Consider the following 54096-nt stretch of genomic DNA (forward strand, 5'->3'; position numbering starts at 1 on the left):
TCGAAACAGCCATTTTCGGCAGCGTCCTGCATGCCACCGTGACTGACGCCGGGCAGGAGTCCCAACGGATCAGGGAATCACTCGTCAAAGCGGGGCTAAAGGTCGTCCGCATCGAAAAGATCGTCCCGTCGCTGGAAGATGTGTTTGTAACCCTGATCGAGGTGTCTTGATATGAAACTTATCCGGGTCCGTGCCATAGCAAAAAAAGAGCTGATCCAGGTGTTCCGTGATCCCCTGAGCTTGGCCATGGCGTTCCTCATGCCGGTAATCCTGCTGTTGATCTTCGGCTACGCCATTACCATGGACGTGAACAACCTGAGGACCGTGGTTTACGATCTGGACAAAAGCAGCCTGAGTCGTGAGCTGGTAGCCCAGTTCCGGGAGTCGGGATACTTCACGATTGTCACTATCCTGGATCGTCCCTCGGATGTTGATGCAGCACTCGACGCAAACCGGGGGCAGGTGGCTCTCTGGATCCCTGCTGACTTCTCAGAGAATCTACGACGGGGAAAGATTGCTCCGCTGCAGGTGGTTGTGGACGGCAGTGATTCCAACACAGCCACCATTGCCCTTGGTTATGTGGAGGGGGTGACGGAACGCTTTGGCCAACGGGTTACAGGTGGAATAGCGCGCGCCCCCATAGATGCCAGGGTGCGGGTCTGGTACAATCCGGAGCTTAAATCACGCAATTACATCATTCCCGGACTGATTGCGGTAATCATGGCAGTCATTGCGGCACTTCTCACCTCGCTAACCATCGCCAGGGAATGGGAACGGGGCACCATGGAGCAGCTGATCGCCACGCCGGTAAAAACTACAGAGCTGATCGCCGGCAAACTGCTGCCCTACTTCTTCATCGGCTTTATCGACGTGGCCGTTTCCGTGGCCATGACGGTATTTATCTTCGACGTACCATTGCGGGGGAGCCTGTTACTACTCGCTTTCCTTACCTCCCTCTTTCTTTTTGGAGGTCTCTCCCTGGGAATACTCATCTCGGTTGTAGCCAAGTCCCAGCTAGTTGCCAGCCAGATTGCCATGGTAGTGAGTTTTTTACCGGCCTTCCTTCTGTCGGGGTTCATGTACGCCATCAGCAACATGCCGTTGCCGCTCCAGAATATGACCAGAATCATCCCTGCCCGTTATTTCGTAGCGATTCTCAAAGGAATTTTTCTCAAAGGGAGCACTCTCAGGCAACTGGCAACGGAAACGATTCTTCTTACACTGTTCGGCATAGTGACCTTCGCCCTTTCGGTCAGGAAATTCAAGAAAAGGATCGTGTGATATGTTCGAACGGATCAAGGAAATGGTGATCAAGGAGTTCAGTCAGGTGTTCCGGGACCGGAGGATGAAGGCTATCATCTTTGTGACCCCGATCCTACAACTCCTCATTTTCGGCTACGCGGTCACCACCGACGTAAAGAGCATAAACACCGCCTTCTACGACCTGGACCACTCCTATGAAAGTCGGGAACTGGGCCGGCGGCTCGAAGCATCCGGCTACTTCAGCATCACTGTCACCCCTTCTTCGGCGAAAGAGATAGGGGAACTCCTCGATCGGGGAAGAGTCCTCGCCGCGGTGCAGATCAACAAGGGCTTCGGCCGGGACCTGGCGCGGGGCATCCCCACGGAAGTGCAGATGATTGTGGACGGAACCGATTCGAATACAGCTTCCGTTGCCATGGACTACGCCACGCGGGTCATCACCCGTTTCGGCAGGGAGATCGGGACCCGGGTCGGCATGCAGCAGGTTGTAAAGCCGGCACGTATAGATCTGCGCTCCCGTGCCTGGTACAACCCTGAGCTGCGGAGCAGAAACTACAACGTGCCGGGGGTCATCGCCATCATAATCATGCTCACCTGTCTGCTGCTGACCGCCATGGCGGTGGTGCGGGAGCGAGAGATCGGGACCATGGAGCAGTTGATGGTTACGCCGCTGAAACCGGTGGAATTGATGCTGGGGAAGACCATCCCTTTTGCACTCATCAGTTTTTTCGACATGGCACTTGTAACAACCATTGGTGTCTTCTGGTTCGATGTCCCGATTAAAGGGAGTATTCCACTACTTGTTCTCTCTACAGCCATCTATCTGCTCTCGGTATTGGGGGTGGGGCTCTTCATTTCCACCATCTCCAGGACCCAGCAGCAGGCGCTGATGGCCACCTTCCTCTTCTACATACCCGCGGTCCTCCTCTCCGGGTTCATGTTTCCTATTGAGAACATGCCGGTGGCCATTCAGTACGGAACCTACCTGAATCCCCTTCGATATTTTCTGGTCATCATCAGAGGGATCTTCCTCAAGGGGAACGGGATCGATATTCTCTGGCCGCAGATGGCCGCCCTTCTTTTGCTTGGTGTAGTAGTCATAACGACCAGCTCCCTTCGGTTCAGGAAGAGGCTCGGGTAAGCGACGAGCGATGAAGATGCTTATTCAGATTCACATGGGTATTTGCTGTACATCGTGATATTCCGCAATGGCAAGGGAAATAAACCAAGCCTGATGTCTTTGACAAGCTGCCTGTTAGAGGCAGTAGAGCTAAAATTTGAAGCGTCCATAATATTTCGAGTCCAATATAAATAGCGTATGAAAGGATTTGCCATTCGTTTACGACTAGCTATTTAAGCAATTTGTGAAGCGTGTTTTAATTAATTGTTGTTTTGTACTGCTGAAATTACACAAGATTCAGGGTGATTAGAAAAATTGCTATAGTCATGTACACAAAAATATCAAAGCAGGGTCAGGCAATCTTTAGACATGTTATGAAGAGGATTTAGTTACTATGAACGTAGACGATTTACGGCTTAGGGATCCAGCAAATGCCCGTGCATACATCCGTCAAATTGCTGACCAGATTGAAGAGCCAGAAGAGATGATGGAGTTCCTGAATGCATGTAATTTCACACAAGCTGCGTTAGCCTGTTGGCTGTTCGAAACAAAACGATATAATCTATTACTGCAAAGCCATAATATAAAAGGAGCATATGACCAAATAGAAAGCAAGATAGAACTGAAAGATGCCTGGAATGAGTATAGCATTGCATCAGAAGAGTTTCAGTACGCAAAAGAAAAGCTGAAGGAAATAATCAACAAATTGCATATAGAACCTGTGTTGATTCGGAAAAACATGACAAAGGCTTATAGATAACTGCTCAAGTCTGCTGAACGTGTATACCTTGATGTGCAAGCAAATTGATAGTAATGATTTAAGTTGATCAACTTGCAAATGACAATTATTAGATAATGTTTAATGGAGAGTTTGTTGTGAAGTTTAAATGGCGCTTGATGGTATTAATCACGTTTATTACCCACCAGCCTGTATTTGGCTATGACACGTTTCCCACGCTGGATACGACAGATCAGTATGGAAAGCTATTAAACAGGGAGTCGCTATTCAATAACAACAAAAAACATCTTATTGCTATAAGCATGACTAGGAAGGGCTTCGAAAGGGCAAAGAAAGTGACAACGGTGATACAGGGTTCCTACCTCCACAAAAAAGTCAGTATAGTGATGATTCCCAATTTAAGCACTGTCCCCAAATTTATGGAAGGGAGTGCAAAACGCTCCTTGCAATGGAGCAACGCACCACCGGTTTGGCTTGATTGGGAACACAAAAGCGCTAGATGGTCAGTGCCATCTGGAACAGATTTTGTGTGGATTTATGTGGTTGACAAGGAAAACAACATTATTGCCAAAATAGATGCAACCAGGAAGTTTAGTTTGGAGGATCTTCTAATGGTTCAGTAATACAGAATTTACTCTAAAGCTTGAACCAGTTTGTACTTGAAGATTTCAACTTATTCTTGATATAGGTCAAACACCCGCACACACTATTGCCGTAACGTATAATCACAATGCAAGCAGATTGCGGGAGGATATATGGACAGACTATTAAAACAGATGGTCAAGGATGCACCGGACGCGATTCTTGTCTCGGACCAGAAAGGGATTGTCCGCTTCTGGAACAGGGGAGCAGAGCAGATGTTTGGCCATACTGCAGCTGAAGCGGTCGGTCAATCACTTGATCTAATTATCCCTGAAAATTTGCGGAGTCGTCACTGGGAAGGTTATTGGCGGGTGATGGCGTCCGGTGAGACAAAATATAAAACCGGTCTGTTATCTTCACCCGGCATTCGCAAGGACGGCTCCCGTGTTTCCTTGGAATTCAGCATGGTTCTTCTACGAGATGAAGATGGTGTCATGGCAGGCTGTGCCTCAATCATGCGTGATGTGACTGAGCGGTGGAAGAAAGAAAAGTCATTGAAGGAGAGTTTGGCTGCTTGCAAAACAAAGCTAGCAGAAACAACGGACTAGGTTTCTTTAGAATATTTGGCTATCTATTTACTCAAATATTGCCTGCATCAAAGTTTTTCACACGTCTTATGGGATCGTTGATCCGGGATTAGCGACTTCAGAACATGATGCGACGGAATAATGATTATGATTATTACTAACAGACATAGCAGGATTCTGACTGTACTATTACTGCTGGTTCAGCTCTGTCTGCCGCTTTCGGGGTCGCTTTACGTCTCGACTAATATGAGTACTAGTGAAACCGGTCATACGGAAACTGCATGTGCCCATTCTGACGCCGATGCCGACCATGAATCCCGGGACAGGCACGATCAGATTCCTCACTGCCACGAACTTGATGCACCATGCGACACCGTATCCGGAACAGTAGTTAAACACTCTCCGCTCATTTCGCTTCACAAGGCCTCATACAACGGCGCCTTTCTGCCAGGCTACGGCGCTCCTCCGGAATTCCCTCCTAAATATAACGTTTGACTCATATCTGCCGGGATTAGCTTCTTTCGTTGTAAGGCAGTCCCGGCAATAACGTGCAAATTCGCTTAGTACTGGTGAATCAACCGTCAAACCATACATACAAAGGAAAATAACTCATGAGATATACACACATATTTAAAACAGGCATGTTGGCAGTTTCAGCATTTACGGTGCTATTTTTTGCAACACCTCGCGAAGCTGCTGCCCATTGTGACACCCTGGACGGCCCGGTTATCCAGGATGCCAGAAAGGCCATCGAAGCCAAGGATATCACCCCAATTTTGAAATGGGTGAAGCCAAAGGATGAAAAAGCTGTCCGAGCTGCCTTTAACAAAGTGTTGACCAGCAAATCAAAGAACCAGGAAGAAACAGAGCACAAATTCTTCGCAACCCTTGTCAAAATCCATCGCGCCGGAGAAGGTGCATCATTTACCGGTCTGAAACCGGCCGGCGCAGTAGAACCTGCCGTTGCCGAAGCTGACAAGGCCCTGGCGAGCGGTTCAGCCGACGCACTGGTGAAACTGGTCACCGACGATGTATCCGCTGGTATCAAGACCCGTTACGAGCATGCAGCGACTACATACAAGCACAAGGATGAGGGTGTTGCGCAGGGAAGGGAATTTGTGGAAGCCTATGTTGCCTACACCCATTATGTAGAGCGGCTTCATCAGGATGCAACCGCTAAAGGCGCACATGGTGAGCATGGCAAAGTCGAAAAACATAACGCGCATAAAAATGAGTCAGTGCCCTCTAAACACTGACGTTATGAGAGGTGTAACAGATTTGACCCCATAACACAGGATTGCTGCCTGGCAGGGACAACACCCCGTCAGGCAGCTTTTTACTGAGAGAACCATATCGTGGTCTATTGATACGTGACCAATAAGGAGATTTTACAATGAAAATAGAAGTGTTAGGTACCGGCTGTGTAGATTGCATCACACTTTACGAGAACACAAAGAAAGCACTCGCTGAAAGCGGAAAACAGGGCGAGGTGCTGAAGGTCGTGGAAATTTCCTCCATGTTGAAATATGGCATCACCAGTCTGCCCGCGCTGGTCATTGACGGTCAGCTCACGTGTTCTGGCAAATTGTTGTCAGTAGCCGAAATCAAGGGGATGATATGAAACTAATCGTTACAATATTTACCATGTCATTGCTGTTTGCCGGCGTAGCCAATGCGGAAATCCCTGCAGCCAGCGCGACAGTCGTCAATCAGGCCCTGTCATCCGGCAAGCCGACGCTGATCGATTTCGGCCTGCGCACCTGCAACGTCTGCAAGAAGATGGCACCCTACCTGGAATCACTTTCCAATGATTACCGGGGGCGTGCCAATATTCTTTTCATCGACGTACGTTCAGACCAGTCAACCGCACAAAAATTCCGCGTCCAGATGTTGCCCACCCAGATTTTCATCAACCCGCAGGGGAAAGAGGTACAACGTCACACCGGTTTTATGGACAAGGAAGGGATCATCAAGGGATTGAAATCGGCAGGACTCAAGTGACCTTCATCGACAACATTGAACAGATCATTGCTGCTTACCCGCTGCTGGCCTTCGGCGCAGTATTTCTGGCAGGCGTCATTTCTTCAGCTTCACCCTGTGTTCTCAGCACCATCCCCCTGGTGGTCGGTTTTGTCGGCGGTTATAGCGATGGTGACCGCTGGAAGGCATTCCGCTATTCCCTGATGTTCATTGTTGGATTGTCTCTCACCTTCACAGCCTTCGGCGCTGCCGCCGGATTGCTCGGCACAGTCTTCGGGGTTGTCGGTGGCTGGTGGTATGCTGTCGCCGGTACTGTGGCTCTGGTAATGGGTGGTCAGCTGATGGGGATGTATGAAATACGCCTGCCGGTAAAGCGCGACTTCAAACCGAAGCAGGGGGGCATCATCGGCGCGTTCATGCTTGGTCTGTTCTTTGGACTTGTATCCTCTCCCTGCGCCACACCGGTAATGGTTGTGCTGCTGACCGTTGTCACCGGCAAGGGACAGGTGCTCTACGGCATCATGCTGATGTTCAGTTATGCCGTCGGCCATTGCCTGCTCATGCTCGTTGCCGGCACATTTACCGGTTTTGTGGAATCTTTTGCCAAAACGCGTGGGGTGATCAACTTTTCGAACTGGAGCAGGAAAGTAAGCGGCTTCATAATCTCTCTTGCCGGGGCCTGGTTCATCTGGCAGGCATTCTAGCCCCACATAAACGGGGCTGGTGAAGAATGTTTCTCTAAACAGCATGATACGAAGAGGAGAATCATGTACCTAAATGGGATTTCTACAAAATCTGCCAGTACCATACGGACTGTTGTGCAGTGGTGCTTTATGTTGTGGGTGATCGGGATCGGCATCCGCTTCGGCATGTTTGTCAATTCTGTTGAACGTGGCGCAGTCGTTCCGCTGGTTTCCCGCCCTCCGGGTGTGGAAGGCTTTCTGCCAATCGGAGCTCTAACAAGTCTGAAGTACTGGCTGGTTTCAGGTGAAATACATCCGGTACATCCAGCTGCACTGGTAATATTCGTGACAATTTTGCTCATGAGTCTGCTTGCCAAGAAATCATTTTGCTCATGGCTTTGCCCGGTCGGCACTCTTTCGGAAGGAGCATTCAAAATTGGCCGGAAGTTAGCTGGCCGGAATTATCGAATATGGAGATGGCTTGACTATGGATTGCGGAGTATCAAATATCTGCTATTGCTGATGTTTGTGAAATTTATCCTGGTGGACATGTCAGTCGAAGCGCTTGGCGGATTTTTGGATGCTCCATACTGGGCAGTTAGCGACGTCAAAATGCTCCATTTCTTCACGAGCATGTCCTTAACCACCATGGTGGTGCTGGCAATCCTGACCTTATTTTCACTTTTTTACAAAATGTTCTGGTGTAGGTATCTCTGCCCTTATGGTGCATTACTTGGACTTGCAAGTATCGTCAGTCCCTTCAAAATCCGAAGGGACTCGACTCGTTGTACTGGATGTCAACGCTGTTCCGCCATATGTCCTTCTGGCCTTGTAGTGCATTCCTCCACAGCAGTTTCTTCGCCTGAGTGCACCGGGTGCCTCACCTGTGTGGCACATTGCCCGGAGAGAAATGTCCTCGCCATGCAGCCGGTCTTCTGGAAGCGACCGCTGCCGGTGTGGGTTTTCCCTACTGTGGTTGTGTTCATGTTCATGGCGGGAACAGGTGCTGGGATGGTCAGCGGGCACTGGCAGAGCTCGCTGAGTTATTCCGACTATCAACGGCTCATCCCTCTTGTTCAGAGCCTGAGTCATTGAGATTGAAGGACGCAATAAAATGCGGCAAAGCATTAGATAGCAAACCCGAAACATTTCGTGCGCCTGCCCCAATATTGTGAAGGGAGTGTTCATCAAGAATAAAGTAAAAACTCTGGAGAGGCTCGTGCCGATAAGAAGAATCACCGGAATTGCAATGCGCTGCAAGGCTCCCATGTGGGGCCCACGCCCAAAAATGTCCCTACACTATGCACTCTGGAGTTTCCTGAGTTCCACTCTTGGAATCCTGGCAATTTGCGAGATAACAAAGTTGGTCGGTCATCCCTTGCTGATCGGGTCGTTTGGAGCTTCGGCGGTTCTACTTTTTGGAGCTACCGACTCGTCGCTGTCCCAACCACGTAATCTGGTTGGTGGGCATCTCGTCTCCGCCATTGTAGCAGTAATTGTCGTTGCCCTCTTCGGGTCTACTACATTTGCCATGGCTCTTGGAGTTGGGCTATCAATTCTTGTGATGAACCTGACTCATACAACCCATCCACCGGGAGGGGCTACCGCCCTGATCGGAGTTCAAGCGGCGGTTGGCCCGGGATTCATCCTGTTGCCGGTGTTGGCAGGCGCCTTGATTCTCCTGGTTACGGCAATCTTTACGAATAATGTGGTGTACCACCGTTCTTATCCCAAACACTGGCTATAGGTCTCTTATGCGTCTCGTTACCGGCACCAAAATACTTCTCTGTCTTTCCCTGTTGTTCCTTTTTCCGCTGTCGGCATACGCCATACCCGCCATTACGTGTCATTGCTTTACCGACCGGTCTTACGATACCGCGCATCCAGCAACTGCCGACCCGTATTTTCTGGCCACTACGCAAAACTCCTTCTTTGCCATTGTCTTTAATACGGATAAGAAGAGTATCGTGATGAAAAAGCAGCAAGGCACTTCCCCTGACGATCTTTGGGTTGCCTATTGGGTCGCCTCTAAAGCCGGCAAGACACCGGACAGCCTGCTCTTGGCCAAATCGAAGAGTGATTCATGGAAGAATGTCCTCGTGCCACTGAATCTTCCGTTGAAATCTTTGGGAGCGCGATTTTCAAATGCCCTCAATGCAAATGTACCGTCTGACCGCTTATCAGAAGCGGTGGTTGATGAGCTTTTCCTCAAGGACCGATTGCTGGGTGAGAGGGATGTGGCCGACATGCGTAAAGCGGGTGCCAACAATCAGGAATTGATTATCGCCACCGTTATTGCCACCAAGACGAAACAGTCGGCCAAGCAGCTCTATCTTGAAGTAAAGGCCGGAACCAAGACTTGGGGCTCACTCTTGTCGTGGACAAAGATCGACACGAAAAACATGCAGCAGGAGGTTGCCAATATCCTTAGATTACATCCTCAGTAGTTCATAAGCGCTATCTCAGAGTCTTGTGGATAATCACAGCATATGGACCCGTACCTCACTCTGTTGCCTTACGTGGTGAAATCCTCATAACCACGTTCTTCTCCCGTCACGATTGCAGTTCTCCCTCCGAAAATGAAATCACTTTGTTGACCCACATCAAACTAATCTGCCAATTATTTCACTAAGCTGGATTCATAACAGAGCGAGGAGGTGTTCAATGAATTTCAATAACGAACTTGGTGATAAAGCGATACAGGATGTGATGCAGACCTACCCGGAGATCGGCGAGATACTCGCTCGTTACGAGATTGGCTGCACCACCTGCAAGGTGGGGATCTGTCTGCTGAAGGATGTGGTGTCGATTCACGGCTTATCCAAGGAAGACGAAGCGAAAATTGAGCAGGAAATCAACGAGCATTTAGCGAAAAAAGGAGAATAACTCATGGGAAATCTGGGATGTGGCTGCTCCGGCAGCATGGCAAAGATAATCGAAAGACCGGTAACAGACGAAACAAATAACACCAGGGCCGTCTCTGAACTCAGGCAGTGGCCGGTACAACTCCATCTGGTACCGCCGACCGCACCGTACTTCAAGAACGCGGAAATCCTGGTCTGTGCCGACTGCGTGGCTTTTGCCATGGGGAGCATGCATCAGGATCTGCTGAAGGGCAAAGCACTGGCAATCGCCTGCCCGAAGCTGGATGATACGGGCGCGTATGTAGATAAACTGGCCACAATTTTTTCAACCAATGATACGCCCCATGTCACCGTGGCAATCATGGAAGTGCCTTGCTGCCGAGGGCTGGACATTATGGTAAAAGAAGCGATTCAGAAAAGTGGCCGGGATATCCCGCTGGAGACAGTGATTGTCGGTATCGACGGTGCCAGGAGGAACTGATGAAAGTAGACATCACCAAGGCCTTGGTGGAAGAGCATCGCCTAATTCTGCGCATGATTGCATTGCTTGAAAAAAATGCCCCTCAAACGGCTGAAGGGAATTATCTCAACTGGCAATTCTATCTTGATGGCATCGACTTCATCCGTCAGTATGCTGACCGTTTTCACCATGCCAAGGAAGAAGATGTCCTTTTCAAAGCATTGGTTGACAACGGTATGCCGAAGGAAAACAGTCCGGTAGCCGCCATGCTGATGGAACATGATCAGGGCAGGAACTTTGTCCGCGCAATGGAAGCAGCTGTCCATGAGGCACAGGCGGGTCTTACAGACACTTATCAGGCAATTGCAGATAATGCCCTAGGGTATGCTGCTCTGCTGCGTGATCATATAAGTAAGGAAGACGAAATTCTCTACCCGTTAGCAGAACGGGTGATTCCCGAAACTATGCGTACCGGCATCCTGCAGGAATATCAAGCCGCAGAAGCCCATGTATCGCCCGGGTTTGAAAGTCATTATCAGGCCATTATTGTGCAGTACGAGCAGGAATAGTCTTGAATTCGGAGAATAAAATATGATCACCACGAGCGAAATAGCGGTTACAGCAACTATCTGGGTATTGACAGCTGCCGGCGGGTTCTTCGGCACGCGTGCTGCCTTGCGCAAAAAGAGACTGAAGTGTGAGATCACTAAAGGCAAGCTGCAGCAAACCAGCGGAGTAAATGATCGGTCAACGGACTGCTGAATCGTTGTGCTCCACACGGCTGATTTGGAAAAGGAGCGGTTTCATATTCTAACATCGTAGTCTGGTTAATAGGCCGGCATTTAATCTGATTATATTCGTTTGCTCAATCTGCTTGCATATATGTAAAAACCAGCATATTATGTGAATAGATAATCACATGAGGTACCTATGCTAGAAAAGAAAAGCACACGCGTTCGTAAAGAAGAAATTATCCAAGCGGCCCTTGAGGTAGTAGGTAAAAATGGCGTTCGCGCTCTTACCATCGCTGCAATAGCAGCATCAGCAGGAATGAGCGAGGCTAATATTTACCGACATTTCAGCGGGAAAGACGACATCTATTCCGCTGTTGCAGAATTCATCTGGCATTTTTGTGGGTAATGTTTCGAGAAGGCCACAATGGTCTTGATGAGGATGACTTATTACCACAGCATCGGCATCCAGATCCGCCCGAGAAATCTCCTTACTATTGGCTGAGAGGGGCAGTCCAGCATCAAGAAGAATGCTCGTCTTGCCCGATGATATCCGGATACAGGTGCCGCCAATCTCATGGCTGCCGCGGTGAATTGTCAACTCCACTCGCGGGACTCTTTCCAGGTCAAACCATCTTCTGAGCGGATCATTTTGACGGGTTTATGGAGTTTATTGAGTTCTGAGTTAACAGTTATGGCTTTTTTCCAGCATGTGCTCTTTATACTGGAACTAACATCAGCAATCGCCAAGATCCCTTCGACCTCATTGAAAGAGTTCTCAGGCAACCATTCAAGCACATTTGGCGTCAGCAGTCCCAACGCAACCCTTTGTTTAACCATTTTTTTGATAGATTCAGAAATATTACCAAGCTGCTTCAAATAGGCATCCCGGTAAACCGATGCCTGTAATGGCCCCCAGTAGATTCCTGATGTATATGAACCGTGCTTGAGTTCAATGCACACCAACTGTTTATTGGGACCTATCGCGAGAAAATCAAGTTCATCACCGAAATCACAAAAATCGGATTCGCCTTGGTTCACGTCAGATGCAGTCAGCTTTCCCCAGGTTTTTTCGTCATTCAACTGAAGACTATTTTTCACAGACTGTACAGTCCGCTTGAGCATCTTGTAGAATCGAGATTTTGAGGGGTCATCGTCGAAGCCAAGTACCGCCTCCCTGTCGATAATTATCCATTCCATGCCGGGTTGCCAGTTCCGACCGTAGTCAATGTTCATGCGGCTAGACCAGTAACCCTCCTTCCCATTCTTAAAATATTTGTCGTTAATTATCTTGTCGCCAGTAACAACTTTCGAGAGAAAAGCGCAAACAAGATTTGCAACATGGTCGATATCATCTAGTCTTGTAACTGCCTTTAGCGTTGTAAATTCGGCATCGCAACCTGGTCGCTTACTATATGAATCTGACTTAAAGGAGATGTTGCCACGTTCAATTTTTGATAATCCTATCGTCAGAAGACGCGTCCCGCCATGATAGACCATTAATTCGGACTTCTCTCGAAGATGTATATCAAATGCATATTTATTTTCTGGATGGAGACATTTGATTCTTTCTATCAAATGTGGGAGTTTCAAGGCCAGCATCGCTTCCAGTTGCGAATCACTGAACGTTCGCACATACCTTGCCACAATGTTGTCTACATCTGGTAGATCGCTTCGACCTGAAGAGTTCTCGTCACAATGGTAAATCATTTCCGCCTGTTCCGATGTCAGTCCACACTCCACGGCAACCACCTTAAGCTGTTTTCTAAGTTCGAGAGGGTACTCGAAGTCTGAAGCATCCTCATAGAGACCTTCATCCGTCTTATTACCGCACTCATCAATGTAAAACATTTCATTTCCGGATTTATCCATATCGGGCTCCTTAATTCAGACCATGGTGACATGTCTTTTACTATATATACCCAAAAAGTTGATTTCTGTTCAATTTACAGGACAGAATGCGTCACAGCACGAAACCCGATACTCCTAACCATACAATATTATTATAAATTATATTTTCAGGAGTGCCCTTCATTTAACCTCTATCCCGTTCAATAGCCAGCTTTGGTCAAGCGTGTTATAGACCAGATCGTAGAGGGCCTCACCGTCGGTAACGGAAAAATGCATCAGTGTGGCTGAACCGACATACTCCTTCCAGTGGTACGTTGTTTCCAGGATAGTATGCTTCCGGTTGTGCCAGTCGAACCATACCGGTTTGATCAATCTGCCGGGAGTAAAGATCGTGGCTATCCGTATTTGTTCTTTAATCCGCTCCACGACTTACTCCAGCTGACGATAAATTCCGACTACTTTGCCAACAATCGAAACATGTTTATCCGGTCCCACATAAATCGGTTCCATATTGGGGTTGGCGGGTTGCAAGCGGATGCGATTTGGTTCGCGGTGAAACCATTTGAGGGTCGCCTCCCCATCCACCATGACAACAACGGTGTCGCGGTTCTCAGCCACCGGTTGAGGACGAACCAGTGCCAGATCACCATCAAAAATCCCTGCACCTATCATTGAGTCACCCTTCACCCGCAAGAAAAAGCATCCATCCCCTTTAACTTGCCCCTGATCCACAGAAAAGAATCCCTGGATATCTTCGATAGCCGGTTGTAAGTGGCCGGCGCGAACCGTGCCAACGATCGGTAGGGGAATAGACTGTCCTCCGTGTGAAGTAAGTACTATCCCGCGGGATGCCCCAGTTTTCTTGAGCCATCCCTTTTTTTCGAGAGCTTCGAGATGTCGATTCACCCCGGAAGGACTGCTGACACCAAGGTGAGCCGCGATGTCACGCACTGTCGGTGAGTATCCATGCGTCTGCGTAAAACGGGTAATGAAGTCCAGAACCTTTTGTTGCCGTTCAGTAATGGCGATCACTGTGTTCTCCTCGTATAGTGTACAGCTGTTCACTATATACTCTCGTTCATATCTTCTTGTCAAGACGGTGCCACCTTCCCCCCTACAAGATTATCAGTCAGGAGGAACGAATGTGTCGATTACCAGGCATTTGCCTGCTCATGATCTGTCTTGCCTGCGTGCCGATCCAGGCCCGTGCTTTCTGCTTCGAGGAGGCCGGGAGTCAATACGGCATATCGCCACAACTGCTTTGGAGCATCGCCAAGACGGAGAGCAACTTTAACCCCCGGGCGATCAATCGCAACAGTAACGGAACCTATGATTATGGCCTGATGCAGATAAATTCCAGTTGGGCAAAAAGGCTTGGCAAAACATGGAATGAACTGGGGGAGCCATGCACGAATGTAAAGGTGGGAGCTTGGGTACTGGCCCAATGTGTCCAGGATTATGGCTACACCTGGCGGGCTGTCGGTTGTTACAACTCGCGCACCCCGTCGAAGGGGGACCGTTACGCCGGGAAAGTGTATCGCATCCTCGCTGAGCATACGAAGCCACAGGCAGCGACGCTCATAGCAGCCATCAGCACGCCCAGGATCGAATCACCATGGGATGAGGTGTTCGGCAATGCTCTCCGTTGATCTACTCCACAAATACGGATTGCCGGAGGACGAGATAGTCGATGCTGTTGAATGCGCTGTGGCGAAGACACTGATGGCAGCTTTTCAGAGGACGGTTACTGTCCGGGCAGAGGGGGAGCTGGAAATTATTGCCTATCCCAAGCTGGGACACCCGGTCGAAATGCAGTTGAAGGACATTCCCAAGAAGCTTCGCCGGCATATCATTCACGGTGTCGAAGCGGAACTGCAAAAACGCCAGATCCTGCTGGAAGCAAAAAAACTGCAGGAACTTCAGGGGAGGGTTTTTTGTGGGGCCGTGGGGCGTATCGGTTCCCGAGGGACATTACACGTAACTCTGGAACTTGATGATTTACTTAAGCCTCTGATCCTGTTCGGGGAATGCCCATTACGCTATCAGCCGCCACATGAACGTTCCCGTTATCGCATAGGTGAGCAGCGCAGCTTCCTGGTGACAAGTGTGCGCCCCGTCATGGTGGGAGGCGACATTGCAAAGGTTCGACTCATTCTGAACCGGACATCCCGTGCCTTGCCGGCTCTGCTGCTTCAGGACCTGACCGGTATTGCCGGGATCAAATGCCGACGGCGTATCGCCGGAGGGTTCAGTGAAGTTGTTACCCCGGTTCGGATACCAAAAACATCGATTAATACAGTCGGAAAGGAGTTGAGGGAACATGTTCAAGTCCTCATCGCCCCATAAAACCACCAACCCGGAATTCATGACCTCCATCGGCACCGGAGTTCAGATGGAACGACCGACACGGATAGTTCCGATTTCGATCCCTGATGAATACCGAAAACGGCACATGTTCGTATTTGGCACTACAGGGGTCGGCAAAACGCGGCTCTGCGAGAACCTTATTGAGCAGGACATCATGAAAGGCAACAGCGTGGTCTACTTCGACCCCAAAGGTGATCAGCAGATCTTCACCAAGATTTTCGAGGTTGCCCGTAAGGCAGAGAGACTCAAGGATTTGATGCTGGTAACGCCGATTTTCCCTGAATACTCAGCAGTCATCGATCCTATGGCCTATTACTTCATGCCGGACGAACTCGTTGGACATATCGTTTCAGGCATCCAGGGCGGACGTGAGCCATTCTACCGCAACATTGCAAAGGAAATCACTACTGCCATCATCTCAGCCAATATCATCATCGCCGATTGGGAAAAGCGTCTTCCCAAGCAAAACATGGATGCCATCAGACAAAGCATTCGCCGCTCATCATTGAGCAGCACAATGGGGCTACTACAGGAAATCAAGACACCCGAGGCGATGCTAAACGCCGGCATGATCCAGGACATCCTTGAATCTCCCCAGGAGTATTACTCGAAGGTGTCTTCAACATTACGCACCTGCTTGATGGAGCTTTCCTCCGGCAACATCGGCAAGATTATCGGCCAGGCCGACAGTAACCGCTTCATCAGCCGACTTGAACGAAAGAAAGGGGTAATCATGGTCGTGCACACCGGTACCATGATTACCAGGGAGGCAGCCACAACACTTGGCAAAGTCCTCCTGTCGATGATCCAGTCCTTCATTGGCAGGGTCTATCTCTCTGACAAGCAGAAAGTATTCCCTCCGCTGTCCATCTACATAGATGAGGCCCAGAGCCTGTTCTACCAGGGCATTGAGGACCTTTTCGCCAAGGCTGGATCAGCAGACGTAATGGTGCATGCCTTCGCTCAGTCCGTGAACCAAATATATGCTGCCATTGGCGAGGAATACGGTAAATCGATCCTCGACAACACCAACACCAAAATCTTTATGCGCTGTTCAGATGCCGAAACTTCAGAGTATGTCGTGCGGCACTTTGGCGTACGCAATGTGCTGACCGGCATTTTCGGGTCCAACCAGGTCACTACCCGTGAAGTGGAACAGGACATTTTGAAAGTGCAGGATATTCTGGGGCTGCAGCCAAGGGAATTCTACATGCTGACCTACTCCGGTAGGTACAAGGGTGTGACTCGTGATGCCAGAGACCCGCAGTTGAAGATAGTCTTCCCGTCGGCGCCATCTTCCGTAACCATGAGCAGAGGGACCGCATGATAATCTTGCTCTACTGCTGTGGCGTTATCGGATTCATGATGGTCACTTACAACCTGTGGCGAATTTTAACCAGGCGTCCGGCTGAAGTAGAGCAAGAACCGTGGGTTCCACTGTCAATTTCGGAACTGGAACCGGATGATGACCTGCCATGCACTGATCTCGCCACGGTATCCTCAGTATGGACAGGCCGTGTTGTTCACTTCACTGATCTGTCTCGACTCTGGCGTGAACCCACTCCTAAACAGGAAGAGGAAGCCGCATTTCCAAGGCCGACATTCCGGCATTCGGAGATTGAAGAGTTCTACAGGGACATTGTGGAACCGGAACCGCTTATCAATGGGAAGCGTAAGACTGTGATCGTCTATCTGCTTAAGATCCTCGACGCGGAAGGTACATGCCCCTCGGTTGTCGGAATCAAGAAATATGCAGCTGTCGGCAAGCAGATATCTGATCCGGATTCGGCGTACGGAGCAGCAGCTCTTGCCCAACTGGCTACCATACCGCTCTATCGGCATTCCCTGGGGGTTGCCCGCAAGTTCGTAGAAAAGAACTCTGAAAGAATCATGCTACCTACGATCCTCATCGTGTCACTGGCGCATGACATCGGTAAAATTCCCTCTTTCCACAGCCAGTATTATTCGACTGCAGATCATCCGCAAATAGCGCTCATCATACTTGCGAGCATTCCGGAATACGTTGCGTTGTCGAACAGGGATGAACTCGACAGCATCATCCGCAACCATCACCAGATAACGCCGAACAATCCTCTCACGGCCTGTTTGAAACGGTGTGACCAGGAGTCTCGTAATGATGAGATGGGGTCTTTTCTTGGGCAGATGGCGCAGGTGAGGGCTTCCGAAGAAAGTTCGCTGCCAATAGCTGAGTCACTGCCACAACCTGATGTGCCTGTCACTAAAGAAAAAATTTCGCAGGAATGGGATCACCCGCTCGGATCTCCAGAATCGGGAAAGTACGTTCCCCAGAAGATAAAGCTTCCTGCATGGTTCAATGCCGATGCGATCCTGGGTGGCATCCACGGATTGATCAACCAGGTGGAGAAAACTTCGTCCGGAGTCAAGTGGATGGCCGTTTCACTGCCGAACGGGTTGGTCTATGTGAAGCCAGAAGCACTTTGGCAGGTGATCCATCAAGTTAGCGATGGCGATCCCATGATCTTGGTGGCTGATGCTGATGAAGAAACCAAACGTAATCTTCTCCATACTGTCGTCTGGGAACTGAGTGCCTCCAGAGATGCCATTGCCACGGAACTCATGACCAATGCTTACTACACAACAAATGCATCCATCGTGTCGAATAACGATAAGTCATTCAACAAACTCCTGATCCCGTTCCGGGTCGATGCCTTTGGTGTGCTCACCTCTGAACTGGAAAGCACCAAACCCCCGGTTTTGAGAAAAATAGTCAAGGACATCAGACCGAAGCATGCGGAGGATAAAGAATGAGGAGACTGATACTGGCTTCTATTCTCCAACTCTCCGTGACCACCGCTTCTGCCGGCTACTATGCCGATTCAGCCAAGGGCTGGTGGTGGTACCAGAAAGAACCTGAGAAGCAGGCCGAAAAGCAGGAAAAGAAGAAGAAACCGCCCAAGAGCACGCCATCGCTCAAGGATTATTCTTATGAACAGGTTTGGGAGATGCATCCCGACCAGTTCCAGGAGTTTGCCGAAGTATTGAAAAAGAAGGCTGTCCAGAAGCCGAGTGAAGAGAATGTGAAGGAGTACTTCGAGGTCCAGGAGATCGCCCGCAAGAAGGCGCTGGCTTTTTCCAACGTGGCTCAGTTTGTCTGGCAGAAGTACCCGGAGCTGACCACCAAGAAGGACTATCCGATCACGACTCCCGGCAACCTGGCCCGAATCTCCCAGATCAATGAGGAGCGGCAGCGCATCCTGCGGGACAACCGGGATGACTTTGCCCTGATTTATTTCCAGAGACCTGACTGCAGCTACTGCGATGAGCAATCCCGCATCCTTGACTGGTTCACCAACGAGACCGGCTGGACCGTGAAGAAGGTCAACATCAGTGAGAACCCGGGACTCGCCGCCAAATTCAGCGTGGAGATCACGCCGACCCTGATCCTGATCCAGAAAGGGAACCAGGATTATCTACCGGTCTCGGCAGGCGTCATTTCCGCCGACGAGATCGAAGACAAGGCATACCGGGCCGTGCGCCTCCTCAAGGGTGACATCTCCCCGGAGGAATATTCGCTCTACGAATTCCAGAAGGGAGGCAGCTTCGACGTGAAGAAACGCCGTCTTCAGGAAAAGGAGCGGCCATGAGTCTGCTTGTCCTACAGCAACAGAGAGAAGAGGTGTCAGTGTGAAACGAACCGTTATTACCAGAACCGCCGCTGCCTGCCTGGCGGCAACTATTGCTTTGAACCCTGTTCTTTCCTGGTCCGGCTGGGTCGATGACTGGGTGCAGCAGAAAAGCTCCACTTCTCCCAGCTATTATGAAGGGTCAAAGCGTGGCTACTACACTGGCGGCAGTTTTTCTGCCAGATGGGCGAACACCGATGACCATCTGTTTACAGCCTCGCTGCCCAAATTGAAGTCTGGCTGCGGTGGGATCGACATGTTTCTCGGCGGCTTCTCGTTTCTGAATGTGGATTACCTGGTGCAGAAGCTCCAGAACATCCTGTCGGCAGCTCCGGCAGCAGCCTTTGATATTGCCCTGAAAACCCTGGCACCCCAGGTTGCCGACACCATCAAGAGTCTTGAAGCAATCACCGACCGATTGAACTCGTTGCAGATGAATGACTGCAAGGCGGCCAAGGCTCTAGTGGCTACTGCTGCCAGTCCGTTTTCGTCGGTCATGTCGGACAGTCTGAAGGCAGAGATGAAGACGGCCCAGACCGACTTCATGGTGTCGAGTGGAGCCAAGGATCTTTATCAGGATGTCAGCAAACTGTTCGAGAGCGAACAGAAGACCAATGCCGGTAACAAGCCTGGCGTTCCCGGAACGACCCAGTCCTCAGCCACCAGCGCCACTGCCGGGTGCCCGACAGAAGTCCTGCAGGTATTCGGTGATGGCTCGGTTCTGGAGAACCTGGCCGGCAAGAAAGGGATGAGCAGCGAATACGTCAAGCTGGTGCGCGGTTTCATTGGCGATGTAATCATCCAGAACCCGGCGACGACCGGAACGACCTACCAGGCCCAATACATTCCTCCGTGCGACAAGAACAACAGCTTCGACTCCTTCATCAGTGGCTCTGCCCAGGGACGGGATACCGCGGGGGCCTGTGCCGACATCACCGACGCCAACAAGAACCTGATGGTCTACGTGGCCGGCAAGATGCAGTCCATCGCCACCAAGATCAAATCGAAAACCGCGCTCACCGCCGACGAAGAAGCGTTTCTCAAAAGCACGCCGCTGTCAGTCGGCCTGATCCTCAAGAATGCCACAGCCACCAATACCGAGGGTGAAGTGATCGGTAAACTCGCAGAACTGACTGCCCGGGCCTACGGCTACTACATGCTGCTCGACCTGTTTAGCCGTGCAGTCCAGTTGCAGGAGATGGCCCGCAACATCATGTCTACCCAGAAGGGGAATAAAGCAGGGGCTTCGCCGGAGACCTGCCAATTGGCGCTTCTCGGCGAAGGCATGCAGCATATCCAGACTCTGGAGGAGAAGACACTGCAACTTCTGAGCGTTGCTCAGCAAAGTTACGCCAATGCGGCATCGGAGATCAACGCAGTGGAAATGATTGTTCAGAATATGAAGAAATTCGACGACACGGTGTTTTCGGAATTATCAGACCGGTTCGGCAAAGGAATCGCCATGAGGGCTACCGGCAGAATCTAACAACAATGAAAGGGAGGAATTATGGCAGACAAGAATACCAAGGCGGATAAGGGTAACAGTACCCCTCCGGCTTCCAAGAAAATCGACTGGCAGGCGAGAAAGCTGGAGAATGCGAAACGGGACGATACAAGTGTTGTTTTCTGTCGCGCTCGTGATACCGGCGACTTCATTAACATTCTCAACTCAAATGATAATCTCGTCTACCAGATGCGGATGAACATGGGGAGGAGGGAGTCCCTGACATTTGAGGTAGTGAAGAACTACATCGACCGGAGCCGGCGGATCAAGGAAGAACTCAACCTTATGAATGCCGAAATGTGCCAGTTGCTCGACTACACGTACAAGCCGCCCCGGGGATTCGATCACCCTCTCAAAAAGCAGGAGAAGCAGGCAGCCCCTGGGGTAGAAACCGGCAAGAAATGATTACTCTGTTTCAGTCGAACCGGGACGTTACCAAATGGGTCGTCCCGGGTGAATCCTCTTGACTTGTAAGAGGGATATCGATAGCGTTTCAGTATTATAGACTCTTTCAAGAGACTCCGTGCGGCCTTAGAGCCCCGGACAGACTTTTTCGGATAGCCCGAAGAAGAAATGACCCCGGCAGGGATGAACTACCTGGAAAGACAAGGCCGCAGTTGCCCCTTTCCGGATGACATCAGGAATGACTTATGTCTTCCTCGATCAGTCGTATGGGAAATACGACTTGAATCCAACCTGTAGGTGCGCCCATCAATGTAGCGCGTGCCTCAGATAACCAATAATCACGATGAACAGTGACCTGTTCTGGCAATGGCCGGAGTGGGTTTTTTGTTGTTCAAAATCCGCGACAAGCCTTGTAAGCGGCGGATATTTTCACCACATCCCGACCGGGAGACACTTTGTTCTCTCCCTACGGGACAGACCTCTGTCTCTTTACTTCGGGAAAACCAACAAGGAGGCAGTATGGCAAGTTTGAACCGCGTGGAACTCATCGGCAACCTGGGTCGTGATCCTGAAATCAGGTACACACCAGGAGGCACCGCTGTCGCAAGTTTTTCACTCGCGACCAGTGAAAAGGTAAAAACCAAAAGTGGCGAATGGGAGATCCGGACCGAGTGGCACAACATCGTCCTCTACGCACGTCTCGCAGAAGTAGCTGGCGAGTACCTGTCGAAAGGAAAAAGTGTTTATCTCGACGGCAAACTTAAGACCCGCAAATGGCAAGATCGGGACGGTAAAGATCGCTACACAACCGAGATCATCGGCGACAAGCTTCTTATGCTTGGTAGTAAAAATGGCAGCATTCCTGACGGGAGTGACGACCAGCCATCAAACAGCCAAACACATGAGGACATTCCGCACGATGACACCGATCCGTTCTAACAACCAGTAACCACAACTCAACAGTCCTACGGGGAGACATTACCAAATCCCCAAAGGGATTGGTCTGTCTTCTCTGTCTGACACAACCCACAGAAAAGGAGACAGACAGATGAACGCACCAGCTCAAATCATTCCCATCAGTCCCACCGCATCATCCCTCACTCACCACGCCGTCAACATCAGTGAACTGAAGGCCCAGGTAAACCTGATCCAGTACGTCATGCGTGACGTCATGAAATCAGGCGAGCACTACGGCACAATTCCCGGTTGCGGAGACAAAGCAGTTCTTCTCAAACCGGGCGCCGAAAAGCTCATGCTCACCTTCAGACTGGCTAACGACGTGGATGTGGAAACCATCGACCTTCATCTCGGCCATCGGGAGTATCGCATCAAGGTGACGCTCTACTCACCGGCAGGCCAGCGTCTCGGTACAGGTGTCGGTTCATGTTCGACCATGGAAAGCAAGTATCGTTTCCGTGTCGGTCCAGTTGAACTGACGAACAAGCCGGTACCGAGGGAGTACTGGGATCTTCGTAAGGAGAACCCGGCATTGGCACAGGAGATCATTGGTGGACGCGGCTTCAGCGCAAAAAAGGATGACAGCGGCAACTGGAAAATCGCCAGGCAGGGAGAAAAAGTCGAACACGACAATCCTGCCGATTTCTACAACGTGCGACTTGCTAAGTCGTGCAACTGATTGTTTTCCTTGTATCTACAAGAGAAAACCTGTTGTCCCATCAACAGTAACCTACCGATACATGCGCAGACGGTAACGACTGGGTATGAAGCTATCGGGACAATGTACCCCGCCTACAGGCAGGCCCTCGCCATGAGGAAGAGGCCGATATCTGCTAGTGTTATGCGGATTGGGGGCTAGGTTGAATGGTATGGTTAACAAATGTGAACCGCTGATAAACACCGTGAAGTCTGAACAAGCCAAAGACACTGTCAGGCTTGAGCCAAAATGGCAACGTAGCTGGATGCGTCTTTGTTGTATAGGCGCACATGGGCAATCAAGCTACCGGTGGATAGGCGGAACCTAACCCATTCTGTCAATTGCATGAAACAAGGTAAGCCCGTATCTCTCCTGTGTCCACACGAACAGGTAAGCCAATCGTAAGTGAGGCTGAATGGGGTGCGGGTAGAGGATGTCGGAAAAAGCGAATGCCGGGCTGTAATGGCAAGGATAGGGATTGAGCTAATGGCAACATTATCCCACGGGAAACCGGGCAGACTTCCGACGGGTCTTTCAACGCGAGAACATTTTCAGAACCTCTTGAAAGGAGGAAAGCAAATGGAAGTTTCAACCGATGCCACCAATGCGAAAACTTGTGCACCTCCTACGGATGTGAATTGGCACCAGATAAACTGGTCAAAAGCTCACTCAACCGTTAGGAGGCTGCAAACCCGTATCGCGAAGGCAACCAAGGAAGGCCGATGGGGGAAAGTGAAAGCTCTCCAGCATCTGCTGACCCACTCGTTCAGCGGCAAAGTATTAGCCGTCAAGCGGGTGACTGAAAATCAAGGTAAAAGGACGCCGGGAGTTGATAAAGAAACATGGTCAACACCGGAAACCAAATCAGAGGCCGTAAAGTCTCTCAGACAACGTGGATATAACCCGTTACCACTGAGACGGATTCACATCCCGAAAGCAAACGGCAAGAAACGCCCTCTCGGAATCCCGACGATGAAGGATAGAGCCATGCAAGCATTATATCTGCTGGCGCTTGAACCAATCGCCGAGACCAAAGCTGACAAGAATTCATATGGATTCAGACCAGAACGGTCATGTGCCGATGCAATCGAAGCCTGCTTCACAGCATTGGGCCAGAAAGCTTGCGCACAATGGGTACTCGAAGGCGATATTAAAGGATGCTTTGACAACATTAGTCATGAATGGATGATCGGCAATATCCCTATGGACAAAACGATTCTCCGTAAATGGCTAAAGGCCGGATTCATTGAGCACAACACCCTCTTTCCTACGGATGCCGGAACACCACAGGGAGGTATCATTTCCCCGGTTCTGGCAAACATGACCCTTGACGGACTGGAAAAACTGATCGAAGCACACTTCCCTTTCAGGCCGAAGAAAAACAACAAAATCAATGTGGTCCGATATGCTGACGACTTCATAATCACTGGGAAATCGAAAGAGATTCTGGAAAAAGAAGTCAAACCGCTTGTGGAGGAATTCCTGGCCATAAGAGGATTGGTACTCTCGGAAGAGAAAACCAAAATCACGCATATTGAGGAAGGCTTCGATTTCCTGGGGCAGAATGTCAGGAAATACGACGGCAAGCTGTTGATCAAACCGTCGAAGAAGAATGTCCATAAATTCCTTGAGGACATCAGGGAAACAATCAAAGCGAACAAGACAATAGCGCAAGCAGGCTTGATAGCAAAACTCAACCCAAAAATCAGGGGGTGGGCCAACTATCATAAAGGCGCTGTTGCCAAAAAGACCTTTCACTCGGTGGATCATCAGATTTGGAAAAACCTGTGGCGGTGGGTACGGCGCAGACATCCGAACAAGAGTCCCACATGGATTAAGGAAAAGTACTTTAGTCGTGTTGGGGATCGAAATTGGGTGTTCAATTGTAAGAACGGAGAATTCCAGCTTACAACTGCGAGTTCAGTTCCTATCAAACGCCATGTGAAGATTAAAGGAGAAGCAAATCCATTCGATCTCGAATGGGAAACCTATTTTGAACACCGATCTGGCTTCAAAATGGCGAATTCCATGACGGGGAGAAAGCAACTCCGGGCACTCTGGAGAAGCCAAAACGGCATATGCCCGATATGCAACCAGAAGATAACCGTGGAAACAGGGTGGGCAAACCATCACATACTATGGAAATCCAAAGGCGGCATGGACGGTAACTCCAACAGAGTACTTCTTCACACGAACTGCCACAACAAAGTCCATAACCAAAAATTGGATGTAAGGAAACCGGTTCCTGTGAAAAGGAACTTACGAAAGGCTTGAGCCGTATGAGGGGAAACTCTCACGTACGGTTCTTAGGGGGGAAAGAGACAGCAATGTTTCCGACCTACCCGACACCTGTCTGAAAATGGCTAAGAAACGCGGCTTAGTGGATGCAGTACTCACCTCAACCGCTGCCTCGGACATCTTCACCCAGGACATCGAGGAAGATCCTGACCTTTACGGACAGACGGAACACAACGGAGGAAACAGTGCCGGCAACACCAGCACTACTTCCGGTAATTCGCAGTCTGCCAGACCGGACAGCACCCCATCATCACACGGAGCCGAACCAGTTTCGACTTCGGAGATCATCGGGTATCTGACGGCTAAGGGAATCAGGATGGAACTCTCCGCAGATGAATCGGAGATCTCCGCCTTCCCAGACTTCAACGACACCTCAGCCCGCCAATGGCTGAAAGACCACGGCTTCAAATGGGACGGCAAGGGCAAATGCTGGCAGTACCGGTAGCGCCTGACGTTCCAGACTGAACCTCACTCACAACCTACCTCTGCAGGGAGACAACGACTTTCTCCCTACCGGGGGTGTCTTGTCTCCTCTGCCGGGTACAACCCACAGACAAGGAGACAAGATCATGACTACCCACATCATCAAACACGTAACAATCAAAGGCTGTCAGATACCGGTCTATGCGCCCGTTAAGGAGCGACAGATCAGCATCGATGTCACCAGAATCATTGCCGGCGTTATTTTCGGTTCCCTGCTCACCGCAGTCGGGACCCTGCCGTTTCTGATTTGAAAGGAGACAGCCATGAGCAAACTCGCTGCATTTCTGGGACGTGCTATTCCGACCCATCAAAAGAAACAATCATCACATCTTGGTGACCGAACTGTGTACGTCGGAGCCTCCGACATTGCTGGCTGCCCGCGTAAAGCGGCTCTCGGCAAACAATGCCCGTCCAGTCACGACATCTCGACACTCCTGCGCTTTTCCCGTGGCCATGCTGCGCAAGCCATGTATGCCGAGTTCTTCAAGACTGGCGGCGCCCTCTTCGAGGAAGAAGTCGAAGTACGTCACCCGGACATCCCTGAAATCAGGTGTCACATTGACTTTCTGTTCTATGCGAACCGGCAGACCAAAAGGCTGCACATCGTGGAGATGAAGTCGACCGATGGCATCCCCGATGAACCTTACGCATCCTGGGTGGATCAGCTGCACGTCCAGATGGGCCTGCTGCAACTCACCCTCGATCCGGAAGTGCAAATCGGCGGATCAATTCTAGTGGTTGACTTAAATGCTGGAACATACCGGGAATTCAATAACTATGCACCCAACAGGCTGGTGTTTAATCAGCTTATGGAAAAAGCTCAGCACATCCTATCGGCAACGCGAGGCGAGTGTGCACCTAGAACGGAACCAGGCATTCTCTGCGGTTATTGCACGTTTCGCCAGGATTGCCCTTCGCATGTGGTTGATATGGAACTTCCTCCGGAAATCCATCAAGCCAGCAAAGCATACCTGGAATTGAACGAGCAGAAAAAAGTTCTCGACACTCGTCTGGAAGTTCTGAAAAACGACATCCTCACTTTTGTGAATGGTGCGTATAAAGGGGCTTCGGACGGTATCCTTGTTAATGTCACATCAGTGTCAGACTCGGTAATCGTCGACAGCAAGAAGCTGAAAAACTCGTATCCGGATATCTATGATCAAGTCACGAAACCGAAGTCTGGCTTTCTGAAGCTTGAAATCAAACCATTCATGCCGCTCGCAGCACAGGCGGCCTGATCCAACCCCACAAGGGGGCGTTACGCTCCCCATGGGAAATCTCCATTCTTGGAGGCGTGCGCCCCCATTGAAAGGAGATTCCCGATGAAAATCTATCGTACCGGCACGTTGCCCCCTGACCTTAAATCCTTCTCCTGTGAGAAAAGGCATGAAGACCTGAAAGAGGTCCTGCATGCCATTGCCTCACTGTTGCTCATCGCGGCGATGCTTTTCATGTTCATGATTGCCGCAGCAGCGCCTGAACCGCAGGTTCATCCTGTGGGGTGGGAGGAGGTGCGCGGATGACGGAGCCAACCATTGCCATCTATACAGAAGAGGATACGGGCTCGACTGATGCCGTTGTGAATGAGGTCAATCTCTCGTTGCACGGAGCCAACCGGGTTCTGGAACGTGACATCCCTCTGGAAGCTCTCGAAGGTGTTCGTCATCTTCTGCCTCTCCTCAACACGAAACCACTCAAATTCAGGTACAAGGGGGTTTTCGTCGTGGCCCGCCTGGTAAATGGTTCACCAAGAATCATCACCGCCTGGCGCCTACTTCCCCCCTCGTAGATGTCTTAGTAGGACAGCGAAATTAACCATCACCCTTGGCGGAATGCATGTCATCTCCGCAAAGGAGAGGTATCCCGCCGTCAATACAAGGAGGCATCCATGAGTCCTAAAATTCCACGACCCAAGGCTGTTCCCGGCTTCACCATCGAACGCCGGTCTGCCTGCGGGAAAATTTACACTACCGTCACCCTGTCCCCGACAACAGCTGCACCAATGGAAGTCTTCATCCGCTTCGGCAAGGCCGGAGGTTGTGGTTCTGCCATGGCCGATGGTATCGCTCGCCTGGTCTCCTACGGTCTCCGTTCGGGACTGGAGCCAACCGATGCGTTCAAGGCTCTCACCGGCATAGGTTGTCATCTCGGGGCCAATACCTGCCTCAATTGCGTTGCCGAATCCATAGGCATCGTTTTGGAGCATCTGAAAACAGGGCGCGATCTCAACGACCTCATCGAGGAAGCTGACTTCGCAGCACTTAACCAAATCGGACAAGGAGCTGATCACCATGAAATATAGCATCAAGGACATATTCAATATTCCTGTGAAAGAGAGTCTCTGCGTGGAAGGTCGGCCTCAGTCCGACAACCCATTTATCCCTGAAGTTGACAGCGACTATGTGTTCAGGAAGGAAATCCTGTCGGATGTACTTTCCTGGTACATGATGGGCGCCAACGACGGCCTGTACCTGACCGGTCCTACCGGCAGTGGCAAGTCTTCGATCGTTTTGCAGACCGCCTCCCGGCTCAATATTCCGGTCATGGTCGTCACAGGGCACAGCAGACTCGAAACCCCGGAACTTGTGGGGCATCACGTAATCGTCAACAACTCGATGGAGTACGTCTACGGACCGCTCGCCATGGCCATGAAAGAAGGTCACTGGTTCCTGCTGGACGAGATCGACTTGCTCGATCCCGCTACTGCAGCAGGTTTGAACGGTATCGTCGAAGGAAGACCCCTCACCATTCCGGAAAAGGGTGGTGAAGTCATCAAGCCGGCACCGGGCTTTCGCTTCATTGCGACAGCCAACACCGCCGGCAGCGGTGATCGCTCAGGTCTCTATCAAGGGACCTTACGGCAGAACGGCGCATTTCTGGATCGTTTCTGGATGGTTGAAGTCGACTATCCTGACGAAGTCCAGGAAAGACAGATTCTGGCCAAAGCCATGCCCAGCCTGGCTGATACGGTCAGGGAAGCACTGGTATCCTACGCCAACGAAATCCGCAAACTCTTCATCAAAGGGGAAATAGAAGTCACTTTCTCCACCAGAACCCTCGTCAGATGGGCGAAGCTTGTGTATCTCTTCCGCCCGGCATCTGCTGAAGGGAAAAACCCGATCATCCATGCTCTTGATCGTGCTCTCGGGTACCGAGCAGAGCCGGAAAGCCGCGAGGCGTTGCACGAACTGGCGCAACGCGTCTTCGGCGGATAGGGGGTGCTACATGGCATTACGACAGCATCTCCACCTCCAGTGCAGCACTACAGCTGGCGGCAAGTTCTGGATCGCCCAGATTCATGACGATCCGCCACGGGTTACGGTCAACTGGGGGCCAACGCGAAGCCAGGGGCAGACGAAGTCTTATGACGTCAACTCAATGTCCGAGGCATTCACGTTTGTTTCCAAGAAGAAGAAGGAAAAGCTGGCCAAAGGGTACTACGAAGTTGCCTCATCGCCGCCTCGTGAACCTGTCCAGCCAACACCACGTAAACAGACCGACAAAACAATCATGAAGGATCTCATGTCCGGTGCAAACACCAAGGACTGGTTCTTCTAACGCCCTACAGGGGAGGCCTTCTCCCTGTTGGGGGCCTCCCTTGATCACACCATCATACTGATCAAAGGAGAATGAACATGAACGAAATACTTTCAAAGCTGGTAGTTGTGTCCCTGTCCATTTCACTCTGGACTGGCCGGAAGAAACTCTCGCCGGAAGACCTTGGACTCGACTTTTCCAAACTCCCTCCCGAAAAACTGGCCACTCTCGGTAGCAAGAAGATCTGCGACCCTGAGAAACTTGCCGTATTCAGCGCCCTGAAGCGTCGTGCCGAACGGCAGTGTGAAGCGGTAGGAGTCAGATTCCTCGGTGGCTATGCCATACCGGAGGATAAGGCCGACGAGGTGATGAAGATCCTCGACGGTGTTCGGGATGAGTTCGAGAAGGAGAAACAGGAATTTCTGTCGGAATACGACCGCAGTTTGAGGGAATGGATTGATGCGAACCCCGAATGGGCGGCCATCATCGAAAAGGGCGTAGAACCAGCGTCAACAGCGGCACGCCGTCTGGGCTTCGCAGTCCAGGCGTTCAAGGTCAAGAACATCGACGGACTGGACAAGGGGCTGAACGAACATGCCAGTACCCTGTCAGAACGGCTGATCTTTGAAATCAATCAACAAGCCAGGCAAGCCTGGGAGGAGTCGTACAAGGGACGCCCTTCCGTAACCCGGAAAGCGCTACGCCCGATCAAGTCCATGCTCGACAAACTGCGTGGCCTTGAGTTCCTTTCTCCCTACCTGCTTACTCTGGCTGTTCAGATTGAAGAAGTACTGGCCTCATTGCCAAAGAGCGGTCCCATTGAAGGACGGAATCTCACCTCACTTATCGGGATATTGCATGTCCTCGGCGATTTGCCGCTGGATGAAGTCCCGGCAGAGGAAGAAGAGGATGTTGTTGAAAACATCCTTCCCGAAACCAGAACCGCTGAGCCGGTAAGCCTGCCCAGCGAATGGTTCTTTTAGGAGGCCGCCATGAAACACACCACACTGCCCCTGGTTGCCAAGGCACTCGGGGAGAAATACGACATACAGGTACAGATCTCCGGCGACCAGGCGTACACCAACGGACGGATTATCAATCTTCCGTCCCTGCCGGACAGCAAAGAGGCGGCACTGCTTGCCCGTGGCTATATTGACCACGAGAGCGCCCACATCCGATTCACGGATTTCAGCGTTAAAAGTAGTACCTCCATGCTTAAATGCCTGACAAACATTCTTGAAGACATCCGTATCGAGAAGATGATGGGAGCGAAGTATCCCGGGTGCCGGTCGAATCTGAAAGATCTGGCCGAGCACCTGAAGCAACAGGGGAGTTTCACACCGTCACTTCAAGACCCACCGCAGACTCTACTGGCATGGCTATGCGCCAGGGGGCGGCTGACCTTGAATCAGGACTTCAGTGACATCCTTGCCATGACCAGCAGTACGGTCAACGGGTTTCTCGGCACCGGATACAAAAAGTTGCTGGACCTGACCGAGAGAATTCCGAATCTCGTCTCCACCAGGGACTCACAATCCATGGCGGAGGAGATCCTGCGGTTGATCCGTGATGAAAAACAGCAACAAGAGCAGGAACGGAAACGTCAGCAAGACCAGAAGACGAAAACCACCTGCAACTCTGATGGGTCAAAACCTGATGGCAGTTCCAATGATCAGGAAGAAGACAATCAGACATCCGGCACTGACCAGCAGTCAGGAAAACCGAAACAGGATACCGATGATTCATCACCCGATGGTGATAGCACCGGTACTGCAGCATGCAAAGACTCTCAGTCCCAAGCTGTAGCCAATCCATCGCCTTCTGTTCCAGAGAGTGGTTCCGGTGGGCAATTGGATGGTAATCCCGAGGCTCTTCAGGAAATGCTCGATTGTGATCCTGGCGGGTTTGGCGATGTCGGTGAAATTCTCAAACATGAACTGATAACAGAGGGTGAAACAGTCGGCAATCGGGGTGGCGTTCTGCTTCCACCGGAGGCCTCTCTGCGCACCTTTCCCATCGATATCCATGAAACCAGAAGACATACGGCGCTGCTCAGAGCCCGGCTTAGCGGATTAATCCAGGCAAGCCGGCTGAGGAGACGTCATGCACGCCGCACCGGTAGCAAGATAGATAACCGGGTGGTGCATCGTCTTGCATTAAACGACACCAGGCTGTTTCTGCACCAAGAGGAGAAAACGGAGGTCAATACCGCCATCATGATCCTCGTGGACAGGAGTGGGAGCATGCAACACCAGAAAATCGAGGTTGCCTCTAAAACTGCATATGTTGTGGCAGAGGCCCTTGATTCAATCCCTGGATGTTTTGCTGCCGTTGCTGCGTTTCCAGTTGGCAACAGCGATGGAGTAGCACCTTTGGTGCGGTTTGGAGAGCGTCCCTGCTCGTCTAAATTCGGGATGTCGGCAGGCGGTGGCACACCTTTGGCTCAGGCACTGTACTGGGCTGGAGTGGAATTGCTCAAAAGGGAGGAGCCCAGGAAAATTCTGCTCAGTGTAACTGATGGCGAGCCTGATGACCTGCGAACCACCAAAAGAGCAATCCGGTGGTTGTTGGAGCAAGGTATCGAGCCCATGGGGCTTGGTATCTGCGAGGAGTCGGTACGAACGATCTTCCCGACCTACGGCGTCGTATATAGCGTCGAGGAACTACCACCTGCGCTTTTCGGTATGCTTCAGGATAAACTCACAAAGTAATCATTTCATGATCACACCCCGACGGGGAATGCCATTCCCCACAGGGAGATGTGCGTTCTCCGTCGGTATTACACGAGGAGAACCTATGAAAATTACCATCTCAAACGACAAGGCGTCGGCAACGGTCATCTGCCGGGATCTGTTCCTGGACGATTCTGTACCCGGCGCTCGCAATCTCTTCTATCTCACCGCCTACGGCCCCACTCAGGAGATCCGGGCATTCGCCCAGATTCTTGCCATGAAGGGGTCACTTGAGTGCCACGGTAAAGAAGACAGATCAATCAACATCTGGAGCAACCATCCCCTGCGGGTCATACCGAAGATGGGCGAAGGGTATTCGGGGGCATACATCACGCCGTCGTCCGACTCGTCGTTTCTGATCGGCACCTCGAAGGCGGATTGCTACCAGGTCTTTACCAGGATTCTCGATCAACGGGAGTTTGTCCATCGCGATTGGTACGAGGCGCTGTTCAACGAAGTATCCACGGAAATAGAGCCTCTTGTGGGAATCAAGCGGTGCTGGAAATTCCGGGCCCACGAACTCAAGTCGGAGATAGTCAACCGGCTCAAGTACGGCGGTCTCAAGATGCCTCCAGCAACAGCGCATTTCACCATTGAGAAGGAGGAACACCATGCGTTACCCAATTGAACGGGTTTCGGACAACTGGGAACGCCGGATTGTCAAAAACGGCTACATTCAGCACCGTGAAGTCTATCGTCACGGTACTCATGGAGAGTGGCAGTTTTGCATATCCGGCTTCGGACCAACGGTGGAAGGCGGAACGGGACGCTGTACAGTCCTTATGGAAGGCGGCAGCTATGACCATTTCGTTCCCATCGATGCCGACAACCGCATCAAGATCAATGGCCGCTGGTATGACCGGCGCTATTGGGATCACTGAGACGAAGAAACAATAATTTCTATCCCTCTGCGGGTAGGCGGTTTTAACCTCCTCCCCGAACGGCGAGGGTGTTATCTCCGCCTGCCCCCTGTTACCAAGGAGACAGGCATGGAACTTACCACTACCATCAACAGCTCGTTTTCCCGCACCCGGGGGAATGAACTGAACAAGGGGTACTACCCGACCTTTCCATCAGACGCTCAGACGGTACTCCGTATTCTGGAACCGTCATTCGGTTGGAAAAGCCGGCGCTACAATGCCCTGAAAACCATTTCAGTCCTTGACCCCTGTGCGGGTTCAGGCGAATTCCTGACCACAGTGACCCGCTGGCTCAAGCGACGCTACGCCGCCTCCAACGGTTCACCTCACGAAATCCTTTCATATGCCGTTGAACTGGACGCCGGCAGGTTTGACAGGATTCACGGGACAACCCAGAAGCTCAACTCATCGTTCTTCGACGTGGAGCTTTCCGGCAAGTTCAATCTGATCCTGCTGAATCCACCTTACAACAAGGCCGCCGGCAACGAACTGATCACCTGGATGGAAAAGACAGCACCTCTGCTGTCTTATGAAGGAGTGATGGTCCTCATCATTCCCGAGTATGAACTGAAAGGGAGGCTGCTGGACATTATCCAGGGGACGTTCCCGTTTGCCTACGCCTTCCAGAGCGAGGAATACGCCCGCTTCAAGCAGGTGGTCGTGTTTCTGGCAAAGAACCAGGACAACAGCAGCGAAATCTATCATCAGTATGTACGTTATCAGAGTTGGCCCGCTGCCAACCTGGGGGATGGAGCGGTGCGGGGGAAGTACACCGTGCCGGGCAAACGCCAGACTCTTTCACTTAGCGGCAGTAATGGCAGCAACCGCCCGCTCATGACGGCCCGCGACCTCACGGAGTTCTACCGGGAGTGCGAGGACCGGCTCGACAAGTCGGCAGTCATGGTGCTGGACCGGCAATATCCGTCGTCCTACGACACCAGCATCCAGCCTGTATCAACTCTGCGAACGGCACACGCCGTCCAACTTGCAGCCATGAACAGCCAGATAGAATCCGTCACCATCAACGGCGACTTCTTCCTGGCCAAATTCATGGTCATCACCAAAACCGAGACCTTCAAAGATCCGGAGAACAACTGCGAGACGATGGTCTGCAAGCCCACCGTCGAAGCATTTCTGATGGACCGCCATGGGTACGTGAAACCGGCCCGGGAACATGGGTTCGACTACTACGAACTCAACAGCCGTCTTTCATCGGTACTTCTGCAGAAACTCTCGCGGCTCTACCAGCCCCTCCATGAAATCGGCCAGGACGAAACATTCCTGGTTGATGAACTTCAGGGGATCGGTCTGCTCCCACCACAACGGGAAGCAGTCAAGGCAGTCATCAAGGCTTACCGCTCAGGACGCCGGGGCATTGGTATTCGTGCCAATACCGGCACCGGGAAAACCTGGATGGCGAAAGCGGTCAAGTACCTGACCTGTGCGAAACGTACGGTGATGGTATCGGAACCGCAGCTCATCCCCCAGTTGGCAAAGGAATACGCCAACGAGGGGTTCAATGTGCATGTCATCGATTCCTGGGAATCCCTGAAGGAACTTTCTGCAACCAGGCCGCATGGTCTCTACCTGATCGCCTACACGCGGCTCCGCATGCACCCGAAATACCGGCTTTGCATCAAGAGTCGCAAAACCATCGTCAAGAAGGATGGCCACAGTTCCGTGGAATACACGGAAGTCTGCCCATCATGCCGTTCGCCTCTGTCAGAGAAGATCCGCAAGGGTGACAAACCCAAGTGCTCGTACTGCGGCGAACCACTCTTTACCTATATCCCGGAAAATGACCGACCTGTCATGACCTATCGTCGCTGGATCAGCGAGATCGAGAACAACGGCACCGCCACGGAAGCCCGGACGCACAACAAGCAGCTTCCGTACATCCGGCTCTTGAAGAGAATACCGTTCGACCTCGCCATCTTCGACGAAGCCCATAACGCTGCCAACCTGATGAGTAACCAGGGGACCGCGTTCATCCGGCTTGCGGCAACCTCCAAAAAGGTTCTCGCCCTCACCGCCACCGTGACCAACGGCATGGCAAAATCCATCTACAACATCCTGTGGGGCTTGAATCCAATGCAAATGCGGAGTGCCGGCTGGGAGATGAAGTCGGCCACTGATTTCCAGACGAAATACGGAGCGTTCAAGACCGTCAGGAAAACCGATGAGAAAAACCGTCACCGTGAATCGGAGCGTGTCACTACCTACGACACGGCTGGTATATCACCGGCAGCCCTTATCTTTACGATTCCCAATTTCGTCAATGTGGACAGTGACGACTTCGACGACCTGCCTCCTGTGGAACGGGAAGTCATCAAGTGTCAATCACACGCCCTGGTGGAAACCTGCCACCGGAGCATCGAAAACATCATCGACAAGGCAGACCTGCCGCCGGAAGACCTCCTGGCAGCTGCAGCCGTCCGCAATGCCGCGTTCCTGCGCGTAAGCGATACGTTCCGGCATTACAACGACGAACTGAAACTGCGGGATATTCCGCTTGGCACGCTGCACCGGCTGTCGCTTCCCGACGGGGAGCTGCTGCTGGAAAAAGAAGAAAAACTGATCAGTATCGCCCAGGGGGTGATCGACAGGGGAGAGCGTCTGCTGGTTTATACAGGCAATACGCAGAAGATCGACATGCGCCCCGTCTTGAAACGCATCCTTCGGGATAACGTGCAGGGCGCCAGCATTGAGATCCTGCCCGACTCGGTTGCTCCAGAAAAGCTGGTCGGCTGGTTCGAGCAGGTAACGGCTCAGGTCGTTGTTGTCTCGTTCCACCGCGTCGCCACGGGTCTCAACCTATCCCAGTTCAATAACCTCGTCTGGTACGACTACACGTCCAACACCAGACTGGCAGAACAGGGAGACGGTAGAATCCGTCGTGTCAATACCGCTGACATCCACCGGGCCCAGTTCGGGGAAGTTCGTCCCGTTCGTTACTGGTATCTCACCTCTTCGGAAGTCCAGGCACTGCAGCTTGCCTACACCCTGGAGAAGAGGATGGTCGCCAAGCTGGCGGAAGGGGAAACACCTGACATCGACCCGGCTGAATGCAGCAGCAGCCAGTCGTTTTCATCGTGCGCCAGGCATGGCGCGTGGCGCGTAAGCGCCATCCAATCAACTGTGGTGGTTGATTGGTGACTTGGAGGTGTAAGTCCTCTTCGGACCCTGATGGTGGGAACCGATAGCCGGACGGCAAGGGTGTCCGTCGCGAGACGGAATCTGAAGGAAGCCGCAGGCAAAGTCCTGGCTCGACGGACAGGAATCGCATATGAGGCAGTCACATCCGGGCGAGAAGGCGATTTTCTTCAAAGCCCGATAACCATTCAGGAGGATGTGGCTGTAGATGCGGCGGGTGTATGGGATGAAGGTCACGCGAATTACCCTGGGAGCTCTGTCAACTTGCCTTGTGCTACCGGCGTCGAGAGTCGTCGGGATGGGTTGTCAGAAGTCAGCAGAGGCCATAGTAGTCGGACTAACCTACCGATAAAGGGCCGAACATGAAGTAAACGGACAGGAGCCTTGAATTTCGATGATGACAGGAGCAGCAGAAGACCGGGTTGAGATGCTCGGTGCCATCCCGGAGGGTAGCGGTCAGAAACCGCGAGTGGCCGGGAATGGTGCGGCAAACGTCACGGGAAGGAAAGCAACTCACTGGCCGGAAGCGGCAACGGGACTGATGGAGAAGATCATCAGTCGCGGCAACATGATGGCGGCATACTCCCGTGTAGTATCCAACAAAGGCGCGCCCGGTATCGATGAGATGCCGGTAACTGCCCTGAAAGGCTACCTACAAGAAGAATGGCCGCGCATCAAAGAAGAACTGCTGGCGGGAACATACCACCCGCAACCGGTGCGGAAAGTAGAAATTCCCAAACCGGGAGGCGGCACACGGATGCTGGGAATCCCCACCGTTCGCGACCGACTCATTCAGCAGGCAGTGCAGCAGGTTCTAAACCCGCTGTTCGATCCTGGTTTCTCTGAAAGCTCCTACGGGTTTCGTCCCAAGAGGAGCGCCCATCAAGCGGTCAAAGCTGCACAGAAGCATGTAGCGAATGACCTCAGATGGGTGGTTGACATCGACCTGGAGAAATTCTTTGACCGAGTCCACCACGACACTCTGATGTCGCTGGTGAAACGTAAGGTTGGAGACAAACAGGTACTGTCTCTTATCGACAGCTACCTCAAGGCAGGAATACTCGAAGGAGGATTAACAACAGCACGAACAGAAGGCACGCCGCAAGGCGGTCCGCTCTCTCCGCTGTTGTCCAACATCCTCCTCGACGAACTGGACAAGGAACTGGAAGGAAGGGGCCACAGCTTCTGTCGCTACGCCGATGACTGCAACATCTACGTTGCCACGCGGAAAAGCGGAGAAAGAGTCATGGTCTCTATCACCAGCTACCTGTCCGAGCGGCTCAAGCTCACGGTCAACCAAGCCAAAAGCGCGGTTGATCGTCCGTGGAAAAGATCGTTTCTGAGCTACAGCATGACCTGGCACAAGAAACCACGACTTACCGTGGCCGCGAAAGCGGTTGCCAGACTCAAGTCAAACCTCAAAACGATCTTCAGGCGGGGTAAGGGTAGGAACATCCGGACCACAGTCGAAGAGATGACCCCGAAACTGAGAGGGTGGATAAATTACTTTCGCCATGCGGAAGTGAAAGGGATCTTCGAAGAACTGGACGGCTGGCTGAGGCGGAAACTGCGTCGCATTCTTTGGAAACAGTGGAAGCGCCCCTACACGAGAGCAAAGAACCTGATGCGCCGGGGAATATCGGAAGCCACGGCATGGCGTTCGGCCACAAACGGCCGAGGCCCCTGGTGGAATGCAGGGGCCTCGCACATGAACAAAGCTGTTCCGAAATCCTACTTCGATAAACTGGGATTGGTATCACTCATGAACCAGCACCACCGACTTCAACACACTTCATGAACCGCCGTGTACGGAACCGTACGCACGGTGGTGTGGGAGGACGGCGGGGGCAACCCCGCCTCCTACCCGATCCTGATGACAAAAGCGCTCAAGGAGGGGAACTTTAACTACACGGACCCGTCGTCCCTGTTGAAGAAGATGACCCAGCACGAGAATGCCCGAGTCAGGGGGGACAACAAAGCAACGACACCGATCAAGAATAACATCATCCAACTGCCGGTCATCAGACCGGAACCTGCTCCAACTCCACCATCCATTTCCGTCATCCATTGTGAAGGCGGCAGAGAGGTCTCTCGGGACTTGCCATTCGGCATGTACCAGACCTTGCTGGATTCTGGAGCCCTGGAGTTCACCCTGTTCGGTGTCTATCTGCGTTCACCCGCACCACTGCGGAAACGCGCTTAGAACATACATCACTACCCTCGCGGGGATCGATTCCCCGCCGGGGTGATCGGTCTCCGCATACAACAAGGAGACTGTAATGACAGACACAATCACAGGAAAACGCATCATCATTCCCGTTCACGACAACAGCGAGTTCTTCTCTGACAACGCTGACTACGCCGTCATCGATCTTGATGCCACACTCATCGAGCGGATCAAGAAACTTGCGGTGGTTGTAAGGCAGATGAAAGCCTACAAAATCAGCGAATTCAACCATGCCTGTGACTTCATGGCGGCTGACTGGGATGCCGAGCTGGACAACGGCAAGGTAGCCCTGAAGGAATTCGAGGGACGGATGGAGTGCAATACTCTGAACGTCACCGACAGTGATTTCTTCTGGTCGGGCTATTACAAACATACTGATGTTCGGTGGGAAACCGACACGGTGCTGCTTGTAGTGCTCGACGAGCCAGGCATCCATGATGAACGGGAAACTTGCACAGATGTGACCGGTCAAGGTGAATCACCATGAGAGGGAAAGATCTGAGTTCTCTTGAGTGGCAACCCGTCAATGACCCCGCTGGCATGACCGCCTATGAAGCCTTTGATGCAAAAGGCCGCGGTTACTACCTGGTACGGAACAAGCACAAACCGGAGATGATGTTCGTCATCAGCGACGGTTTCACGGTTCCTCCCGGGTGGTACACCGACAAGGGCGGCTCTATCAGAAGAGTTTCCTGACAATTAATCGCCAACCCCATCGGGGAGATACGTCTCCCTCCGGGGTTTCTGTCTCCCCGCACCATCAAACAGAGGAGACAGACCATGGCAGACTACATGAATCAATCAGTATTCCAACCTTCCATTCCCAAACACCTGATCAACGACGAGGACCGACGCATTATCGAGGCGTTCAGCATCACCTTTGAATCCGACGGCGAGGACAAGTTCTACCTCTACGCGGATGAATGGTGTTGTAACGGCTACCTCGATTCCGAGGAACCCGATGGTGAGGAGATCGAACTCAGTGAGGACGATCTTTTCAGCAGGCTCCAGGAGATCATTCGCCGTTCCAACGGTGAACTTCCCTGGATCTCCAAGGAAAGCGCCTATACCTGTTCGCGGATGAGACCGGATGGCTTCGGCGGCGGAGCAGTATTTATCACCGCTGATGACATCCAGTACAGCTTTACCGGCCAATGGCTGGAACAGCGGATCAGCGAAACAGAAACCGGCGATATCGGCCCTCAGACGGAAGATCCACCTCCGTCCAAACCGATTGTCGGCGTGGTCCTCGAAGGCGGTCTGGTGCAGAGCATTGTCAGCAATGCACCGGAGCAGATTCCGGAAATGGACGTGATTATTCTCGACTACGATGTCGAGGGGTTCGAGAAAGAATGTCTCCTCAAGGTTCCCCAGAGCAGCGGCGAAATTGCCCATGCCGTAGGACACATCGAGAAGATTACCGAGTCCGGAATCGATCTGGGAATGGTTCTCAATCAAATGAACGTAAGGGGGTGGTGACATGAGCCCTCTTGAGCGAACGACAGACGAACCGACCAACGAGGAGCGTGCCGACCGAATCGACACGGTTATGCAGGCCTACTGCCTGACACTCGAAGGACGGGATTTCGATGGCGACGAAGATGACGTTAAAGACATGCTCACGGACCTGATGCACTTCTGTAAGCGGATGGAGATTAACTTTGAGGAGAATTTACGCGTCGCCCGCAACAATTACAAACATGAGAGAAATGCGGAACATGGTGACGCCGACCATCTCGGCTGCCCGGTATGCGGCTGTTTTCTGGAAATCTCACGAACCGACACCCTGTTGGGGATTGACCGGGAGATTTTTGAATGTCAGAGCTGCGATGAAACCTTCATCCGGGAACTGACGGTAGCAGACAGTCCCATTGAACGGGCCGTGAAGTGCGTCGGCTGCGGCAGCATGATTCCGCAATCATCAGCACGCATCTTCTACCAGCGGGACGACTTCGCCCATTTTATTGGCGAATGCTGCTGGGACGAACGACTGCGCGACTGACCCAACAACTATATTTCAACCTGCGGGGAGACACGACACCTCCCGAGGGGGAAGTTTGTCTCCCCGCCTTACTGCAAAGGAGACAGATCATGCCCACTAAAATCACTCTCAACCCCGGTTACGCCGGCGGTGTTTATGTTCTCGACCATGGCGAGTTCTATACCTGCCTGGGCTTCGATGTTGTCTTGAAGAAGGCGGCAGCCCTGGCAACTGAACTGAACTCTCCTGCACATTCCCCTGTCCCGAACGAACGCGGCACCATGGCAGCTTATCGCAAGTATGCTGACATGGTTGATAAAGCCCGCCAGAAGAATATAGCCACAGGATGGCGCTCGCGTGTTGACCTTACAGCCGATCTGATCGGCCTGGAGGGAAAACGTGTGGAGGTCATCGACTGCTACGGAGATCGCCGACGTTTCATCGTCGGTCGGTCGACCGGGTGGATACCATGCCACCTGGAGATCAAATCCCGGAGCAGTTCAGGCGGCGAAGCTGTCTGGGGAACTCCGTTTCGTTCGGTACGAGTAGTTGGAGGTACAGCATGAACACAGGCCATTACACTACAGGAGGTGCGAGAAGAATGACTGTTAAAACTGTCATCTCTGCGGCGAAGGAATTCGGCGTACCGGAACGCTATGCGATCATGCGCCGGCTTACCTTCATACAACCGCAAATTAAACATCTGGAGCGTGAAATCTGGGGAGCCCAACGGCGGTTCGAGCGAAGTTCTGATCCGCTGGTCAAGGCCCTGACTGAATCCTTCATCAGAGACCAGGAAAAGGAGCTGCGCCCCCTGAAACGGGAGGCAACAGCGCTTCTCAACCATGTCAACGGCAAGGAGACGGTGCAGGCACCCGGCGGGATAACCCCGGAGATGATCGACCAGGCCCGTCAGTATCCCATCACCAGCATCATCGAGTTTTCCAAGGGGCGGTACCGTTGCTGTCCGTTTCACAAGGACCGCAATCCGTCCATGGCGCTTTACGATAACCATGTCCATTGCTTTGTCTGCAATCGGTCATGGGATTCGATCAGCGCCACGATGGAGCTGGATGGTGTGAGTTTTCGGGAGGCCGTACTGACTCTCCAGTAACCTGAATCAATAACAATCAACCCTATGGGGGCGGACACTGCCCCTGGGGGAGTCCGCCCTCAACATTTTAGGAGGCGGACATGAATCTCAATCTCTTCGGAGAACCAGTAGAGCCGACAACAAAAAGAATTTTCATAAAATCTATCGAAGCCCGTTACCGCAACGAGGTTGTCAGAGATGACGCACCGCAGTGGGTATCGAAGCGGTTTACGCAGCCTCAACAGGTATTCGAGATGTTCCGGGATCTCCGTTTGGAGACGAAGGAGCACTTTATCGTTCTGCATCTGGACGGGAAAAACCGGATCGTCTGCTTCGATCGAGTATCGATTGGCTCACTTAATCAGGCCATTGTCCATAGCCGCGAGGTCTTCAAAACGGCATGCCTCTCGAATGCGGCAGCCGTCCTCCTCGTGCATAATCACCCTACAGGTGACCCGACACCCAGCCAGGAAGACATCGCCATTACCAGACGTCTCAAGGAAAGTGGCGAGATTCTCGGCATCAAGGTGCTGGATCACATCATAGTCGGTGATGACGAGTTCCTGAGCTTTGTCGAACGGGGACTCTTGTAAATAATAATGAGGGAGCGGCGCTCAAACGCCCTCCCTCGACTTTTCCCCCAGCCCAAAAGGGTTCCTTAGAGCCACCGTCCACGCGGTGGTTGTAGGGAGCCCTTTTGGGCCGCCATCACAACGATAAGGGGGATAGAGTCATGTCAGTTCGAGCACGCATTAACGGTAGGGAGTTCACGCTGAGTTGGGAGGAATTCGAGAAGGCGCTGCACAGGAGCAATCTTGCAGGCGGCGAATTTGAAGTTCTTGCCATACTTACGGGAGTGAAACCCTACTAGCATCTTCAGTCCGGATACCCATCCGGCCTGGATAGAGGCGGCCCAAGTGGTCGCCTTACTTTATTTTCAGCACAATAGTCTAGCTGAGGCAATACACAATAATCTAGCCGAAGCCTATTTGCTCAGCCTGAGTGGGAATAAACAAATTCCCGCAAGCCCTGTTCGATATTAGACCTGAAGTACTCTTCGCTCAGCCTGGGATCAAGCCTGTATCCCGGTGACAGGGTCAAACCAGAAGTTCGTAAGAGGCGTTCCGCAGAAACGGCGCGTTCGGTAACATCCAGAAAAGGAAGTGTCTTTATTGCCGCCGAATCGAATGTGCATATGGTAAGTTCTTCCTGGCGAACTAAAACTGCTAGCGATTCAGTTTCTCCCGCATGGATGCTCTGTCGCCTAAGCGGGGGCAAACGTTTTAGTACTTCCTGCATCTCATTAGCAGTTGCGGAGGTCTCTGTCACACGTCCTGCGTCAATGTATTGCGCACGAAAATCTACTAAGATTTTTCGTCCGTCTCTCTTGTAATGTTTAACCTCAACGACAACAGTAGACGCGACATGTAGATCATGCATGTCGACCAATTTGTCGAATACATCAATTTCGAGAAGTTTGATGATTACATCAGCATCAAGAAGCCATAATTTCAATCGACTCGCCCTCCTCCTCGCTTAATCCTCGATATTCTAGGAACTCATCGATGTCTGCGCGATCGATTTCAAGTAGCTCAGAAAATTTACCGCGAGAAATCAGTCCTTTACGAAGACATTTTACTGCCAGGAGTGAGAATCTTTCCGAGGAGGGGGCTTCGTTATTTGCATCACTTCTGATACGCCGGTCAATCATAAGAAGCTCATCGTTCTTCGCTAGATCGTTCGCCTTCTCCCATTCGATCAAGCGCATGTTGGCCATACGATACAGCAACGCCTGCGTTGAAACTCCGAATTCCCGGGCTACATCAACGATATCCGAAAAAGAAAGTTTCTGTTCTTTTATCCGTGCATTCAGTTCTTCTCGAACAGCGCTTTCCGGCAGGAGAAGAGTTGAGGCAAATCGCTCGGCCTTTTTCTCTATGTCTTTGAACAAGACGTCATCCTGTTCAAGATCAGCAGGATTGAACGTATTCCAGGTAATAATATGGAATAATTCGTGGGCAAGCGTGAAATTGATTCGCCAAGGGGCTTCTTCACGATTAACAACGATAGCTGCGCCAAATTCCGGGTGAACTGTTGAGGCCGCCGAGCCAAATTCTGACAACTCCACAAAGAGAATCTTCGTACGCAGTACCTGCTCCATTATCTTCTGGAGTGACAATGCCGGCCTGCTTCCCATATTGAGAAGATTGCTCACTTTAGCTGCTAGGGCGTCGACCTGGTAGTAATTTCGAATGTCTGCCGGTGAAACCGCTATTGCGAGACCAGTTCCTTCATCAGTCAATCCAAGCAGTTTTTCCAGAAGATGGTACTCCTCGAATCTGTGTTTAATTGAGGCCTCAATTTCTGCTTTTCTCTCAGATGGTGCCCGTCGCCATAGAAAATGTACGGCAGGTTGCGGGACCTCTTCTCCCATTAGCAGATTGTTAAGGTTGCAGAAGTAGGTCTTGGCAAAAAGCGCTAATTCGCTAGCCTTAACCTCTCTCTCCCCTTTTTCGATATTGCTTAACGTTTGGTAATTGCTGAAGCCTAGTCGTGTTGCAGCTTCGCCGATTGACAATCCGACGACCTCCCGAGCCTTTCGCAGGCGCTCCGCTAACTCCATTCTCGACATCAAAATCCCCCCTTTCTGCTATCAGTAAATATAAATAAATTATGCTTGCGCGTCAACAATATAATAAATTATTATATGGTTGGTTGACAAAACCCGTATGACACAATATATTGGGTGAAGGCATAACATGGGAGCCACATATAGTGTCATAACATTTAAAGGAGATTTGCCATGTCTCGAAAAGAACATCACGTAGTACCGAATTCCAGCGGTGGGTGGGATGTTGTTAAGGCTGGTGCGCAGCGAGCGTCAGTTCATGCCGAAACAAAGAGGGAGGCTATTGATCAGGGGAGAATAATCAGTCAGAACCAGAAAACAGAATTCGTTATCCACAACAGGGATGGGAAAATTTCCGGTTCTGACAGCCACGGCAACGATCCGTTCCCTCCCAGAGGCTAGTAGATGCGGCATCGACGCCGAGTAGAGAGAAAAAATAATGATGATGCTCTCTTTCTGGAGTATCGTAAACATCTGTGGGAAGCGGGCAAGTCGGCGAGTGAGAACACTGACAAAGCCATATTGACGCTCTCTGCAGGAGCACTAGCCTTGTCCATGACATTCCTCAAAGATATTGTTCCCCTGAAGGATGTCATTGACTTGCCAATCATCATAATTGCCTGGTGTTCATTTGGAAGTTCTATCGCATGCGTTCTTATTTCACAGTACGAAAGCAGAAGAGCCATTGATGTGCAGCAACAACGCCTTGAATCGCATATTGCTATGGACTACGAAAATGCCGGTTTGCCAAACCAGCATGCCGAAAGAACAAAATATCTCAACATGGTTTCCGGAGTTTTGTTTGTCACCGGATTGGTATTAACGATTGTTTTCACGTCATTCAACGTCAAAAGGTACATGGATATGAACAATAAAATCGCAACTTCAGGTGGTAATCGAGGATATGCACCGGCTCAAATCCCATCCAACCCAAAGCCGGATGCTGGTTATACTCCACCCAAACTTCCAACACCTTCAACCGGGCAAGGTCCCTCCACATCGCCGCCCCCCCCAAAAAATAGGTAGACATGAATAAAATAATTCTTGAGCAACTTTCGAATATCGAAACTGACCATGACGTTCGTATACTCTATGCAGTAGAATCCGGTAGCCGTGCCTGGGGTTTTGCCTCCCGTAACAGTGACTACGATGTACGATTCATCTACTTGAATAAGCCAGACTGGTATCTATCCATCCGTGAACGGAGAGACGTGATCGAGTGCCCTATCTCCAATGATCTCGACATCAGCGGTTGGGATCTCAGAAAAGCTCTGGGTCTTTTCAGCAAGTCCAACCCGCCGCTCCTTGAGTGGCTCGGCTCCCCGATCATCTACCAGGATGAATTTGGACTCGCCGGGAAATTACGCGAGATGCTGACCACGGCCTTTCAGCCGCAGCGCAGCATGTTCCACTACCTGCACATGGCGCGGGGCAACTATCGGGAGTATCTGAAAGGGGAGGTCGTCAGGCTGAAGAAATATCTTTACGTGCTACGGCCGATACTCGCCTGCCTCTGGATAGAAAAGCACGGTACCATGCCGCCTACCGAATTCAGGAATCTTGTCACCGACGCTCGCCCATCCGTAACATTGAATGAAGCTATCGACGACTTGTTGAAACAAAAGATGTCGAGCAACGAACTGGATACGGCTCCCAAGATCCCGGTGCTGAACGAATTCATCGATCAGATGCTTGATCATTACAGCCTGCTGTCCGGCAAGAGGCAGACACCGGTTGCTGATTACGATGCCTTGGATCTGCTCTTCCGTGAAATGCTGCAAACCGTATGGGGTGGTAAACCGTGAAGATACGACTGAATAAAATTGTGTCCGGCGGCCAGACCGGCGCCGACCGGGCCGGTCTTGATGCGGCAATAAAAGCCGGGTTTCCGGTCGGTGGATACTGCCCCAAGGGACGGTTGGCCGAGGATGGCACCGTACCGGAGCACTATCCTCTCGTGGAAATGACCAAAGGCGGCTATTCGGTTCGCACCGAGAGGAACGTCATTGAATCAGATGGAACGCTGATATTCAATATTGGCAAGCTGACCGGGGGAACTCGCCTGACCGTGGAATGCGCCAGGATGCATAACAAACCGCACATGGTGATCCAGTTGGATACCGAAATGCCGGATTTGAGCACATTGGCGGAATGGCTCGACAAGAACGAGATCAGGGTCTTGAACATTGCCGGACCGCGGGAAAGCAAAACTCCCGGGGTATACCTATTGACCTTCAGGTATCTGGAGGAGTTTTTCACGAAAGCTGGCCTCGGAGAGTAGAAAGACCAAGCATGGACGCCATCAATGTCGTAAAAACACTCCTTCCCCTCGGATAACAAGGGTGCCGGTTGACAGATGTTCCATGTCATGAAGCAGGTGTAGTCTATTGGGTAGCATCGGCGTTTTCTTTCGTTTCCTTTGACCTTGCGGCCTGCATCGTTACCAATGCTTCCAGAAAAAGAGGCGTTATGAGTCGAATTCTTTCTTCTTGCCGCAAGAACTTGCCCATTCGCTCGACCAGATCTACTCCTTGGTTGAACTTGTCGGTTGCTTTGCGGTACACCGGGTCTGTCTGGTACCAGTTCTCTGATTTCCTGCGGAACAAGTCGTTCGCCCGAAGGTGCTCATCTTCGGACAGATCGCCCTCAGCTTCGTACTTGGCTTGGAGGCGGGCAAATTCCTGCTCGTCCAGTTCAGACCAGGTAGTTGTTTTTTGTCCGCTGGTTCTACCTGCCATGACCGACAGCCCTTTCCGCGTCTGCTTCGACTCGACACACATTGTCCCAGTTCTGAGCTATCCTCATGGCTTTTCTCTTCGTGACGTATCCAAGCCGTTTGTTTCCTTCCGCCCAGGACATGTAATCTTCCAGCATCTGTACTGACGACAAAAACCAGTAAAACCGACCTGCTTCAGACACAAAGGGTGGTGGACTTTCTTTCTGGCAATATGATTCGAATGCCGATTCCAGGTCTTTGATCATCAGGAACTGCTGCTGGTACCAGTCCTCGGTGCGGTACTTGCCGGCAAAGGCGTCGATGCCACCAAAAGAACCATAATCTTCTGCCAGGAATCGTTTGACGATATCGTGGGTTAGGGTGACACCCGCATATTTTCTGACGAATATCGGGTTTGTCAGGCATCGCTGAGCCATGTCGGCGCAATCGGCCTCGGTCAAGCCTATTTCGTTTTCCTCTGATAATTCGCGCACTGCGTCAAGGATGATTTCCTCAGTTTGACTCATTTCCTTCCCTTCTTGCCTTTCCAAACATATCAAACCCTTGCCGAACGAATGCTACCATCAGATCCCGCCGCTGCTCGTCCGACATGGACACACCGCGTTGGGCAAGATCCTGGATAGCCCGGTCGCCGGCCCAAACTGTTTCCAGCATTTCCTTGATGCCAGGCTCCTCGAAATACAGTTTGAGCGAGCCAAATTCTGCCAGCTCCGCGTACAGTCGCTTTTCTTCCGGAGTCACCGTCTTGTCCTGTACTTTCGGCCAGAGATCGCGGATACCGTTTTCCCGCTGTCTCTCGGTATACTTCCGGCGAAGTTCTCTATATCGGCGTTGATGGAGCCTATGCGTCATGATTCGACCCTCCTTGATTGTATTCCTTCGACTACATGACGGCAGTCGCCCACTCCCCGCACCAGCGCACCATTGCTGTCACCGGGAATACGGTATTTTCGGCTATTGCAGAAGGTGGTTCCCGGCGGGTGCCGTTTGTTAGAGGAGGGAAGCGGAGGCATTCGCCAAGGTCGCTGTTCTCTTTAATACCAAGATATTCGTCGCTCCAGTACCGGCATGTGGCGCAACATTTTTCAGTGTTTGAAAGTGCTTCGTCAATTTGCTTGGCTTCCTCGTCTGCTATCAGCATTTTGCCGCTCCCGGTGAGTATCCAGTTAGCGTTGCCTCCGAGCATTGCTATTGCCATAAAGACATTGCCGCCCGGGTAATTGCGCCCACATTCATATGCCTGGATTGCTGGCAGACTGATACCCAAAGTCTCAGCCATCTCTTTTTGGCTCTTGCCGAAATGCTTGCGAAGCTGTTTCAGTCGTTGTGCAATACTTTCAAGTTCAGATGGCATCCGAATGCCTCCCAACTATGCTCTGTACCGTTGAGTCCTTGATGTCACTCAGCTCCTTGTCAATCACGGACGACAAGCCTGAATACTTACCGAGAACAAGGAGAAGGTCTCCTTTTAGCGCCTTCATGATTATTTCTGCCGTCCCATAGACTCGTGACAATCGCTGAGCACAAGTACAGCGTTGCTGTATGTCATGACGCAGATGATTCCCGCAGCCAACTCTGCACGGCCTCTTTCTCCCGGAGGCTTTTCAATTCGTACTCCCAATGTTCCGATGCGCAGGAATCGCAACAGTAGGACGCTACTCGAACCCGCAGGTCCCCCTCTTCAACAAACATCACATGCACCATTTCATCTTTCGCGACAGACTTTCTGCATGACTCACAGAGTTGCTCCGGCGGTCCTTCCAGCAAATCATTGTTGCAAACGGTCTGGAACCGTGCGCAGTCAACTCTGATGAATGCCCGATGCCAGTAAGCATCGCCATCAACCGGAAGAATGTTGCGCAGGTGATGACATGACAATTCCTGAGAATAGCTTCTATTACAAAAAGGGCAAGTCCCACGATCGAAGTGGTCGCTTATCCCGGAGATCATGGTCAGCACTCCAGGGGTGAGATCCTTCTGATCACAGACAACGGGCTTGCCTTCGTGGTCCCAGAGAATCATGGCGACACCTCAGTCTCCTGGTCTGGAGCGGATTGTATGTTTGAATCACCACCCGGCGATGGCGGCGCCGTAGTGATTGCCAAAGGAATTTTCCTGGTGAAGCGTTTATGCTCCCGGCCACTGGCGGCATAGATGGCGCTGGTGCTGATGTCTTCATGGCGCAAGGTATCCTGAACGGCCCGGATGTCCTTGGTGACATCGTATAACATTGTGCCGCAGGTGTGCCGAAGAGCATGGCAGGAAACCCGTTTCCGTTTCAGTCCGGCTTTGCTCAGGTAGCCGTCAATGACACTATTGAGGCCGATACGCGATATCCGACCCCTGCCTCGCCCATTCTTGCGCACGCTGAGAAACATTGGCGTAACGAACACTTGCCGGTGATGGATGGTAGTTTCCTCGACGACAACCTCACCCCTGGCAGCAAGGTAGGCCCGGATGGCGGCCACTGTATCTTCCCGGGGGTAGATATAACCGTCTTTGCGCTTGCCGTGGACCAGGATACGCACACCACCCTCGACGGCTTCGATGTCTTCGACATTGGCCCGCTTGATTTCGACACGGCGGAGTCCTTCGAGCAGCATAAGTGCAATGATGGCCCGGTCGCGCAACCCCTTGATGCTGCCAAGTACGGGAAGGTGCATGATCAGCAGTTCCGCCTGTCCGGCAGTAAGATGCTTTTGCTCAGATTTAGCTTCCCGTGCGACAGGGGGGCGAACATTGGCCGCCGGATTGATGGCGATCAACCCCCGGTTCATGGCGACTTGGTAAAACCGTCTGATCACGGTCAGCTTTACCGCGATTGACGATGCTTTCATGCCGGCCTGGATGAGTTCGTGGCGAAAGCTCTCCACATCGGACTGGGTTACGGCAGACGGAGTGATGCTGCGGGCGGTGCACCAGCGGAGCCAATGGTTGAGGTGAGACGTGTAGGTTTTGATCGTGTCTTCGCGTGGATCACCCAGGGCAACTTCACGTTCCAGCCAGTTGCGTACTGCGGCTTCAAGATCCGCTGGCAGGTTGTCCGGGATCTGGCTGGAGATCAGTGCCGAATGGGGGCCACCGGTCAGGATGATATCATTATTCATGCGGATGCTCCGATTCGATGCTGGTAAGTGACGTGTGCACTACGGCGCTGACAAAACCGCTGATGAACGCCATGATCTCCCGAGGGGGGCCGTGGTAGAGCGATACACTCGGCACCCGGTCTGGCCGTGGACGTCGATAAAGACGGTTGACGGTGAACCCGGTCCCGGTTCGCTCGACCTTCAGGCCCGAGTCCCAGGATTTGAGCTGATTGTTGTTTGCTGAAATACACGCTTTGCTGAGAGCGCGTTCCGTGATCTTTGACAACCTGACCCCCCTTGTAATTTCCTGTCGAAGTGTGACGTAAAACCGGCCAGTCAGTTGGCCGTCTTTCTGGGCGGAATACCTATACATAATTGGGGAAATGTATAGTTAACCGCTTAATTCAGCCGATTCCTGATTTTTGTCGAAGATTGACAGAGAACGTCGCCCGGAGTTTTCCACAAGTCTCGTTGAGAACCACCCTTGAATCTGTGGATGAGGGTTGAGCATCCAAGGAGGTTTCAACGACTTAATCGGATTGCACAAGAAACAGGCGGCTCATTTCAGAGTTGTCTCCTGATAACCTTTACGGATCTTTTGCCGATAAAGACGATTGGCCTCCTTAACGGCGTCCTCAATTTTGGGATACCATTCCTCTTTACAGCGCACCCGATACCCGATTCTTCCCCATGCCCTGAACAGCACGACATGGAATAGTCCCTGGCAGATCTCCAGGAAGTAGATCCGTCGGCGGTTCAGTGCCGGGTTGATCAGGACGAGTTGACACCGGCAGTAACCAGTGAACTTCGAAGTGACCGACATTATCGTCTCAATGGCAGCGGAAATTTTGTGCTTCTATTATGTATATCTATTGGGGGGGAAGGTGAGGCGGGGTTTTTCTTGTAAATACTGGACTGATGGCATTATGCGAACTGCGTCAACTACTTTGGCTGACGGCTATAATGTGTCGCCAACTTTGATCTATTGGCAGTACATCATCTTTACGGAACCAGAGGTTTGAGCCTGCTGTTTCAGCTTGTGAATAGGCCCAGAAGGCAATCTTTTCGGTTGCCTCCTGATTATGAAGAATGCTGCGTGAGTCGAACTCCTGCGCTAGTGCCTTGCCGTGGAGTTGATTTCTTTTCTGCCAGTTTTCCAGATGATAAGGAGCTGCAAGAAAATCTCTTTTACTTCTGTTGCAGACCGCATGGGCAAGAACAAAATTGTGCCCGAGATCCAATGGATAACGAGACCACGGAACAAAGTGATCAATGTCTCCACCTTCACGGAGTTTCCCTTTACAATAGAAACAATCATCGGCTTGAACATCTTTGAGTACAGTGCGAAGTCCTGGTAGTACAGTTCGTTCCGCACCGAAAAGAAATTCCGCTAGATCGGACTCTCCCAGAATATCAAGGTTGAGCATTCTGATGTGGCGAATCCACGCCCCTTGCACCAGGTTTCGAATAAGATCGTAAAATCTTCTGAAGTTGTAGACTATTCCGGGATGGAGATTGATGGTATTACCGCTCCCGTGCTGTTCGTACAAAAACGGAACAATTGAACGACCCACCACTTGAAGCTTCCAAAGAGGCATCTGAGCAATGATCGCAGCTACCTTGTTCAGTAAGGCATCCCAGGCTTTAGCGTTCTTCCGAGCAGCGGATAACGAACCATTGAATAAGTTGTGAAGATCCATTATTCGGCTCAATACAACCGGCTGCTGCCCAGTCCCCTGCTTCAGAACCCGGACGGGAGCCTGCAGATTGCCGTGAGAATATGGTACAGCTTGTCGCCAGTAATACTCCGCAAAGCTCTCGGCAATATCTCGTGTCGTAAACTTTAACGGATCACCGGAATCATCTCCGTTTTCAACTGCATAGTCGGCAAGGGACATGATCAAGGCAAATTTGTACGTCGCTACGAAAGATCCTTCATCGAGGATTCGTTGAATGTTTGTTATGAATCTTAGTTGCTCTTCAGCAGCTGGTATCGCCATAGCTATTTCCAATATGCTGCATTATCCGGGAAGATCCAGCGCACTCCACCGCGAGGATCAGGCATGTCGCCAGCGTAGCGCGGGATCAGGTGGACGTGCAGATGCATGACAGTTTGTCCGGCAGCAGTCCCGTCATTGATGCCTACATTGAAGCCATCAGGGTTATGCTGCTTCTTCAGGGATTCACGCAATTCAGCTAACAAGTCGAGTATTGCAGTCTGTTCTTCTTTGGTCACTTCAAAGAATGAAGCTATATGACGTTTCGGAATGATCAGACAGTGACCGGGGGAAACTGGGTAGCCATCGTAAATGGCAATGGCATGGGTGTTAGTCTTTAATATTCTGGAGTTGTCCAAATTGCAGAATGGGCAAGCAGATTGACAGGTGTTCTCCATGTTAATAGCTCATTTCAGGGGCAGATACCATTTCCCCCTTGACTTGTTCGACAGGCCATCCCTTCTTGCACGGAACACATCCATAGAATTGCTGGCCATCTTTTGGACCACTCTGAAATTGGCGTAAGACGAGTTCACTCCCACAATCAGGACATGTTCTTTTTTCTACCACAACCGCCTCCGGCAATACTGACTCAGATTGACTGGTAATTTTGGACTGGATCTCTATCTGTCTTGTCCCGTTGCATTTAGGATATGCAACACATCCCCAGAATTCCTTACCAGCATTTGCACCTTGTCGTGCCACGCGTTTTTTCATTTCTGAACTGCACTTTGGACAAACAGGCGATGTCACTGCTGATTGTGACGGCGCGGGCGTTGGAACTGATGATGGTGCCGATACAGCAATCGTTTTACTGGCAACATCGATCATCTGGCGGAGCCTACGACCATCAATGAGGGTGAGATTAAGACCCTGTGCAAAAGTCTTGGCCTCTTCCGTGTATTCCCCGGACGTCACGAAGTATCCACCGGCAACACCACGCGCTGTCATCACACCATAAAACTCCCGCACCGGTTGCACTCCGACCTTGTAGGCCTTCCACTGTTTGCATTGGACAAGATACGTTTCACTTTTCTGACGGAGAACCAGGTCAATGCCTCCATCAGGACCGTTGCCACCCTCGCGTGTCACCTGGAATCCGTTGCGCCGGTAATACTCGCTAACGAATCTCTCGAAATCGCCCCAACTCATCTCGTTCAGAGATGCAACTCCTGGTCGCGCAGCCACCTTATCGTAGAGTTTCTTTTGGCGTATTGCTGAAATTCCGGAAAGAAGAGCCCCAAAACCAAAAGCAATAGGAAGTACAAACTGGCCAAACATTGCCATAGTAGTGAAAAGCCCCTTTGCCATGGCATCGCCCAGTTGGCCAGGCGAAGTTGCTGCAGGCATGACGGGTCGTGAAGCAATTGCATGCAGCACCAGATAGGAAACGACTGCCAGTGCAAGACCTGCCCACCATGGCAGCTTGCTGACGATCAGAATCATATCTTCAAATGGACTTGTTTTCTTTCGTGCCATCATATCTCCGTAACATTCCGAATTCAGCTATAGTATTGTGTACAACTAACCACTATTCACCCAAATCAATCATCTGGTCAGTGATCTCAGAAAAAGCAACGTCATGGCTGACAAGGAACAGCTGATCGTACCAGTGTTCCGTCACCTCCTCCCGGCCAACGTCAATGGCACGGAAGGCTTGTGCCAGGTTTTCTCGGCGGGTGGCGTCCAGATTGGAGGTCGGTTCGTCAAAAAATGCAATCCGCGCACCAATGGTTTGCAGTAGGGCCAGGCGGAGGGCCACCACCGCGCTCATCATCTGCCCGCCGGATAGCTGGTCATCAGTCCGCTCCCGCAGGTTTCCGTCGTACATATCCTTCAGCACGATCTGATAATTGTCGCCCCAGTACAGCTCTTCATCCGACTCGGCAATGGTACGATAGATCCGGTCCGCACGCAGGCTGATCTCCTCGCGGAAACGCTCCGATAGTTGTGCCGAAACATTTTTGAACACCTGATTTCGCAGGAACTTGACCAGTTTTTCCTTCTCTGCGCAAGAGGCGCATTCGGCCTGTTTAGCGTCAATATCCGCCTGCACCTTCTGTAGTTTTTCAATCTCTGTGGTCAGTCGCTTGGCATTCTTATCCAGATCGACGACCTGCTGCTTGAGTCCTGCCACATCGGCAAGCAGTTGCTCCTTTTCGCTTCGCACCTGGTGCAGCAATTCAGGCTGAAAACCGCTCTGCTGCTTTGCCAGCTCAATCTGTTTCTCTTTCTGCTCTTTGGTAAGGTCAGCCAACAGAAGCTCCATTTTTTGGAGTCGCTGTTGGCGAGAGTCCAGATCCTGTGCAACATTCAGGTTAGCGGTATAAGCATCCCGTGTTGCCTGGTGTTGCTGCCGTTCCTGTTCTGCCGTAACAATTGCAGCATCAAGATTCCCAAAAGCGGCAAGTGCTTCCTTGCTGGTTTCGACGTTCCTCAAAGCCTCAGCATGCTGCGTTTTGATAGTCTCAAGGCCAACCTGACGCTCACGGTTCTTCTCCCGCCGCGTCGTCACGCCGACCTCTTGTTTATCCAGTTCCTGTAGCCGTATGGAACGACTGGTAATCTCTTTCTCAGCTTTTTCAGCATCGGTGAAATGCGTAGCGAGCTGAGTCAGCTGCCGATCCAAGTCCGCAGCCTGTTGCTCCAGATCCGTTAATCGAGTACTGAAGACATCTCGAGGCTGCGAACCGGCAATGTTATGGCATTGTTCCTGAAAAAATGGGCAGACACCTTCTGCCAGTTTTTCTTTGCCCTCTTGCAGGCTC

General features: G+C 51.5%; 73 protein-coding genes and 1 pseudogene (2 of these 74 only partly in view). 56 read left to right on the forward strand and 18 right to left on the reverse strand.

The window, feature by feature from the left end:
• From ACOCF6_RS13125 to ACOCF6_RS13215, 19 genes are all read left to right on the forward strand, one after another.
• On the forward strand, nt 1–170 hold the final stretch of the coding sequence (locus ACOCF6_RS13125; RefSeq protein WP_482460788.1) for an ABC transporter ATP-binding protein. Its footprint begins 757 nt before the window's first position; the window shows 170 of its 927 coding nt (coding positions 758–927); its start codon lies beyond the left edge, outside the window; its stop codon occupies nt 168–170.
• A gap of 1 nt (nt 171) precedes the next feature.
• On the forward strand, nt 172–1281 hold the full coding sequence (locus ACOCF6_RS13130; RefSeq protein WP_482460789.1) for an ABC transporter permease: 1110 nt from the start codon (nt 172–174) through the stop codon (nt 1279–1281).
• Nucleotide 1282: 1 nt separating this feature from the next.
• Nucleotides 1283–2404 carry an ABC transporter permease gene (locus tag ACOCF6_RS13135; RefSeq protein WP_482460790.1) on the forward strand — a complete coding sequence of 374 codons (1122 nt, stop codon included), beginning with the start codon at nt 1283–1285 and terminating at the stop codon, nt 2402–2404.
• A gap of 373 nt (nt 2405–2777) precedes the next feature.
• Nucleotides 2778–3143 carry a hypothetical protein gene (locus ACOCF6_RS13140; protein ID WP_482460791.1) on the forward strand — a complete coding sequence of 122 codons (366 nt, stop codon included), beginning with the start codon at nt 2778–2780 and terminating at the stop codon, nt 3141–3143.
• A gap of 116 nt (nt 3144–3259) precedes the next feature.
• Nucleotides 3260–3745 (forward strand): hypothetical protein, encoded by a 486-nt coding sequence (locus ACOCF6_RS13145; RefSeq protein WP_482460792.1) that lies wholly within the window; start codon nt 3260–3262, stop codon nt 3743–3745.
• Between the two features lie 132 nt (nt 3746–3877).
• Nucleotides 3878–4312, forward strand: coding sequence for a PAS domain-containing protein (locus tag ACOCF6_RS13150; RefSeq protein ID WP_482460793.1), 435 nt, complete (start codon nt 3878–3880; stop codon nt 4310–4312).
• A gap of 126 nt (nt 4313–4438) precedes the next feature.
• A complete protein-coding gene (locus tag ACOCF6_RS13155) occupies nt 4439–4786 on the forward strand; it encodes a hypothetical protein (RefSeq protein WP_482460794.1) in 348 nt (115 codons plus the stop codon).
• 116 nt (nt 4787–4902) lie between these two features.
• Nucleotides 4903–5547, forward strand: coding sequence for a DUF6448 family protein (locus tag ACOCF6_RS13160; protein WP_482460795.1), 645 nt, complete (start codon nt 4903–4905; stop codon nt 5545–5547).
• Between the two features lie 137 nt (nt 5548–5684).
• Entirely contained in the window at nt 5685–5912 is a 228-nt protein-coding gene (locus ACOCF6_RS13165; RefSeq protein WP_482460796.1) for a thioredoxin family protein, read from the forward strand.
• Nucleotides 5909–6292 (forward strand): thioredoxin family protein, encoded by a 384-nt coding sequence (locus ACOCF6_RS13170; RefSeq protein WP_482460797.1) that lies wholly within the window; start codon nt 5909–5911, stop codon nt 6290–6292. The genes ACOCF6_RS13165 and ACOCF6_RS13170 overlap by 4 nt, the downstream gene beginning before the upstream one ends.
• A complete protein-coding gene (locus tag ACOCF6_RS13175; protein WP_482460798.1) occupies nt 6289–6975 on the forward strand; it encodes a cytochrome c biogenesis CcdA family protein in 687 nt (228 codons plus the stop codon). The genes ACOCF6_RS13170 and ACOCF6_RS13175 overlap by 4 nt, the downstream gene beginning before the upstream one ends.
• 63 nt (nt 6976–7038) lie before the next feature.
• Nucleotides 7039–8049 (forward strand): 4Fe-4S binding protein, encoded by a 1011-nt coding sequence (locus ACOCF6_RS13180; protein ID WP_482460799.1) that lies wholly within the window; start codon nt 7039–7041, stop codon nt 8047–8049.
• A 193-nt stretch (nt 8050–8242) separates the two neighbouring features.
• Nucleotides 8243–8701, forward strand: a complete 459-nt coding sequence (locus ACOCF6_RS13185) for an HPP family protein (RefSeq protein WP_482460800.1) — start codon at nt 8243–8245, stop codon at nt 8699–8701.
• A gap of 7 nt (nt 8702–8708) precedes the next feature.
• Entirely contained in the window at nt 8709–9401 is a 693-nt protein-coding gene (locus ACOCF6_RS13190; protein ID WP_482460801.1) for a hypothetical protein, read from the forward strand.
• 217 nt (nt 9402–9618) lie between these two features.
• Nucleotides 9619–9840 (forward strand): hypothetical protein, encoded by a 222-nt coding sequence (locus ACOCF6_RS13195; protein WP_482460802.1) that lies wholly within the window; start codon nt 9619–9621, stop codon nt 9838–9840.
• Between the two features lie 3 nt (nt 9841–9843).
• Entirely contained in the window at nt 9844–10299 is a 456-nt protein-coding gene (locus ACOCF6_RS13200; RefSeq protein ID WP_482460803.1) for an iron-sulfur cluster-binding oxidoreductase, read from the forward strand.
• A complete protein-coding gene (locus tag ACOCF6_RS13205) occupies nt 10299–10847 on the forward strand; it encodes a hemerythrin domain-containing protein (RefSeq protein ID WP_482460804.1) in 549 nt (182 codons plus the stop codon). Before ACOCF6_RS13200 ends, ACOCF6_RS13205 begins: the two co-directional genes overlap by 1 nt.
• Before the next feature lie 22 nt (nt 10848–10869).
• The gene (locus ACOCF6_RS13210) at nt 10870–11040 is read left to right on the forward strand and encodes a hypothetical protein (protein ID WP_482460805.1); all 171 of its coding nucleotides are present in this window, start codon (nt 10870–10872) and stop codon (nt 11038–11040) included.
• A gap of 168 nt (nt 11041–11208) precedes the next feature.
• Nucleotides 11209–11418: a TetR/AcrR family transcriptional regulator gene (locus tag ACOCF6_RS13215; protein WP_482460806.1), complete on the forward strand. Its 210-nt coding sequence runs from the start codon at nt 11209–11211 to the stop codon at nt 11416–11418.
• Here the strand turns inward: ACOCF6_RS13215 and ACOCF6_RS13220 are convergent.
• From ACOCF6_RS13220 to lexA, 4 genes are all read right to left on the reverse strand, one after another.
• The gene (locus tag ACOCF6_RS13220) at nt 11320–11616 is read right to left on the reverse strand and encodes an MBL fold metallo-hydrolase (protein WP_482460807.1); all 297 of its coding nucleotides are present in this window, start codon (nt 11614–11616) and stop codon (nt 11320–11322) included. The two genes, ACOCF6_RS13215 and ACOCF6_RS13220, sit on opposite strands and share 99 nt — an antisense overlap.
• Nucleotides 11607–12881, reverse strand: coding sequence for a hypothetical protein (locus ACOCF6_RS13225; protein WP_482460808.1), 1275 nt, complete (start codon nt 12879–12881; stop codon nt 11607–11609). The genes ACOCF6_RS13220 and ACOCF6_RS13225 overlap by 10 nt, the downstream gene beginning before the upstream one ends.
• Nucleotides 12882–13040: 159 nt before the next feature.
• On the reverse strand, nt 13041–13286 hold the full coding sequence (locus tag ACOCF6_RS13230) for a hypothetical protein (protein ID WP_482460809.1): 246 nt from the start codon (nt 13284–13286) through the stop codon (nt 13041–13043).
• Between the two features lie 3 nt (nt 13287–13289).
• Nucleotides 13290–13892 carry a transcriptional repressor LexA gene (gene lexA, locus ACOCF6_RS13235; RefSeq protein ID WP_482460810.1) on the reverse strand — a complete coding sequence of 201 codons (603 nt, stop codon included), beginning with the start codon at nt 13890–13892 and terminating at the stop codon, nt 13290–13292.
• Nucleotides 13893–14002: 110 nt separating this feature from the next.
• Between lexA and ACOCF6_RS13240 the strand changes: the two genes are divergently transcribed.
• The 33 genes and pseudogenes from ACOCF6_RS13240 (at nt 14003) to ACOCF6_RS13400 (ending at nt 41750) form a co-directional block, all read left to right on the forward strand.
• Complete coding sequence (locus ACOCF6_RS13240; protein WP_482460811.1) at nt 14003–14509, forward strand: lytic transglycosylase domain-containing protein; 507 nt, start codon at nt 14003–14005, stop codon at nt 14507–14509.
• Nucleotides 14496–15206: a hypothetical protein gene (locus tag ACOCF6_RS13245; protein WP_482460812.1), complete on the forward strand. Its 711-nt coding sequence runs from the start codon at nt 14496–14498 to the stop codon at nt 15204–15206. The genes ACOCF6_RS13240 and ACOCF6_RS13245 overlap by 14 nt, the downstream gene beginning before the upstream one ends.
• Nucleotides 15181–16554: a type IV secretory system conjugative DNA transfer family protein gene (locus tag ACOCF6_RS13250; RefSeq protein WP_482460813.1), complete on the forward strand. Its 1374-nt coding sequence runs from the start codon at nt 15181–15183 to the stop codon at nt 16552–16554. The genes ACOCF6_RS13245 and ACOCF6_RS13250 overlap by 26 nt, the downstream gene beginning before the upstream one ends.
• Nucleotides 16551–18017, forward strand: coding sequence for an HD domain-containing protein (locus tag ACOCF6_RS13255; RefSeq protein ID WP_482460814.1), 1467 nt, complete (start codon nt 16551–16553; stop codon nt 18015–18017). Before ACOCF6_RS13250 ends, ACOCF6_RS13255 begins: the two co-directional genes overlap by 4 nt.
• Complete coding sequence (locus tag ACOCF6_RS13260; RefSeq protein WP_482460815.1) at nt 18014–18853, forward strand: conjugal transfer protein TraF; 840 nt, start codon at nt 18014–18016, stop codon at nt 18851–18853. Before ACOCF6_RS13255 ends, ACOCF6_RS13260 begins: the two co-directional genes overlap by 4 nt.
• Nucleotides 18854–18893: 40 nt before the next feature.
• Nucleotides 18894–20378, forward strand: a complete 1485-nt coding sequence (locus tag ACOCF6_RS13265) for a conjugal transfer protein TraH (protein WP_482460816.1) — start codon at nt 18894–18896, stop codon at nt 20376–20378.
• A 21-nt stretch (nt 20379–20399) separates the two neighbouring features.
• Nucleotides 20400–20801: a hypothetical protein gene (locus ACOCF6_RS13270; RefSeq protein WP_482460817.1), complete on the forward strand. Its 402-nt coding sequence runs from the start codon at nt 20400–20402 to the stop codon at nt 20799–20801.
• A gap of 519 nt (nt 20802–21320) precedes the next feature.
• Nucleotides 21321–21740 carry a single-stranded DNA-binding protein gene (locus tag ACOCF6_RS13275; protein WP_482460818.1) on the forward strand — a complete coding sequence of 140 codons (420 nt, stop codon included), beginning with the start codon at nt 21321–21323 and terminating at the stop codon, nt 21738–21740.
• Nucleotides 21741–21849: 109 nt separating this feature from the next.
• The gene (locus tag ACOCF6_RS13280; RefSeq protein WP_482460819.1) at nt 21850–22437 is read left to right on the forward strand and encodes a hypothetical protein; all 588 of its coding nucleotides are present in this window, start codon (nt 21850–21852) and stop codon (nt 22435–22437) included.
• Nucleotides 22438–23034: 597 nt separating this feature from the next.
• Nucleotides 23035–24729, forward strand: a complete 1695-nt coding sequence (gene ltrA, locus ACOCF6_RS13285) for a group II intron reverse transcriptase/maturase (protein WP_482460820.1) — start codon at nt 23035–23037, stop codon at nt 24727–24729.
• Between the two features lie 85 nt (nt 24730–24814).
• Complete coding sequence (locus tag ACOCF6_RS13290; protein WP_482460821.1) at nt 24815–25198, forward strand: hypothetical protein; 384 nt, start codon at nt 24815–24817, stop codon at nt 25196–25198.
• 124 nt (nt 25199–25322) lie between these two features.
• Complete coding sequence (locus ACOCF6_RS13295) at nt 25323–25487, forward strand: hypothetical protein (protein ID WP_011734152.1); 165 nt, start codon at nt 25323–25325, stop codon at nt 25485–25487.
• Between the two features lie 12 nt (nt 25488–25499).
• Entirely contained in the window at nt 25500–26474 is a 975-nt protein-coding gene (locus ACOCF6_RS13300; protein ID WP_482460822.1) for a hypothetical protein, read from the forward strand.
• Nucleotides 26475–26558: 84 nt separating this feature from the next.
• Nucleotides 26559–26759 carry a hypothetical protein gene (locus ACOCF6_RS13305; protein ID WP_482460823.1) on the forward strand — a complete coding sequence of 67 codons (201 nt, stop codon included), beginning with the start codon at nt 26559–26561 and terminating at the stop codon, nt 26757–26759.
• On the forward strand, nt 26756–27025 hold the full coding sequence (locus ACOCF6_RS13310; protein ID WP_078788934.1) for a hypothetical protein: 270 nt from the start codon (nt 26756–26758) through the stop codon (nt 27023–27025). The genes ACOCF6_RS13305 and ACOCF6_RS13310 overlap by 4 nt, the downstream gene beginning before the upstream one ends.
• 99 nt (nt 27026–27124) lie before the next feature.
• Complete coding sequence (locus ACOCF6_RS13315) at nt 27125–27538, forward strand: TSCPD domain-containing protein (protein ID WP_173201714.1); 414 nt, start codon at nt 27125–27127, stop codon at nt 27536–27538.
• Nucleotides 27528–28451 (forward strand): AAA family ATPase, encoded by a 924-nt coding sequence (locus ACOCF6_RS13320; protein WP_482460824.1) that lies wholly within the window; start codon nt 27528–27530, stop codon nt 28449–28451. Before ACOCF6_RS13315 ends, ACOCF6_RS13320 begins: the two co-directional genes overlap by 11 nt.
• A 10-nt stretch (nt 28452–28461) precedes the next feature.
• A complete protein-coding gene (locus ACOCF6_RS13325; protein ID WP_482460825.1) occupies nt 28462–28794 on the forward strand; it encodes a WGR domain-containing protein in 333 nt (110 codons plus the stop codon).
• Nucleotides 28795–28871: 77 nt separating this feature from the next.
• The gene (locus tag ACOCF6_RS13330; protein ID WP_482460826.1) at nt 28872–29756 is read left to right on the forward strand and encodes a DUF3150 domain-containing protein; all 885 of its coding nucleotides are present in this window, start codon (nt 28872–28874) and stop codon (nt 29754–29756) included.
• Nucleotides 29757–29765: 9 nt separating this feature from the next.
• Nucleotides 29766–31484, forward strand: a complete 1719-nt coding sequence (locus ACOCF6_RS13335) for a cobaltochelatase CobT-related protein (RefSeq protein WP_482460827.1) — start codon at nt 29766–29768, stop codon at nt 31482–31484.
• Nucleotides 31485–31569: 85 nt separating this feature from the next.
• A complete protein-coding gene (locus ACOCF6_RS13340) occupies nt 31570–32133 on the forward strand; it encodes a hypothetical protein (protein ID WP_482460828.1) in 564 nt (187 codons plus the stop codon).
• Nucleotides 32117–32386 carry a hypothetical protein gene (locus ACOCF6_RS13345; protein ID WP_482460829.1) on the forward strand — a complete coding sequence of 90 codons (270 nt, stop codon included), beginning with the start codon at nt 32117–32119 and terminating at the stop codon, nt 32384–32386. The genes ACOCF6_RS13340 and ACOCF6_RS13345 overlap by 17 nt, the downstream gene beginning before the upstream one ends.
• Nucleotides 32387–32413: 27 nt before the next feature.
• A complete protein-coding gene (locus ACOCF6_RS13350) occupies nt 32414–35581 on the forward strand; it encodes a DUF6094 domain-containing protein (protein ID WP_482463358.1) in 3168 nt (1055 codons plus the stop codon).
• 391 nt (nt 35582–35972) lie between these two features.
• Nucleotides 35973–37376, forward strand: coding sequence for a group II intron reverse transcriptase/maturase (gene ltrA / locus ACOCF6_RS13355; RefSeq protein ID WP_482460830.1), 1404 nt, complete (start codon nt 35973–35975; stop codon nt 37374–37376).
• Between the two features lie 6 nt (nt 37377–37382).
• Nucleotides 37383–37781, forward strand: a complete 399-nt coding sequence (locus ACOCF6_RS13360; protein WP_482460831.1) for a hypothetical protein — start codon at nt 37383–37385, stop codon at nt 37779–37781.
• Nucleotides 37782–37857: 76 nt separating this feature from the next.
• A complete protein-coding gene (locus ACOCF6_RS13365; RefSeq protein ID WP_482460832.1) occupies nt 37858–38292 on the forward strand; it encodes a hypothetical protein in 435 nt (144 codons plus the stop codon).
• Nucleotides 38289–38501: a hypothetical protein gene (locus ACOCF6_RS13370; protein ID WP_482460833.1), complete on the forward strand. Its 213-nt coding sequence runs from the start codon at nt 38289–38291 to the stop codon at nt 38499–38501. Before ACOCF6_RS13365 ends, ACOCF6_RS13370 begins: the two co-directional genes overlap by 4 nt.
• 84 nt (nt 38502–38585) lie before the next feature.
• Entirely contained in the window at nt 38586–39284 is a 699-nt protein-coding gene (locus ACOCF6_RS13375) for a hypothetical protein (RefSeq protein ID WP_482460834.1), read from the forward strand.
• A 1-nt stretch (nt 39285) separates the two neighbouring features.
• Nucleotides 39286–39807 (forward strand): hypothetical protein, encoded by a 522-nt coding sequence (locus ACOCF6_RS13380; RefSeq protein WP_482460835.1) that lies wholly within the window; start codon nt 39286–39288, stop codon nt 39805–39807.
• An 89-nt stretch (nt 39808–39896) separates the two neighbouring features.
• Nucleotides 39897–40352, forward strand: a complete 456-nt coding sequence (locus tag ACOCF6_RS13385) for a hypothetical protein (RefSeq protein ID WP_482460836.1) — start codon at nt 39897–39899, stop codon at nt 40350–40352.
• A 35-nt stretch (nt 40353–40387) separates the two neighbouring features.
• Nucleotides 40388–40900, forward strand: a complete 513-nt coding sequence (locus tag ACOCF6_RS13390; RefSeq protein ID WP_482460837.1) for a CHC2 zinc finger domain-containing protein — start codon at nt 40388–40390, stop codon at nt 40898–40900.
• A 197-nt stretch (nt 40901–41097) separates the two neighbouring features.
• A pseudogene (gene radC / locus ACOCF6_RS13395) lies at nt 41098–41472 on the forward strand (RadC family protein); the annotation flags it as partial.
• Between the two features lie 140 nt (nt 41473–41612).
• The gene (locus ACOCF6_RS13400) at nt 41613–41750 is read left to right on the forward strand and encodes a hypothetical protein (protein ID WP_482460838.1); all 138 of its coding nucleotides are present in this window, start codon (nt 41613–41615) and stop codon (nt 41748–41750) included.
• A gap of 122 nt (nt 41751–41872) precedes the next feature.
• Here the strand turns inward: ACOCF6_RS13400 and ACOCF6_RS13405 are convergent, their stop codons facing one another.
• Complete coding sequence (locus tag ACOCF6_RS13405; protein ID WP_482460839.1) at nt 41873–42394, reverse strand: hypothetical protein; 522 nt, start codon at nt 42392–42394, stop codon at nt 41873–41875.
• Complete coding sequence (locus ACOCF6_RS13410; RefSeq protein WP_482460840.1) at nt 42375–43511, reverse strand: helix-turn-helix domain-containing protein; 1137 nt, start codon at nt 43509–43511, stop codon at nt 42375–42377. The genes ACOCF6_RS13405 and ACOCF6_RS13410 overlap by 20 nt, the downstream gene beginning before the upstream one ends.
• Before the next feature lie 171 nt (nt 43512–43682).
• Here ACOCF6_RS13410 and ACOCF6_RS13415 point away from each other — a divergent pair, with 171 nt between their 5' ends.
• From ACOCF6_RS13415 to ACOCF6_RS13430, 4 genes are read left to right on the forward strand one after another with little or no spacing between them, the layout of a single operon-like run.
• Nucleotides 43683–43910, forward strand: coding sequence for a DUF2188 domain-containing protein (locus ACOCF6_RS13415; RefSeq protein ID WP_078788926.1), 228 nt, complete (start codon nt 43683–43685; stop codon nt 43908–43910).
• Between the two features lie 3 nt (nt 43911–43913).
• A complete protein-coding gene (locus ACOCF6_RS13420; protein ID WP_482460841.1) occupies nt 43914–44534 on the forward strand; it encodes a hypothetical protein in 621 nt (206 codons plus the stop codon).
• 2 nt (nt 44535–44536) lie between these two features.
• Nucleotides 44537–45313: a nucleotidyltransferase domain-containing protein gene (locus ACOCF6_RS13425; RefSeq protein WP_482460842.1), complete on the forward strand. Its 777-nt coding sequence runs from the start codon at nt 44537–44539 to the stop codon at nt 45311–45313.
• The gene (locus tag ACOCF6_RS13430; protein WP_482460843.1) at nt 45310–45789 is read left to right on the forward strand and encodes a putative molybdenum carrier protein; all 480 of its coding nucleotides are present in this window, start codon (nt 45310–45312) and stop codon (nt 45787–45789) included. Before ACOCF6_RS13425 ends, ACOCF6_RS13430 begins: the two co-directional genes overlap by 4 nt.
• 103 nt (nt 45790–45892) lie before the next feature.
• Here ACOCF6_RS13430 and ACOCF6_RS13435 read toward each other — a convergent pair whose 3' ends face one another.
• From ACOCF6_RS13435 to ACOCF6_RS13490, 12 genes are all read right to left on the reverse strand, one after another.
• Nucleotides 45893–46246: a hypothetical protein gene (locus tag ACOCF6_RS13435; RefSeq protein ID WP_482460844.1), complete on the reverse strand. Its 354-nt coding sequence runs from the start codon at nt 46244–46246 to the stop codon at nt 45893–45895.
• Nucleotides 46236–46751, reverse strand: coding sequence for a hypothetical protein (locus ACOCF6_RS13440; RefSeq protein ID WP_482460845.1), 516 nt, complete (start codon nt 46749–46751; stop codon nt 46236–46238). Before ACOCF6_RS13440 ends, ACOCF6_RS13435 begins: the two co-directional genes overlap by 11 nt.
• Complete coding sequence (locus ACOCF6_RS13445) at nt 46738–47097, reverse strand: hypothetical protein (RefSeq protein ID WP_482460846.1); 360 nt, start codon at nt 47095–47097, stop codon at nt 46738–46740. The genes ACOCF6_RS13440 and ACOCF6_RS13445 overlap by 14 nt, the downstream gene beginning before the upstream one ends.
• A gap of 31 nt (nt 47098–47128) precedes the next feature.
• Nucleotides 47129–47599: a helix-turn-helix domain-containing protein gene (locus tag ACOCF6_RS13450; RefSeq protein ID WP_482460847.1), complete on the reverse strand. Its 471-nt coding sequence runs from the start codon at nt 47597–47599 to the stop codon at nt 47129–47131.
• Nucleotides 47600–47790: 191 nt separating this feature from the next.
• Nucleotides 47791–48267 (reverse strand): hypothetical protein, encoded by a 477-nt coding sequence (locus tag ACOCF6_RS13455; RefSeq protein WP_482460848.1) that lies wholly within the window; start codon nt 48265–48267, stop codon nt 47791–47793.
• Nucleotides 48264–49352, reverse strand: a complete 1089-nt coding sequence (locus ACOCF6_RS13460) for a tyrosine-type recombinase/integrase (protein ID WP_482460849.1) — start codon at nt 49350–49352, stop codon at nt 48264–48266. The genes ACOCF6_RS13455 and ACOCF6_RS13460 overlap by 4 nt, the downstream gene beginning before the upstream one ends.
• Complete coding sequence (locus ACOCF6_RS13465; RefSeq protein WP_482460850.1) at nt 49345–49617, reverse strand: hypothetical protein; 273 nt, start codon at nt 49615–49617, stop codon at nt 49345–49347. Before ACOCF6_RS13465 ends, ACOCF6_RS13460 begins: the two co-directional genes overlap by 8 nt.
• A 273-nt stretch (nt 49618–49890) precedes the next feature.
• Nucleotides 49891–50154, reverse strand: coding sequence for a WGR domain-containing protein (locus tag ACOCF6_RS13470; RefSeq protein WP_482460851.1), 264 nt, complete (start codon nt 50152–50154; stop codon nt 49891–49893).
• Between the two features lie 115 nt (nt 50155–50269).
• Nucleotides 50270–51331 carry an HNH endonuclease gene (locus ACOCF6_RS13475; RefSeq protein WP_482460852.1) on the reverse strand — a complete coding sequence of 354 codons (1062 nt, stop codon included), beginning with the start codon at nt 51329–51331 and terminating at the stop codon, nt 50270–50272.
• 2 nt (nt 51332–51333) lie between these two features.
• Nucleotides 51334–51726 (reverse strand): HIT family protein, encoded by a 393-nt coding sequence (locus ACOCF6_RS13480; protein WP_482460853.1) that lies wholly within the window; start codon nt 51724–51726, stop codon nt 51334–51336.
• A gap of 1 nt (nt 51727) precedes the next feature.
• Complete coding sequence (locus ACOCF6_RS13485) at nt 51728–52807, reverse strand: restriction endonuclease (protein ID WP_482460854.1); 1080 nt, start codon at nt 52805–52807, stop codon at nt 51728–51730.
• Between the two features lie 52 nt (nt 52808–52859).
• Nucleotides 52860–54096 carry the 3' portion of an AAA family ATPase gene (locus ACOCF6_RS13490; protein ID WP_482460855.1) on the reverse strand. The gene runs 1205 nt beyond the window's last position, so only the last 1237 of its 2442 coding nucleotides appear in the window; its start codon lies beyond the right edge, outside the window; its stop codon occupies nt 52860–52862.

The organism is Geobacter psychrophilus (genome assembly GCF_056821595.1).

Coding starts and splice junctions, on each gene's coding strand:
- ACOCF6_RS13130 (WP_482460789.1), top strand. CDS start 172: ATGAAACTTATCCGGGTCCGTGCCATAGCAAAAAAAGAGCTGATCCAG.
- ACOCF6_RS13135 (WP_482460790.1), top strand. CDS start 1,283: ATGTTCGAACGGATCAAGGAAATGGTGATCAAGGAGTTCAGTCAGGTG.
- ACOCF6_RS13140 (WP_482460791.1), top strand. CDS start 2,778: ATGAACGTAGACGATTTACGGCTTAGGGATCCAGCAAATGCCCGTGCA.
- ACOCF6_RS13150 (WP_482460793.1), top strand. CDS start 3,878: ATGGACAGACTATTAAAACAGATGGTCAAGGATGCACCGGACGCGATT.
- ACOCF6_RS13155 (WP_482460794.1), top strand. CDS start 4,439: ATGATTATTACTAACAGACATAGCAGGATTCTGACTGTACTATTACTG.
- ACOCF6_RS13160 (WP_482460795.1), top strand. CDS start 4,903: ATGAGATATACACACATATTTAAAACAGGCATGTTGGCAGTTTCAGCA.
- ACOCF6_RS13165 (WP_482460796.1), top strand. CDS start 5,685: ATGAAAATAGAAGTGTTAGGTACCGGCTGTGTAGATTGCATCACACTT.
- ACOCF6_RS13170 (WP_482460797.1), top strand. CDS start 5,909: ATGAAACTAATCGTTACAATATTTACCATGTCATTGCTGTTTGCCGGC.
- ACOCF6_RS13180 (WP_482460799.1), top strand. CDS start 7,039: ATGTACCTAAATGGGATTTCTACAAAATCTGCCAGTACCATACGGACT.
- ACOCF6_RS13185 (WP_482460800.1), top strand. CDS start 8,243: ATGTCCCTACACTATGCACTCTGGAGTTTCCTGAGTTCCACTCTTGGA.
- ACOCF6_RS13190 (WP_482460801.1), top strand. CDS start 8,709: ATGCGTCTCGTTACCGGCACCAAAATACTTCTCTGTCTTTCCCTGTTG.
- ACOCF6_RS13195 (WP_482460802.1), top strand. CDS start 9,619: ATGAATTTCAATAACGAACTTGGTGATAAAGCGATACAGGATGTGATG.
- ACOCF6_RS13200 (WP_482460803.1), top strand. CDS start 9,844: ATGGGAAATCTGGGATGTGGCTGCTCCGGCAGCATGGCAAAGATAATC.
- ACOCF6_RS13205 (WP_482460804.1), top strand. CDS start 10,299: ATGAAAGTAGACATCACCAAGGCCTTGGTGGAAGAGCATCGCCTAATT.
- ACOCF6_RS13210 (WP_482460805.1), top strand. CDS start 10,870: ATGATCACCACGAGCGAAATAGCGGTTACAGCAACTATCTGGGTATTG.
- ACOCF6_RS13215 (WP_482460806.1), top strand. CDS start 11,209: ATGCTAGAAAAGAAAAGCACACGCGTTCGTAAAGAAGAAATTATCCAA.
- ACOCF6_RS13225 (WP_482460808.1), bottom strand. CDS start 12,881: ATGGATAAATCCGGAAATGAAATGTTTTACATTGATGAGTGCGGTAAT.
- ACOCF6_RS13240 (WP_482460811.1), top strand. CDS start 14,003: ATGTGTCGATTACCAGGCATTTGCCTGCTCATGATCTGTCTTGCCTGC.
- ACOCF6_RS13245 (WP_482460812.1), top strand. CDS start 14,496: ATGCTCTCCGTTGATCTACTCCACAAATACGGATTGCCGGAGGACGAG.
- ACOCF6_RS13250 (WP_482460813.1), top strand. CDS start 15,181: ATGTTCAAGTCCTCATCGCCCCATAAAACCACCAACCCGGAATTCATG.
- ACOCF6_RS13255 (WP_482460814.1), top strand. CDS start 16,551: ATGATAATCTTGCTCTACTGCTGTGGCGTTATCGGATTCATGATGGTC.
- ACOCF6_RS13260 (WP_482460815.1), top strand. CDS start 18,014: ATGAGGAGACTGATACTGGCTTCTATTCTCCAACTCTCCGTGACCACC.
- ACOCF6_RS13270 (WP_482460817.1), top strand. CDS start 20,400: ATGGCAGACAAGAATACCAAGGCGGATAAGGGTAACAGTACCCCTCCG.
- ACOCF6_RS13275 (WP_482460818.1), top strand. CDS start 21,321: ATGGCAAGTTTGAACCGCGTGGAACTCATCGGCAACCTGGGTCGTGAT.
- ACOCF6_RS13280 (WP_482460819.1), top strand. CDS start 21,850: ATGAACGCACCAGCTCAAATCATTCCCATCAGTCCCACCGCATCATCC.
- ltrA (WP_482460820.1), top strand. CDS start 23,035: ATGGAAGTTTCAACCGATGCCACCAATGCGAAAACTTGTGCACCTCCT.
- ACOCF6_RS13290 (WP_482460821.1), top strand. CDS start 24,815: ATGGCTAAGAAACGCGGCTTAGTGGATGCAGTACTCACCTCAACCGCT.
- ACOCF6_RS13295 (WP_011734152.1), top strand. CDS start 25,323: ATGACTACCCACATCATCAAACACGTAACAATCAAAGGCTGTCAGATA.
- ACOCF6_RS13300 (WP_482460822.1), top strand. CDS start 25,500: ATGAGCAAACTCGCTGCATTTCTGGGACGTGCTATTCCGACCCATCAA.
- ACOCF6_RS13305 (WP_482460823.1), top strand. CDS start 26,559: ATGAAAATCTATCGTACCGGCACGTTGCCCCCTGACCTTAAATCCTTC.
- ACOCF6_RS13310 (WP_078788934.1), top strand. CDS start 26,756: ATGACGGAGCCAACCATTGCCATCTATACAGAAGAGGATACGGGCTCG.
- ACOCF6_RS13315 (WP_173201714.1), top strand. CDS start 27,125: ATGAGTCCTAAAATTCCACGACCCAAGGCTGTTCCCGGCTTCACCATC.
- ACOCF6_RS13320 (WP_482460824.1), top strand. CDS start 27,528: ATGAAATATAGCATCAAGGACATATTCAATATTCCTGTGAAAGAGAGT.
- ACOCF6_RS13325 (WP_482460825.1), top strand. CDS start 28,462: ATGGCATTACGACAGCATCTCCACCTCCAGTGCAGCACTACAGCTGGC.
- ACOCF6_RS13330 (WP_482460826.1), top strand. CDS start 28,872: ATGAACGAAATACTTTCAAAGCTGGTAGTTGTGTCCCTGTCCATTTCA.
- ACOCF6_RS13335 (WP_482460827.1), top strand. CDS start 29,766: ATGAAACACACCACACTGCCCCTGGTTGCCAAGGCACTCGGGGAGAAA.
- ACOCF6_RS13340 (WP_482460828.1), top strand. CDS start 31,570: ATGAAAATTACCATCTCAAACGACAAGGCGTCGGCAACGGTCATCTGC.
- ACOCF6_RS13345 (WP_482460829.1), top strand. CDS start 32,117: ATGCGTTACCCAATTGAACGGGTTTCGGACAACTGGGAACGCCGGATT.
- ltrA (WP_482460830.1), top strand. CDS start 35,973: ATGATGACAGGAGCAGCAGAAGACCGGGTTGAGATGCTCGGTGCCATC.
- ACOCF6_RS13365 (WP_482460832.1), top strand. CDS start 37,858: ATGACAGACACAATCACAGGAAAACGCATCATCATTCCCGTTCACGAC.
- ACOCF6_RS13370 (WP_482460833.1), top strand. CDS start 38,289: ATGAGAGGGAAAGATCTGAGTTCTCTTGAGTGGCAACCCGTCAATGAC.
- ACOCF6_RS13375 (WP_482460834.1), top strand. CDS start 38,586: ATGGCAGACTACATGAATCAATCAGTATTCCAACCTTCCATTCCCAAA.
- ACOCF6_RS13380 (WP_482460835.1), top strand. CDS start 39,286: ATGAGCCCTCTTGAGCGAACGACAGACGAACCGACCAACGAGGAGCGT.
- ACOCF6_RS13385 (WP_482460836.1), top strand. CDS start 39,897: ATGCCCACTAAAATCACTCTCAACCCCGGTTACGCCGGCGGTGTTTAT.
- ACOCF6_RS13390 (WP_482460837.1), top strand. CDS start 40,388: ATGACTGTTAAAACTGTCATCTCTGCGGCGAAGGAATTCGGCGTACCG.
- ACOCF6_RS13400 (WP_482460838.1), top strand. CDS start 41,613: ATGTCAGTTCGAGCACGCATTAACGGTAGGGAGTTCACGCTGAGTTGG.
- ACOCF6_RS13410 (WP_482460840.1), bottom strand. CDS start 43,511: ATGTCGAGAATGGAGTTAGCGGAGCGCCTGCGAAAGGCTCGGGAGGTC.
- ACOCF6_RS13415 (WP_078788926.1), top strand. CDS start 43,683: ATGTCTCGAAAAGAACATCACGTAGTACCGAATTCCAGCGGTGGGTGG.
- ACOCF6_RS13420 (WP_482460841.1), top strand. CDS start 43,914: ATGCGGCATCGACGCCGAGTAGAGAGAAAAAATAATGATGATGCTCTC.
- ACOCF6_RS13425 (WP_482460842.1), top strand. CDS start 44,537: ATGAATAAAATAATTCTTGAGCAACTTTCGAATATCGAAACTGACCAT.
- ACOCF6_RS13435 (WP_482460844.1), bottom strand. CDS start 46,246: ATGGCAGGTAGAACCAGCGGACAAAAAACAACTACCTGGTCTGAACTG.
- ACOCF6_RS13440 (WP_482460845.1), bottom strand. CDS start 46,751: ATGAGTCAAACTGAGGAAATCATCCTTGACGCAGTGCGCGAATTATCA.
- ACOCF6_RS13445 (WP_482460846.1), bottom strand. CDS start 47,097: ATGACGCATAGGCTCCATCAACGCCGATATAGAGAACTTCGCCGGAAG.
- ACOCF6_RS13450 (WP_482460847.1), bottom strand. CDS start 47,599: ATGCCATCTGAACTTGAAAGTATTGCACAACGACTGAAACAGCTTCGC.
- ACOCF6_RS13455 (WP_482460848.1), bottom strand. CDS start 48,267: ATGATTCTCTGGGACCACGAAGGCAAGCCCGTTGTCTGTGATCAGAAG.
- ACOCF6_RS13460 (WP_482460849.1), bottom strand. CDS start 49,352: ATGAATAATGATATCATCCTGACCGGTGGCCCCCATTCGGCACTGATC.
- ACOCF6_RS13470 (WP_482460851.1), bottom strand. CDS start 50,154: ATGTCGGTCACTTCGAAGTTCACTGGTTACTGCCGGTGTCAACTCGTC.
- ACOCF6_RS13475 (WP_482460852.1), bottom strand. CDS start 51,331: ATGGCGATACCAGCTGCTGAAGAGCAACTAAGATTCATAACAAACATT.
- ACOCF6_RS13480 (WP_482460853.1), bottom strand. CDS start 51,726: ATGGAGAACACCTGTCAATCTGCTTGCCCATTCTGCAATTTGGACAAC.
- ACOCF6_RS13485 (WP_482460854.1), bottom strand. CDS start 52,807: ATGGCACGAAAGAAAACAAGTCCATTTGAAGATATGATTCTGATCGTC.